Origin of the sequence: Methylobacterium sp. yr668, from assembly GCF_900116245.1 — a bacterium.
Taxonomy (GTDB): domain Bacteria; phylum Pseudomonadota; class Alphaproteobacteria; order Rhizobiales; family Beijerinckiaceae; genus Methylobacterium.
Window position 1 is genome coordinate 1 of sequence record NZ_FOZY01000024.1, and the last position, 55,783, is coordinate 55,783.

General features: G+C 70.4%; 54 protein-coding genes and 1 pseudogene (1 of these 55 cut by a window edge). 21 read left to right on the plus strand and 34 right to left on the minus strand.

All coding sequences use genetic code 11. The features are described 5' to 3' along the window. On the minus strand, window positions 1-1,089 hold a 1,089-nt coding region (locus BM419_RS23370), incomplete at its 3' end, for a CHASE3 domain-containing protein (RefSeq protein ID WP_091927846.1). 370 nt (window positions 1,090-1,459) lie between these two features. On the opposite strand from BM419_RS23370, the gene BM419_RS23375 reads away from it, so the two are divergent. Then, window positions 1,460-3,670, plus strand: coding sequence for a putative bifunctional diguanylate cyclase/phosphodiesterase (locus BM419_RS23375; protein WP_244540837.1), 2,211 nt, complete (start codon window positions 1,460-1,462; stop codon window positions 3,668-3,670). Window positions 3,671-3,677: 7 nt separating this feature from the next. Here the strand turns inward: BM419_RS23375 and BM419_RS23380 are convergent, their stop codons facing one another. Then, window positions 3,678-5,492: an acyl-CoA thioesterase gene (locus BM419_RS23380; RefSeq protein WP_091927800.1), complete on the minus strand. Its 1,815-nt coding sequence runs from the start codon at window positions 5,490-5,492 to the stop codon at window positions 3,678-3,680. A 197-nt stretch (window positions 5,493-5,689) separates the two neighbouring features. Continuing rightward, window positions 5,690-6,574 carry a LysR family transcriptional regulator gene (locus BM419_RS23385; protein WP_091927801.1) on the minus strand — a complete coding sequence of 295 codons (885 nt, stop codon included), beginning with the start codon at window positions 6,572-6,574 and terminating at the stop codon, window positions 5,690-5,692. A gap of 208 nt (window positions 6,575-6,782) precedes the next feature. Between BM419_RS23385 and BM419_RS23390 the strand changes: the two genes are divergently transcribed. The 5 genes from BM419_RS23390 to BM419_RS23410 all read left to right on the plus strand — a co-directional run bounded on the left by BM419_RS23390 (window position 6,783) and on the right by BM419_RS23410 (window position 12,396). Further along, the gene (locus BM419_RS23390) at window positions 6,783-8,093 is read left to right on the plus strand and encodes a dicarboxylate/amino acid:cation symporter (RefSeq protein ID WP_091927802.1); all 1,311 of its coding nucleotides are present in this window, start codon (window positions 6,783-6,785) and stop codon (window positions 8,091-8,093) included. Window positions 8,094-8,145: 52 nt separating this feature from the next. Then, window positions 8,146-8,985 carry a bifunctional allantoicase/(S)-ureidoglycine aminohydrolase gene (locus tag BM419_RS23395; RefSeq protein WP_091927803.1) on the plus strand — a complete coding sequence of 280 codons (840 nt, stop codon included), beginning with the start codon at window positions 8,146-8,148 and terminating at the stop codon, window positions 8,983-8,985. Further along, complete coding sequence (locus BM419_RS23400; RefSeq protein WP_091927804.1) at window positions 8,982-9,494, plus strand: ureidoglycolate lyase; 513 nt, start codon at window positions 8,982-8,984, stop codon at window positions 9,492-9,494. The genes BM419_RS23395 and BM419_RS23400 overlap by 4 nt, the downstream gene beginning before the upstream one ends. Window positions 9,495-9,724: 230 nt before the next feature. Then, complete coding sequence (locus BM419_RS23405) at window positions 9,725-10,759, plus strand: TRAP transporter substrate-binding protein (protein ID WP_091927805.1); 1,035 nt, start codon at window positions 9,725-9,727, stop codon at window positions 10,757-10,759. After that, window positions 10,759-12,396 carry an acyl-CoA synthetase gene (locus tag BM419_RS23410; protein WP_091927806.1) on the plus strand — a complete coding sequence of 546 codons (1,638 nt, stop codon included), beginning with the start codon at window positions 10,759-10,761 and terminating at the stop codon, window positions 12,394-12,396. Before BM419_RS23405 ends, BM419_RS23410 begins: the two co-directional genes overlap by 1 nt. 522 nt (window positions 12,397-12,918) lie before the next feature. Here BM419_RS23410 and BM419_RS23415 read toward each other — a convergent pair. The 7 genes and pseudogenes from BM419_RS23415 to BM419_RS23440 all read right to left on the minus strand — a co-directional run bounded on the left by BM419_RS23415 (window position 12,919) and on the right by BM419_RS23440 (window position 18,472). After that, window positions 12,919-14,811, minus strand: coding sequence for a TRAP transporter large permease (locus BM419_RS23415; RefSeq protein WP_091927807.1), 1,893 nt, complete (start codon window positions 14,809-14,811; stop codon window positions 12,919-12,921). Window positions 14,812-15,058: 247 nt separating this feature from the next. Next, window positions 15,059-15,453 (minus strand): annotated as a pseudogene (locus tag BM419_RS23420) (LysR family transcriptional regulator); the annotation flags it as partial. Window positions 15,454-15,562: 109 nt separating this feature from the next. After that, window positions 15,563-15,850, minus strand: coding sequence for a hypothetical protein (locus tag BM419_RS23425; protein WP_020093581.1), 288 nt, complete (start codon window positions 15,848-15,850; stop codon window positions 15,563-15,565). A gap of 383 nt (window positions 15,851-16,233) precedes the next feature. Further along, window positions 16,234-16,464, minus strand: coding sequence for a hypothetical protein (locus BM419_RS32545; protein ID WP_175556356.1), 231 nt, complete (start codon window positions 16,462-16,464; stop codon window positions 16,234-16,236). Window positions 16,465-16,556: 92 nt separating this feature from the next. Further along, window positions 16,557-16,697, minus strand: coding sequence for a hypothetical protein (locus BM419_RS32550; protein ID WP_012319948.1), 141 nt, complete (start codon window positions 16,695-16,697; stop codon window positions 16,557-16,559). Continuing rightward, window positions 16,697-16,942: a hypothetical protein gene (locus BM419_RS23435; protein WP_091927809.1), complete on the minus strand. Its 246-nt coding sequence runs from the start codon at window positions 16,940-16,942 to the stop codon at window positions 16,697-16,699. The genes BM419_RS32550 and BM419_RS23435 overlap by 1 nt, the downstream gene beginning before the upstream one ends. A gap of 312 nt (window positions 16,943-17,254) precedes the next feature. Beyond that, window positions 17,255-18,472 carry a flagellin N-terminal helical domain-containing protein gene (locus BM419_RS23440; RefSeq protein ID WP_091927810.1) on the minus strand — a complete coding sequence of 406 codons (1,218 nt, stop codon included), beginning with the start codon at window positions 18,470-18,472 and terminating at the stop codon, window positions 17,255-17,257. A gap of 361 nt (window positions 18,473-18,833) precedes the next feature. Between BM419_RS23440 and BM419_RS23445 the strand changes: the two genes are divergently transcribed. Continuing rightward, window positions 18,834-19,403, plus strand: a complete 570-nt coding sequence (locus tag BM419_RS23445; RefSeq protein ID WP_020093585.1) for a glycosyltransferase family 2 protein — start codon at window positions 18,834-18,836, stop codon at window positions 19,401-19,403. Window positions 19,404-19,452: 49 nt separating this feature from the next. Next, window positions 19,453-20,250, plus strand: a complete 798-nt coding sequence (locus tag BM419_RS23450) for a glycosyl transferase family 2 (RefSeq protein ID WP_091927811.1) — start codon at window positions 19,453-19,455, stop codon at window positions 20,248-20,250. A gap of 54 nt (window positions 20,251-20,304) precedes the next feature. Here the strand turns inward: BM419_RS23450 and BM419_RS23455 are convergent, their stop codons facing one another. From BM419_RS23455 to BM419_RS33295, 3 genes are all read right to left on the minus strand, one after another. After that, on the minus strand, window positions 20,305-21,516 hold the full coding sequence (locus BM419_RS23455; RefSeq protein ID WP_091927812.1) for an ATP-grasp domain-containing protein: 1,212 nt from the start codon (window positions 21,514-21,516) through the stop codon (window positions 20,305-20,307). A 189-nt stretch (window positions 21,517-21,705) separates the two neighbouring features. Beyond that, window positions 21,706-24,018: a Tex family protein gene (locus BM419_RS23460; protein ID WP_091927813.1), complete on the minus strand. Its 2,313-nt coding sequence runs from the start codon at window positions 24,016-24,018 to the stop codon at window positions 21,706-21,708. Between the two features lie 76 nt (window positions 24,019-24,094). Then, on the minus strand, window positions 24,095-24,217 hold the full coding sequence (locus BM419_RS33295) for a hypothetical protein (protein WP_280141587.1): 123 nt from the start codon (window positions 24,215-24,217) through the stop codon (window positions 24,095-24,097). 547 nt (window positions 24,218-24,764) lie between these two features. Between BM419_RS33295 and BM419_RS23470 the strand changes: the two genes are divergently transcribed. After that, on the plus strand, window positions 24,765-24,965 hold the full coding sequence (locus BM419_RS23470; RefSeq protein ID WP_020093590.1) for a hypothetical protein: 201 nt from the start codon (window positions 24,765-24,767) through the stop codon (window positions 24,963-24,965). A gap of 23 nt (window positions 24,966-24,988) precedes the next feature. Here BM419_RS23470 and BM419_RS32555 read toward each other — a convergent pair whose 3' ends face one another. From BM419_RS32555 to BM419_RS23480, 3 genes are all read right to left on the minus strand, one after another. Next, window positions 24,989-25,156 (minus strand): hypothetical protein, encoded by a 168-nt coding sequence (locus BM419_RS32555; RefSeq protein WP_020093591.1) that lies wholly within the window; start codon window positions 25,154-25,156, stop codon window positions 24,989-24,991. A gap of 185 nt (window positions 25,157-25,341) precedes the next feature. Beyond that, window positions 25,342-27,501, minus strand: coding sequence for a glucans biosynthesis glucosyltransferase MdoH (mdoH, locus tag BM419_RS23475; RefSeq protein ID WP_175556357.1), 2,160 nt, complete (start codon window positions 27,499-27,501; stop codon window positions 25,342-25,344). A gap of 52 nt (window positions 27,502-27,553) precedes the next feature. Continuing rightward, a complete protein-coding gene (locus BM419_RS23480) occupies window positions 27,554-29,122 on the minus strand; it encodes a glucan biosynthesis protein D (protein ID WP_091683340.1) in 1,569 nt (522 codons plus the stop codon). A 167-nt stretch (window positions 29,123-29,289) separates the two neighbouring features. Here BM419_RS23480 and BM419_RS23485 point away from each other — a divergent pair, with 167 nt between their 5' ends. From BM419_RS23485 to BM419_RS23495, 3 genes are all read left to right on the plus strand, one after another. Beyond that, the gene (locus tag BM419_RS23485) at window positions 29,290-29,883 is read left to right on the plus strand and encodes a ribosome hibernation promotion factor (RefSeq protein WP_026605000.1); all 594 of its coding nucleotides are present in this window, start codon (window positions 29,290-29,292) and stop codon (window positions 29,881-29,883) included. Between the two features lie 144 nt (window positions 29,884-30,027). Beyond that, entirely contained in the window at window positions 30,028-30,495 is a 468-nt protein-coding gene (gene ptsN / locus BM419_RS23490; RefSeq protein WP_020093595.1) for a PTS IIA-like nitrogen regulatory protein PtsN, read from the plus strand. Then, complete coding sequence (locus BM419_RS23495) at window positions 30,495-30,821, plus strand: hypothetical protein (protein WP_020093596.1); 327 nt, start codon at window positions 30,495-30,497, stop codon at window positions 30,819-30,821. The genes ptsN and BM419_RS23495 overlap by 1 nt, the downstream gene beginning before the upstream one ends. 26 nt (window positions 30,822-30,847) lie before the next feature. Here BM419_RS23495 and BM419_RS23500 read toward each other — a convergent pair whose 3' ends face one another. The 3 genes from BM419_RS23500 to ftsE all read right to left on the minus strand — a co-directional run bounded on the left by BM419_RS23500 (window position 30,848) and on the right by ftsE (window position 33,433). Continuing rightward, complete coding sequence (locus BM419_RS23500; protein WP_091927815.1) at window positions 30,848-31,624, minus strand: YdcF family protein; 777 nt, start codon at window positions 31,622-31,624, stop codon at window positions 30,848-30,850. 151 nt (window positions 31,625-31,775) lie between these two features. Further along, the gene (locus BM419_RS23505) at window positions 31,776-32,744 is read right to left on the minus strand and encodes a cell division protein FtsX (protein ID WP_020093598.1); all 969 of its coding nucleotides are present in this window, start codon (window positions 32,742-32,744) and stop codon (window positions 31,776-31,778) included. Beyond that, window positions 32,741-33,433, minus strand: a complete 693-nt coding sequence (gene ftsE / locus BM419_RS23510; protein WP_020093599.1) for a cell division ATP-binding protein FtsE — start codon at window positions 33,431-33,433, stop codon at window positions 32,741-32,743. The genes BM419_RS23505 and ftsE overlap by 4 nt, the downstream gene beginning before the upstream one ends. A 181-nt stretch (window positions 33,434-33,614) precedes the next feature. Here ftsE and BM419_RS23515 point away from each other — a divergent pair, with 181 nt between their 5' ends. After that, window positions 33,615-34,391: a zinc-ribbon domain-containing protein gene (locus BM419_RS23515; protein ID WP_091927848.1), complete on the plus strand. Its 777-nt coding sequence runs from the start codon at window positions 33,615-33,617 to the stop codon at window positions 34,389-34,391. A gap of 122 nt (window positions 34,392-34,513) precedes the next feature. Then, window positions 34,514-35,455 carry a helix-turn-helix domain-containing protein gene (locus BM419_RS23520; protein WP_091927816.1) on the plus strand — a complete coding sequence of 314 codons (942 nt, stop codon included), beginning with the start codon at window positions 34,514-34,516 and terminating at the stop codon, window positions 35,453-35,455. 5 nt (window positions 35,456-35,460) lie between these two features. Here the strand turns inward: BM419_RS23520 and BM419_RS23525 are convergent, their stop codons facing one another. From BM419_RS23525 to BM419_RS23535, 3 genes are all read right to left on the minus strand, one after another. Further along, window positions 35,461-36,588: a glycosyltransferase family 2 protein gene (locus BM419_RS23525; protein ID WP_348273199.1), complete on the minus strand. Its 1,128-nt coding sequence runs from the start codon at window positions 36,586-36,588 to the stop codon at window positions 35,461-35,463. A 149-nt stretch (window positions 36,589-36,737) separates the two neighbouring features. Continuing rightward, on the minus strand, window positions 36,738-37,145 hold the full coding sequence (locus BM419_RS23530; protein WP_091927818.1) for a thioredoxin family protein: 408 nt from the start codon (window positions 37,143-37,145) through the stop codon (window positions 36,738-36,740). A gap of 124 nt (window positions 37,146-37,269) precedes the next feature. Beyond that, on the minus strand, window positions 37,270-37,584 hold the full coding sequence (locus tag BM419_RS23535; RefSeq protein WP_091927819.1) for a hypothetical protein: 315 nt from the start codon (window positions 37,582-37,584) through the stop codon (window positions 37,270-37,272). Between the two features lie 223 nt (window positions 37,585-37,807). Here BM419_RS23535 and BM419_RS23540 point away from each other — a divergent pair, with 223 nt between their 5' ends. Both BM419_RS23540 and BM419_RS23545 read left to right on the plus strand, forming a co-directional pair. After that, the gene (locus BM419_RS23540) at window positions 37,808-38,485 is read left to right on the plus strand and encodes a TetR/AcrR family transcriptional regulator (protein ID WP_091927820.1); all 678 of its coding nucleotides are present in this window, start codon (window positions 37,808-37,810) and stop codon (window positions 38,483-38,485) included. 57 nt (window positions 38,486-38,542) lie between these two features. Further along, window positions 38,543-39,004, plus strand: a complete 462-nt coding sequence (locus BM419_RS23545) for a DUF2852 domain-containing protein (RefSeq protein WP_091927821.1) — start codon at window positions 38,543-38,545, stop codon at window positions 39,002-39,004. Between the two features lie 62 nt (window positions 39,005-39,066). Here the strand turns inward: BM419_RS23545 and BM419_RS23550 are convergent, their stop codons facing one another. Next, a complete protein-coding gene (locus BM419_RS23550) occupies window positions 39,067-40,758 on the minus strand; it encodes a methyl-accepting chemotaxis protein (RefSeq protein ID WP_091927822.1) in 1,692 nt (563 codons plus the stop codon). A 477-nt stretch (window positions 40,759-41,235) separates the two neighbouring features. Here BM419_RS23550 and upp point away from each other — a divergent pair, with 477 nt between their 5' ends. Further along, on the plus strand, window positions 41,236-41,871 hold the full coding sequence (upp, locus tag BM419_RS23555; protein WP_020096508.1) for a uracil phosphoribosyltransferase: 636 nt from the start codon (window positions 41,236-41,238) through the stop codon (window positions 41,869-41,871). A 9-nt stretch (window positions 41,872-41,880) separates the two neighbouring features. Here the strand turns inward: upp and BM419_RS23560 are convergent, their stop codons facing one another. From BM419_RS23560 to kaiC, 4 genes are read right to left on the minus strand one after another with little or no spacing between them, the layout of a single operon-like run. Continuing rightward, window positions 41,881-43,632 (minus strand): ATP-binding protein, encoded by a 1,752-nt coding sequence (locus BM419_RS23560; RefSeq protein WP_091927823.1) that lies wholly within the window; start codon window positions 43,630-43,632, stop codon window positions 41,881-41,883. After that, entirely contained in the window at window positions 43,632-43,904 is a 273-nt protein-coding gene (locus BM419_RS23565; RefSeq protein ID WP_020096506.1) for a circadian clock KaiB family protein, read from the minus strand. Before BM419_RS23565 ends, BM419_RS23560 begins: the two co-directional genes overlap by 1 nt. A 41-nt stretch (window positions 43,905-43,945) precedes the next feature. Continuing rightward, the gene (locus BM419_RS23570) at window positions 43,946-44,287 is read right to left on the minus strand and encodes a circadian clock KaiB family protein (RefSeq protein WP_056528328.1); all 342 of its coding nucleotides are present in this window, start codon (window positions 44,285-44,287) and stop codon (window positions 43,946-43,948) included. Continuing rightward, window positions 44,284-45,972, minus strand: a complete 1,689-nt coding sequence (gene kaiC / locus BM419_RS23575; RefSeq protein WP_091927824.1) for a circadian clock protein KaiC — start codon at window positions 45,970-45,972, stop codon at window positions 44,284-44,286. The genes BM419_RS23570 and kaiC overlap by 4 nt, the downstream gene beginning before the upstream one ends. Window positions 45,973-46,219: 247 nt before the next feature. Here kaiC and BM419_RS23580 point away from each other — a divergent pair, with 247 nt between their 5' ends. The 4 genes from BM419_RS23580 (at window position 46,220) to BM419_RS23595 (ending at window position 49,762) form a co-directional block, all read left to right on the plus strand. After that, entirely contained in the window at window positions 46,220-46,846 is a 627-nt protein-coding gene (locus tag BM419_RS23580; protein WP_091927825.1) for a DUF938 domain-containing protein, read from the plus strand. A 119-nt stretch (window positions 46,847-46,965) separates the two neighbouring features. Then, window positions 46,966-48,207 carry an ABC transporter substrate-binding protein gene (locus BM419_RS23585; protein WP_091927826.1) on the plus strand — a complete coding sequence of 414 codons (1,242 nt, stop codon included), beginning with the start codon at window positions 46,966-46,968 and terminating at the stop codon, window positions 48,205-48,207. Between the two features lie 125 nt (window positions 48,208-48,332). Then, window positions 48,333-49,346, plus strand: a complete 1,014-nt coding sequence (locus BM419_RS23590; protein ID WP_091927827.1) for an NAD(P)H-quinone oxidoreductase — start codon at window positions 48,333-48,335, stop codon at window positions 49,344-49,346. Window positions 49,347-49,459: 113 nt separating this feature from the next. Beyond that, the gene (locus BM419_RS23595; RefSeq protein WP_020091847.1) at window positions 49,460-49,762 is read left to right on the plus strand and encodes a flagellar basal body-associated FliL family protein; all 303 of its coding nucleotides are present in this window, start codon (window positions 49,460-49,462) and stop codon (window positions 49,760-49,762) included. 45 nt (window positions 49,763-49,807) lie between these two features. Here BM419_RS23595 and BM419_RS23600 read toward each other — a convergent pair whose 3' ends face one another. The 7 genes from BM419_RS23600 to BM419_RS23630 form a co-directional block, all read right to left on the minus strand. Further along, entirely contained in the window at window positions 49,808-50,689 is an 882-nt protein-coding gene (locus BM419_RS23600) for a 3-hydroxybutyryl-CoA dehydrogenase (protein WP_026604743.1), read from the minus strand. Between the two features lie 183 nt (window positions 50,690-50,872). Beyond that, window positions 50,873-51,826, minus strand: a complete 954-nt coding sequence (locus BM419_RS23605) for an electron transfer flavoprotein subunit alpha/FixB family protein (protein WP_056528343.1) — start codon at window positions 51,824-51,826, stop codon at window positions 50,873-50,875. Window positions 51,827-51,892: 66 nt separating this feature from the next. Further along, on the minus strand, window positions 51,893-52,642 hold the full coding sequence (locus BM419_RS23610) for an electron transfer flavoprotein subunit beta/FixA family protein (protein ID WP_056528346.1): 750 nt from the start codon (window positions 52,640-52,642) through the stop codon (window positions 51,893-51,895). A 167-nt stretch (window positions 52,643-52,809) separates the two neighbouring features. Beyond that, the gene (locus tag BM419_RS23615; protein WP_091927828.1) at window positions 52,810-53,382 is read right to left on the minus strand and encodes a cob(I)yrinic acid a,c-diamide adenosyltransferase; all 573 of its coding nucleotides are present in this window, start codon (window positions 53,380-53,382) and stop codon (window positions 52,810-52,812) included. A 13-nt stretch (window positions 53,383-53,395) separates the two neighbouring features. Next, a complete protein-coding gene (locus BM419_RS23620; protein WP_091927829.1) occupies window positions 53,396-54,025 on the minus strand; it encodes an acyloxyacyl hydrolase in 630 nt (209 codons plus the stop codon). A 138-nt stretch (window positions 54,026-54,163) separates the two neighbouring features. Next, window positions 54,164-54,349: a twin transmembrane helix small protein gene (locus BM419_RS23625; RefSeq protein WP_020091853.1), complete on the minus strand. Its 186-nt coding sequence runs from the start codon at window positions 54,347-54,349 to the stop codon at window positions 54,164-54,166. A 67-nt stretch (window positions 54,350-54,416) separates the two neighbouring features. Then, window positions 54,417-55,783: the 3' portion of a TIGR02302 family protein gene (locus tag BM419_RS23630; RefSeq protein ID WP_244540838.1), read on the minus strand. The gene runs 1,297 nt beyond the window's last position; 1,367 of the gene's 2,664 nt are visible here — the last part of the coding sequence; its start codon lies beyond the right edge, outside the window; it ends in the stop codon at window positions 54,417-54,419.

Below are 55,783 nucleotides of genomic sequence, written 5' to 3' on the forward strand. Positions count from 1 at the left end.
CGACAGGCTGACGATGTTGCCCGCCACCGCCTCCGCCTGCTCGCGGATCGCGTCCATGGCCTTGGCGGTGTCGGACACCGCGCGCAGCCCCTGGCGCGAGGTCTGGGCGGTGGCCTGGGCGGTGGCGATCACCTCGGTGGCGCGCTTGGAGATCTGCGCCCCCGAATGGGTGATCTCGTCCACCGTGGCGGCCGTCTCCTGCACGGCGGCGAACTGCTGCTCGACCGAGGCCGCCTGCTCCTGCGCCGAGGCGCGGATCTCGGCCGCGGCCGCGTTCAGGTCCGCCGTCGCCGCCCGGTTCGTCCGCGCCAAGTCCGACAGACCCGAGACCATCGTGTTCAGCGTCGTGCTCAGACGGCCGACTTCGCCGCCGGCGCGGACGTCGAGCGTGCTCGACAGGTCGCCCTCGCCGACCCGTCCCACGAAGCCCATCACCGCCACGAGAGGCCTGACGACGAGGCGGTTGATGGCGACCCCGATGCCCAGGCAGATCAGCAGCGTGATCAGCGTTCCGCCCCAGAGGGCGAGGCCCTCGTTGCGCTCGCTCCGCGCGACGCGCTCGGCCAGCGCGGCCCGAACCGCTCCTTCGAGACCCTCGATGGCCGCGAGCTTCTCGCGGAAGGTGTCGAACAGCCGCTTGCCCTGACCGTCCGCCTCGATCTTGATCGCCTCGTCCCGCTTCGCCGGATCGGCCGCGATTCGCACGACGACCTCGCCGACCTCGGTCTGCCAGCTGCGGGCCGCGGCCACCGCGTCGGCCAAGAGGCGCGTCCGCTCGGGATCGTGGCCGATCAGGGTCCTGAGCCTGTCGATCGCCTCGTCCAGTGTCTGGCGCCCCATGCGGTAGGGCTCCAGGCTGCCGTCGCGGCCCGTGATCAGGTAGCCGCGCAGTCCGGTCTCCTGATTGAGCATGGCCGCGCGGAAGCCGTCGAGGGCGCGGATCAGCTGGTTGGACCGGCTCCGGGCATCGGTCGCGTCCCGCAGCTGATCGGCCGTGATCAGGACCGCGCCGCTGGTCAGGACCGACACCAGGGCGATGACACCGATCGCACCGCCCAGGATGCGGTTGAGGCCCAGCGTTTGCGGCATCGTCTGCTTCATCCTACGCGGCCCGGCGGACGGCTCTGGCTGAGCCGCGACCGGGGCGCGCTCGCCTCTTAGCGCCGCCGCCCGGCGGATGCGAGCCGCAGCGCCGGGTGCCGGTGCGATATTTACGAGTTGTAAACCGACGAGCGACTTGTACTTGTGCAAGCGAGCGATTGTGTATGCATCTAAATAGCGAGACCCGCAGTTTTCGATCGTAAAGGTTTCTCAGAGGGCGTTTGCGTCGCGCGAGATGTTGATTTCTTTCCTGATCGATACCGATCGCAAAGCGGATCCACTCGACGCGAACCTTCGCGCGCGAGCCCGCGTCGAGCAGCTCGACGTCGCGCTCCGCCTGGTTCCCTTCACGATTCTTGTGAGCCTCAGCGTCGTACAGGTCATCGTCTACCTGTTCTGGCAACCGGGCAACCGGGTCTACCTCGCCGGGCTCGAGGCGCTCGTCCTGCCCCTGGCGGTGGTCTCGCTTCAGCAGTGCTGGCGCTGGCGCTCCCGTCCGAAACCGCTCGAAGTGCCGTCCTCGTTCGTCCAGGGCGTGGTGCTGGCCGCCCAGGCCTACGGCCTCCTGCTCGCCTCCATCCCGGTCATGCTCTTCGCCGGGGCCGACGCGCACGGGCGGCTCCTGATCGCCTCCAGCATCGCGGGCCTGATCGCGACCGGCATGAGCGCGGCGGTGCTGCCCCGCGTCGCCATCGGCTATTCCGGCCTGATCATACTCGGCTCGTTCATCGCCCTCGCGACGACCGGGGAGCCCTTCTACATCTACGTCGCGGTCCTGCTGTTCTTCTACGCGATCTTCATCTGCTTCACGATCGTGCATCTCAGCCGGCTGTTGACGATGCGGGTCATCGCGCAGATCGAGCTGGAACGGCAGCAGGAATTCACCCACCTCCTGCTCAACGAGTTCGAGGAGAGCGCCAGCGACTGGCTCTGGGAAACGGATGCCGACCTGCGCCTCCAGCACGTCTCGCCGCGCCTGATCGAGGTTGCCGGCTCCTCCGAGCGCCAGCTGATGGGCCTGCCCCTGGAGCGGCTGCTGCTGCCGCCGGTGGCGCCGCCCAGGAGTCACTCGAGCACCACCCTGTGGGGCTGCATCGCCGAGCGGCGCGCCTTCCGGAACCTGCACCTGCAGCTCGACATCGCCGGCGAGCGGCGGACGTGGTGCCTCAGCGGCAAGCCGACCTTCAACCGGGCCGGTGCCTTCTCGGGCTATCGCGGCGTCGGCTCCGACGTGACCGAGAAGCGGCGCTCCGAGGAGCGGCTGTCGTATCTCGCCCTGCACGACTCCCTGACCGATCTGCCCAACCGGGTCCTGTTCCATCAGCTCCAGGAAACGGCGCGGGAACGGCTCGCGCAGGGGGACCGGTTCGCCGTGCTCGCCCTCGACCTCGACGAGTTCAAGAGCGTCAACGACACCTTCGGCCACGCGGCCGGCGACAGGCTCCTGAAATCGGTCGCCGAGCGGCTGCGGAGCTTCGAGGCGTCCGACGTCCAGCTCGCCCGTCTGGCGGGCGACGAGTTCGCGGTTCTCGCGACCGGACGGAGCGCCCGGGACCTGCACGGCATCGAGTCGCTCGCGAACGGCATCGTCGAGGCGCTCGCGTCGCCGTTCACCATCGACGGCATCCGGCTGTCCGTCAGCGTCAGCATCGGGATCGCGATCGCCCCACAGGACGGGTGCCAGGAGATCATGCGGCGGGCCGACCTCGCCCTCTACCGCATGAAGAGCGAGGGCCGGAACGGCTACCGCTTCTACGAAGCGGAGATGGACGAGCGGATCGAGGCGCGGCGCGCCCTGACGGCCGACCTGCGGGGCGCCCTCGATCGGGACGAGTTCGTCCTCTACTTCCAGCCGATCGTGGCGGCCAAGGAGTGCCGCGTGCGCGGCTTCGAGGCGCTGATCCGGTGGAAGCATCCGGTGCGCGGCTTCGTCTCGCCCGGCGAGTTCATCCCGCTCGCCGAGGAGACCGGGGTGATCATACCGCTGGGCGAGTGGATCCTCCGCGAGGCCTGTCGGATCGCGGCGGGCTGGCCGGGGGATGTCCGCATCGCCGTCAACCTGTCCCCGCGGCAGTTCCGGCACTCGGACCTGACGCAACTCGTCCGTTCCGCGCTGCGCACGAGCGGGCTCGCCGCGCCGCGCCTGGAGCTCGAGGTGACCGAATCGGTGTTCTTGGAGGCCACGCCGGCGATCAACGCCACGCTCGCCAAGCTCCGCGAGATGGGCGTGCGGCTGTCCCTCGACGATTTCGGAACCGGCTACTCGAGCTTGAGCTACCTGCGCCGGATCGCCTTCGACAAGATCAAGATCGACCAGAGCTTCGTCCGCGACCTGCCGCAGGAGCGGAGCGCTGCGGCGATCGTGAACGCGATCATCGACATGGCGACGAGCCTCGACATGACGATCACCGCGGAGGGCGTCGAGACGGATGCCCAGCGCGCCTGCCTGCTGGAGCAGGGGTGTCACGAGTTCCAGGGCTACCTGTTCAGCAAGCCGCTGCCGGCCGAGCAGGCCGCCGCGCTGGCGCGCAGCCGTCAACTGCTCCCGGCGGCGGTTCAGGCGGCGTGAGGCGCGGTCAGACGCCGAGCGGCGCGACGCCGGTCGTGCCGCTTGCGCCCGCGACGGCGTGCGGGGACGTCTTCGGCCAGTAGGGCAGGAAGCCCTCGATGATCGCCCGCGGAATATCGAGCGGGCGATAGTGGACGGTGTCCACGAACATCAGCGACTGCTCGCCCCGGCCGAGGAGGCCGTTCACCTCGCTGTGGATCTCGTGCGCCAGGGTCACGAACTTCCTGTTGTGGCTCGCGATCGAGATACGGACGGTGACCGGCTCGAACTCCATCGCCTCCCGGCGGAAGTCGTGCTGGAAGGACTTTGTCAGAATGTAGAAGTCCGTCGATTTCAGGTCGAAATCCGGCATGCAGATGTTGAAGAAAAGCTCGCGGGCCTTGCCCACCCAGCGCACGTAATTGGCGAAGTAGACGTTCCCGACCGAGTTGGTGTCGTCATAGGTTGGGATGAGGCGCAGGACGAACCAGTGCCCGTCGAACCCGTGCGATGCGACGGCGTCGGTCTGGTCCACCGCCACGGGCACCGGCGCCGCCCGCGGCGCCCGCTCCGCCGCCGGAATCAGCTCCGCGACCGGCGGCGGCGCGCGCCAGCCGAGGACCTCGGCGATCATCGGGAGTGCGCCGATCAGGCCGATCAGCGGCGCGATGGCCAGCAGCGCCCAGCTCGGGGCCAGATAGCCTGTCACGAAGATCAGGCACGCCGTCGCCCCGATCATGGAGGTGAGAACCGGGTCGTAGCGGCGGGTCGCGCCGAGCGTCTCGCACACGAGACACGCCGCCGCCCCGACGAGGAGCGTGGCGAAGGGCATCATCAGGTAGAGGAGCGAGAGGTTCGCCCAGATCGCCGCCGCCGCTGTGGCGAGCGCGGCACCGAGGATCCAGACCGGCGACGCCACGAGGCCGGCCGGCACGAAGGCGAGGAGTGGGGAATTGCTGCGAGCCGTGACCGAGATCCCGAGCCAGCGCGTGGCGCTGTAGAAGCTGTCGATCGTGGTCGCGGCGGCGATCGCCGTCCAGATCACGAAGGCCACCGCGACGCCGGTCGCGGGTTCGCGCCCGATCGCCTGCGCCACGGCCGCGTAGGCTCCCGACAGGCCGTCGGACGAGACGACCGGCATGCCGAGCCCCGCCCGCGCGGCGATGAGCGCGTTGATCGTCAGGAGACCGAGGAAGAGGAGCGCGCCGGTCACGTAGGCCGCGCGCACCGACCCGCCCGAGCGCCGGATCTCGACCGCCCGCTGCCACTGCTGGATGTCCATCCAGGGGCCGAGCAGGAAGCCGACCAGCGAGGGGACGACGAGCCCGTAGAAGCGCTCGTCGAAGGCCTGCAGCGGGACGTCCCAGCCGTCCCGCTGCGCGGACAGACCGCCGAGCAGGATCACGCTCGCGGCGAGCCCGACCGCCAGCGCCCCGCAATGAACGATGCGGATCCCGCGCAGCGGGACGGCATGGCCGAGCGAGCAGGCGACGAGGACCAATGCGATCACGCCCACGGCGGCGTCGTGGCCGAACAGGGGAAGCCACGCGTAGGCCGCGAAGCCGAAGATCGTGATCGCGACGGCGAAGAACTGGGCCCCCATGAACAGGAGCGCGTAGGGGCCCTGCACGGCGGCCACGATCGCGTCGAGATTCCGACGGGGCGCGCCGAGCATCCAGCCGAACAGGCCGAGACCGGTCGCGTTCGGCAAGGCGAAGGCAAGGAACCCGAGCCAGCCGTATGTCAGCGTGACATGGATCGCGTAGAAAAACCCGAGCCCCCAGAACCACGACAAAGCAATCGTGGGTGCCCAGGCCGCGGAGCGGATGAACTGGGAAGGCATTGTGGCTTCAAGCGCTCCGGACCTTAAGCTGCAATAGCGTATCAGATTCGTTTCGGGAATATGGCGAACCCAAAAGAAGGCGGATACAAGAAATTCAGTGAGGGAAAAGCATCGGGCTGCTCCGCCACGGCCGGCGATCCGAGGGGGGCGCGTGTCCTATAGGCACCCGCCACGGCGCCGAGGCCCGGGTGATCCGCCTAGTCGGCGAGCGTCTTCCGACCGTCGCGGACCAGATCGACGAAGTTGCAGACCAGGGCGGCTTTCGCGGGCGACCACAGCGCGAAGACGTCGGCGCGGATGCGGTGTCCCTCGAGCGGCCTGTAGACCACGTCGGCATGCGCCAGCCGGGCGACGTATTCCGGGATGATGGCGATGCCCAGGCCGGATGCGACGAGGCTCGTCAATGAGGCCGCCTCGACGGCCTGATGGGTGATGGTGGGGACGAACCCGGACTCGACGCAGCAATCCCAGAGATACTTGGCGAACAGCGAATCGGACATCCGGAGGAACACGAACCGCTCGTCGCGCAGGTCGGCGAGCCGGAGGCTGCCCCGCGCGAGACGGTGCCCCCTGGGAAGGACGACCTGCACGGTCTCGCTCCACGCGCGGACCCGGACCAGATCGGCATCCTGCGGCGGGGCTCGCAGGAAGCTGACGTCGGTCTGCCCCGCCTTCAGCATCGCGATCTGGCGATCCGGCGACATCTCGTGGATTCGGAGATCCACCGCGGGATAGACCTGCGCGAAATCCCGGATCGCGTGCCCGAGCGGCCCCGCGAGCATCGAGCCCGTCAGGCCGACATTGATGATGCCGGCGGTGCCCCCGCCGATCGCCCGGGCGCGCTCGACGGCCTCGGCGGCCCGCTCCAGGAGCCCGATCGCCTGAACGTGAAAGTCATGACCTGCCCGCGTCAGCGCCACGCGCCGGGTCGTCCGCTCGAAGAGAGCCGTCCCGATCTCCGCCTCCAGATCGCGGATCTGCTGGCTGAGCGGCGGCTGCGCGACACCGAGGCTCTCCGCGGCGGCGGTGAAGCTCAGGTGCTTCGCCACAGCGACGAAGTAGCGGAGATGGCGCAGTTCCATGGGCGGATTAAAACTCTGAGCGTTTCAAACTAAATGAAATAGATATTTGACGTCTAGATCGTTCGGCACGATTTTGCCGCCGGGAAGGCCGAGCAGGCATCGCTTTGCACAATGCCGCCGCGCCGCGCGGTCGGGCTCGACCGGACCCGCCCATGAGAGGCGGGACGATCGCGGTCGGATCGGGGCGAGCCTTCCGAGGGAGATCGCGATGAAGCGCTTGTACGGGTCGCTGTTCGGGCAGGTTGTGGCCGCCCTGATGATCGGCATCCTCGTCGGCCGGCTCTGGCCCGACTTCGCCGTCACCCTCAAGCCGCTGGGCGACGTCTTCATCAAGCTCATCAAGATGGTGGTCGCGCCGCTGGTCTTCGGCGTCGTCGTGCACGGCATCGTCGGCGCGGGCGACCTCCGGAAGGTCGGTCGCGTCGGGCTCAAGTCCCTGATCTACTTCGAGGTGGTGACGACCATCGCGCTCGCGCTGGGGCTCGTCCTCGCCTACGTCTTCGCGCCCGGTCACGGCATGAACGTCGATGTGGCGACCCTCGATGCCAAGTCGCTCACCAGCTACACCGACCGGGTCGGGCAGGTGACGGGCACCGTCGACTTCCTGATGAAGATCGTGCCGACGACCTTCATCGACGCCTTCGCCAAGGGCGACATCCTCCAGGTCCTGCTCCTCGCGATCCTGTTCGGGGCCGGCCTCTCGCTCCTCGGCGAGCGCGGCAAGCCCCTGGCCGACAGCCTGGAGCGCATCACCGAGGTCCTGTTCCGGATCATCGGCTTCATCGTGCGGCTGGCGCCGCTCGGCGTGCTGGGCGCGGTCGCCTTCACGGTCGGGAAGTACGGCGTCGGATCCCTGAAGCAGCTCAGCATGCTGGTGATGCTCTTCTACGCCGGCGTCGCGCTGTTCGTGGTCGTGGTGCTCGGCAGCATCATGCGGCTCGCGGGGTTCAGCCTCTTCAAGCTGCTCGCCTACCTGCGCGAAGAGTTGACCGTCGTCGCCGGCACCGCCTCGTCGGACTGCGTGCTGCCGCAGGTCATGCGCAAGCTGGAGCGGCTCGGCATCAAGGAATCCACCGTCGGCCTCGTGATCCCGACCGGCTACTCCTTCAACCTCGACGCCTTCTCGCTCTACCTGACGCTCGCCACCGTGTTCATCGCCCAGGCGACCAACACGGACCTGTCCTTCGGCCACCTGATGCTGATCCTCGGCATCGCGCTCCTGACCTCCAAGGGCGCCCACGGCGTGCCCGGCTCGGCGATCGTCGTCCTCGCCGCCACGCTGTCGGCGGTGCCGGAGATCCCGGTGATCGGGCTGGTCCTCGTCCTGTCGGTCGACTGGTTCGTCGGCATCGCCCGCGCCCTCGGGAACCTGATCGGCAATTGCGTGGCGACCGTCGTCATCGCCGCCTGGGAGGGCGACATCGACCGGGCGCGGGCCAACCGCGTCCTGAACGGCGAGGACACCACCGACACGGCGGAGATCCTCGAGGCACCCGTCGCCGAGCCGCGCACCGCGTGACCAGATCCCCGACAGACGTTTACAGCTTGAAATCGAATTCCGGAGACCGACCATGAGCGCTGGAGCCTACAACCCTCCGTGCGGTGGCCTACCCGGCCAGACGCGGCTGATGACCGGCCGCGCGGTGTTCACCGAGGCCTACGCGGTCATCCCCCACGGCGTGATGAGCGACATCGTCACCAGCCTCCTTCCGGGCTGGGACAGGACCCAGGCCTGGATCGTGGCCCGGCCGCTCTCGGGCTTCGCCGAGACCTTCGCCCAGTACCTCATGGAGGTCGCCCCCGGCGGCGGCAGCCAGGCCCCCGAGCCGGAGCCGCAGGCCCAGGGCGTCCTGTTCGTGGTCGCCGGCACGGCCAGCCTCACCCTGGAGGGCGCGCGCCACGCCCTGCGGCCGGGCAGCTACGCCTACCTCGCCCCCGGGGCGGCCTGGGCCCTGCGCAACGACGGCGACGCGCCCGTGCGGTTCCACTGGATCCGCAAGGCCTACCAGCCCGCCGCCGGCCTCGACGCGCCGACGTCCTTCGTCACCCACGAATCGGCGGTCGAGCCGGCCGGCATGGTCGGCACCGACGGCGCCTGGGCGACGACCCGCTTCGTCGCCTCCGACGACCTGCGCCACGACATGCACGTCAACATCGTCAGCATGCGCCCGGGCGCCTCGATCCCGTTCGAGGAGACCCACGTCATGGAGCACGGACTGTTCGTGCTGGAGGGCAAGGCGGTCTACCGGCTCAACCGCGACTGGGTCGAGGTCGAGGCGGGCGACTTCATGTGGCTGCGCGCCTTCTGCCCCCAGGCCTGCTACGCGGGCGGGCCGGGCCCGTTCCGGTACCTGCTGTACAAGGACGTCAACCGCCACCCGGCGCTGGCGCCGCGCGGGCTCGGCCGGTGAGCGCGGGCGCCCGCACTGTCGTCGCCCGGCCGCTGACGGCCGAGGCGTTCGCGCCGTTCGGCACGGTGATCGACGCCGCCGCGGTGGCGCCGCGGCCGATGAACGGCGGGATGGCGCGGCGCTTCCACGATCTGGCGGCGGTCGAGGTCGTGGGCGAGGGGTCGCGGGTGGTGATCGGTCTGGTCGAGGCGCAGCCCTACCCGGTGCCGCTGCGGCTCGGCCTGGTCGAGCGGCACCCGCTGGGCGCGCAGGCGTTCCTGCCGCTGAGCGCGGCGCCGTTCCTGGTGGTGGTCTGCCCGGACGCGGAGGGCCGTCCCGGCCCGCCCCAGGCCTTCGTGACGGCGCCGGGGCAGGGGGTCTGCTACGCGCGCAACACGTGGCACGGGGTGCTGACGCCCTACGGCCAGCCGCAGGACTTCGTCGTGGTCGACCGCGGCGGCCCGGGCGTGAACCTCGAGGAACACACCTTCGAGGAACCCTGGACGGTGCATCTGCCCGGCCGGGACTGAGGCCGAGCGCGCCATCCGCGCCGTCGCCGCGTCGCCACGGTCTCGCGCGGCCGGGGCCGCCTCCGGCCGCCCCGTATCAGCGGCGGCCGGATGCAATCATTCCCGGGGACGCGGCCGCGAAAGTCCGTTGACTGGCACCGGTCAGCGGCTATCGAGGCCGCAATCAGGAGTCCGCACCAACGCGGACCCGAGGAAACGCCGGGCCCCGCGCCCGCACCGGAAAGGCCGCCATGTCCCCGTACCGCACGCCCCTGTCCCGCCGCCGATTCCTGGCGACCGGCTCGACGGCCCTCATCGCCGGTACCGTGGCGGTACCGCACGTGGCGCGGGCGCAGAAGGCAGAATTCACGTACAAGTACGCCAACAACCTGCCCGACACGCATCCGATGAACATCCGCGCCCGCGAGATGGCGGAGGCGCTGCGTACGGAGACCGGCGGCCGGTTCGACCTCAAGATCTTCCCGACGAGCCAGCTCGGCTCCGACACCGACACGCTCAGCCAGCTGCGATCGGGCAGCGTCGAGTTCTTCACGATGTCGCCGCTGATCCTCTCGACGCTGGTGCCGAACGCGTCGATCAACGGTATCGGCTACGCCTTCCCGAGCTACGACGCCGTCTGGCCGGCCATGGACGGCGAGCTCGGCGCCTGGGTCCGCCAGCAGATCGCCAAGGCCGGCCTCGTCGCCATGGAGAAGATCTGGGACAACGGCTACCGCCAGACCACCTCGTCGACCAAGCCGATCGCCACGCCCGACGACTTCAAGGGCTTCCGGATCCGCGTCCCGGTCTCGCCGCTCTGGACCTCGATGTTCAAGGCCTTCGACGCGGCTCCCGCGTCGATCAACCTGAACGAGACCTACTCGGCCCTGCAGACCAAGATCGTCGAGGGCCAGGAGAACCCGCTGGCGGTGATCTCCACGACGAAGTTCTACGAGGTGCAGAAATACTGCTCGCTCACCAACCACATGTGGGACGGGTACTGGTTCCTGGCGAACCGCCGCGCCTGGGAGCGCCTGCCGGCGGACCTGCGCGAGACGGTGGCCCGCCACATCAACGCCGCCGGGATGAAGGAGCGGGCGGACGTCGCCCAGCTCAACGCAAACCTGCAGGCAGACCTGTCGAAGAACGGGATGGTCTTCAACAAGCCCGACCCGGAGCCCTTCCGCGACAAGCTGCGCAAGGCCGGTTTCTACGCCGAGTGGAAGAGCCGGTACGGCGACGAGGGCTGGTCGCTGCTCGAGAAGGCCTGCGGGAAGCTCACCTGATGAGCGCCGCGGGGGCGCCGCGCGGCGGGGTCGCGCCGTGCTCCCGGCGGGTGATGAATCTCGCCCATTTCCTGCGCCGCGCCGCGCGCCGGTTTCCGGACGCGGTGGGGCTCGCCTGGGGCGAGCGGCGCTGGACCTGGGCCGAGCTCGACGCCCGGGTCGACGCGATGGCGGCGGCGCTCGCCGCCCGTGGCGTGACCAAGGGTGATCGCGTCCTGGTCCAGGCGCGCAACAGCAACCAGCTGTTCGAGTCGATGTTCGTCTGCTTCCGGCTCGGGGCCGTCTGGGTGCCGGCCAATTTCCGGCAGACGCCTGCGGAGATCGCCTATCTTGCCCGTGCCAGCGGCGCCTCGACGCTGATCTGCGGCGCGGGTTTCCCGGAGCACGCCGCCGCGGTGCGCGAGGCCTGCCCGGATCTGGACCGCGTCGTGGCGATCGGCGACGCGGCCTTCGGGGCCGGCTACGACGCGCTCGTCGCCGACCATCTGAGCGCGGCCGCGCCCGTCGCCGATGTCGAGCACGACGATCCGTGCTGGTTCTTTTTCACCTCCGGCACCACGGGCCGCCCCAAGGCGGCGGTCCTGACCCACGGCCAGATGGCCTTCGTCATCACCAATCATCTCTGCGACCTGATGCCGGGCACGACGGAGGCCGACGCGTCCCTGGTCGTGGCGCCCCTCTCGCACGGCGCCGGCATCCACCAGCTCGCGCAGGTCGCGGCCGGCACCAAGACGGTGCTGACCGCCGGCGAGCGGCTCGATCCCGAGGAGGTCTGGGCTCTCATCGAGGCGTGGCGCGTCACGAACCTCTTCACCGTGCCGACCATCGTCAAGCTGCTGACTGAGCACCCCGCGGTGTCGACGCACGATCATTCCAGCCTGCGCCACGTCATCTACGCCGGGGCGCCGATGTACCGGGCGGACCAGCAGCACGCGCTGCGGGTGCTCGGGCCGGTGCTGGTGCAATACTTCGGCCTCGGCGAGGTGACGGGCAACATCACGGTGCTGCCGCCCCGCCTGCACGCGGCCGAGGACGGGCCGGACGTCAAGGTCGGCACCTGCGGATTCGAGCGCACCGGCATGCAGGTCCAGATCCAGGACATGCAGGGTCGCGAGTGCCCACCGGGCGTCACCGGCGAGATCTGCGTCTGCGGCCCGGCCGTGTTCGCGGGCTACTACGACAATCCGGAGGCCAACGCGGCGGCGTTCCGCGACGGCTGGTTCCGGACCGGCGATCTCGGCCATCTCGATTCCGAGGGCTTCCTGTTCATCACCGGCCGCGCCTCGGACATGTACATCTCCGGCGGCTCCAACGTGTATCCGCGCGAGATCGAGGAGAAGCTCCTCACGCATCCGGCGATCACCGAGGCCGCGATCCTCGGCGTCCCGGATCCCGGCTGGGGCGAGGTCGGCGTCGCGGTCTGCGTCGCGCGTCCCGGGGCCGCGGTGCAGGAGGGAGAGCTGATCGAGTGGCTGTCCGCGACCGTCGCCCGCTACAAGCTGCCTCGACGCGTGTTCTTCTGGGAGGCCCTGCCGAAATCCGGCTACGGCAAGGTGACGAAGCGCGCGATCCGCGAGGGACTTGAGGCGCGGGGCGACCTGCCCCTCGACGGGCAGGCGAGGCCGCAGGCCCGATAGGGCTGTCGCGATCCCATCCGGTTGATGCGGCATCCCGTCTTTGCGAGCAGAGCGAAGCAATCCAGTCAGCGCCACGATCTCAGTGGACGCGCCGCCCTGGATCGCTTCAATTCGCTCTCGAGGACGGCAGCGGCGGAATCGGCCTCCATAAGCGGGATGCAGTACAGGGAGCCGCGTCGACCTAAGGGGGTCCGACCGGTGGCAGACATTCCGATCGGAAAGTCGGGCCGGTCCACGCCCCTGCGCGTACATCATGATCTCGCTGCATGACAGCTCCGAGATGCAGACCCTGACATGTTCCCGGAGCTGCGCGCAGATTGCAGTGCAGCACGCCGGGCCCCCGCCCGGCCACGACCGGGATCTCGGCACGATGACCACCCTCGCGAATCTCGTCAGCCGGCTCGAGGGTGCAGTGCGGCGCGCCGCGGCCGAACGCTACGCCGAGCAGCGCGAGCGGATCGCGCGGACCGGCGGCGCGGGCATGATCTGATCGCGCGCGGCGCGTCCCCGCGGTGGAGATCGTCAGAGGAAGCCGATCGAGAACCAGGGGACGAGGATGATGGCGAGCAGCCCGATCAGCAGGGCCACGATGTAGCCGACGATCGGGCGCATCCCGGCATCGGGATGGATCCGGCTGATGGCGCAGGCGGCGTAATAGCCGACGCCGAAGGGCGGGGCGAACAGGCCGATGCCCATCGCGAGGATGACCACCATCGAATAGTGCACCTCGTGCACGCCCACCGCCCGGGCGATCGGGAACAGCAACGGCCCGAACAGCACGATCGCCGGTATGCCTTCCAGCACCGAGCCCAGGATGATGAAGGCGAAGGCCGAGACGAACAGGAACCCGAGCGCGCCGCCCGGAAGGCCCTTCATCACCACGGCCAGCGTCTCCGAGAAGCCCGACTGGGTGAGCGCCCAGGCCATCCCGGTGGCCGCGCCGATGATCAGCAGGATCGCGCCGGACAGGGCGGCGGTGGTCACCAGCATCGGGTAGAGCCGCCGCCACTCGAACTGGCGGTAGATCAGCAGGCCGGCCAGCGCCGCGTAGACGATGCCGATGGTCGAGACCTCGGTGGCGGTGGCGATTCCCTCGACCACGGCGAAGCGGATCACGAACGGCAGCGCCAGCGCCGGGATCGCCACCAGGAAGGCGCGGCCGATGGCGCGGCCGGACGGCCGGGCGACGTGGCTCAGGTCCTCGCGGCGGTAGCGCCACCAGACCAGCGCGCACAGCGTCGCGGCGAGCACGAGGCCCGGCATCAGGCCGCCGGTGAACAGCGCGGTGATCGACACGCCGGTGACCGAGCCGATGGTGATCAGCACGATCGAGGGCGGGATCGTCTCGGTCTGCGCGCCGGTGGTGGCGAGCAGGGCGACCAGATCGCCCTCCCTGGCGCCGCGGGCCTTCATCTCGGGAAACAGCACGGGCGCCACGGCGGCCATGTCGGCGGCCTTGGAGCCGGAGATGCCCGAGACGAGGTACATGGCCCCGACCAGCACGTAATGCAGGCCGCCGCGGACGTGACCGAGCAGCGAGGCCAGGAAGCCGACCATGGCTTTCGCCATGCCGGTCATCTCGATCAGCAGGCCGAGGAACACGAACAGCGGCACGGCGAGGAGGATGAGGTGGCTCATGCCCTCGTCCATGCGGCCGACCACCACCATGGACGGCGCGTCGGTGGTCAGCGTGATGTAGGCGAAGGTCGACAGGCCGAACGCGAAGGCGATCGGCACGCCGGAGAAGACCAGCGCGCCGACGCCGACGACGAAGAACAGCAGCAGGTTGAGGTTCCCGAGGTTGGCGAGCCACGGCTGCAGCGCCAGGAGCGCGGCGGCAACACCGCCCCCCAGGATCAGCGCCCCCACGGTCAGTTTCCAGTCGGCGGTCTCCAGGAGTCGGATCAGCGCCACGATCAGCATGAGGCCGAGGCCGATCGGCAGGGCGGCGGCGCGCCACGCGTTGTTCAGCTCCAGCGCCGGCGTCTGCACGAAGGTCTCCTCGCTGGCGAACTCGAAGGCCGGCTCCAGCAGCAGGGCGACGAAGATCAGGCCGGCGACCAGGGCGACCGTCTCCAGGAAGGCGCGCAGGCGCGGGCCGCTCATGGCCACGAAAGCGGTCATGCGCATGTGCTCGGCGCGCCGGAAGGCGACCACGGCGCCGAGCATGGCGAGCCACAGGAACAGGATCGAGGCGAGCTCGTCCGACCAGATGATGGGATCGCGGAACACGTAGCGGCTGACGACACCGCTGAGCAGCACCGCGATCTCGGCGAGGACGAGCAGTGCCGCCGGGATCTCCACGAGATGGCCGAGCCAGGCATCCACCCGGCGCAGCCAGCCCCGGGCGCGCAGCGGCGGTCCCGAAAATTCAATCCCCGCCGTCGACTCGACGGCCGCAACATCGATCTGCATGGCGCCCCTCCGTCGGGGCCGCTCCCGATGCCGCTGGCGGCGGGATCGGCCCCACATGCGTCTTCGCGTGTGTCTTGCGGTGCGTCTCGGCGCGCCTTCGTTCTCCGATACCGTTATCCGATCCTGCGGAAAACGGTCCCGGTCAGTTTGCCCGACGCATCCTCACGATGCGACCGCGCCCCGTCGCCGTACTTCGTTTTCCAGTCCTTGTGGAAACTCTGCCGTTCAGCGGCGCGCGAATCCGCGCCAGCAGGTCGGCCAACTCGCGGATGCGGGCCGCCCGAGCGGGTCGCGGAGCGGCGTGACAGTTTCCTAACCCAGCGGCATCCGCACCAAATTTTCGCTGCGGGGCGGTCCTGAGACGATGTCGGCGACGAACGCCTCCGTGATGAGGCGGGCAGGGTTCATGCCGGCGGCGAGCCGCAACCCGAAATCCGGATGGGCGCTCAGGAATCGCGCCAGCCGCAGCGCCACGAGGTCGAAGACGCGGTTCGACTTGGCGGAGGCGCGCCCGACATGGTCGCACAACGCCTCTCCGGCAGGGGTCCGCGGAATGCCCTGACCCACCTGCTCGAAGATAAGGACGCCCAGCGTCTCTTCCGTCCTGCGCGATGCCCGACTGACCGCGCTCGGGGAGAGGTTGGACGGCGGAGAGGGGTACGGACGGCCTCATTCCGGGCAGGATGGGCCGCGACCGGTGCCGCTGAAATCGGGCCCGGGCCGGCGATACGCCGGTCGCGGCGCGCCGGGATCAGGCCGACCGGTGGCCGCGGACCCGGACCGGCGCGGCGACCGGGACGATCTTGCCCTGCTGGGCAACCTCGCAGAGGACCGCCACCATCGCGTCGGCCTGCGTCTCGAGGTCGGGCGGCCCGACATCGTCGCGCGTGTTGCGCCACGCGATGAAGATGCAGGCGAGGATGGCCGACGCGCTGGCTGCCAGGGGTGCGATGATCAGCGCGGCGAGGGCGCTCACCGGCGCCAGGATCGTGGCTGTCGCGAGACCGCTGACGATGGCTGCGGCTATCAAGACGATCATCGGAGCCTCGCCCGATCTGCGTGGCCGGATCCCGTGCCCGTCCACCGTCCTAGAATCACGTCACAAAGGTTTACGCTTCGTTAACGGGAAGCTTCCATCCGCTAATTCCGTGGCAGCTGTCCCGCCGATTGCTTGACGATCGCCCGTTCAGCGCCCGCGAGGACAGGTCGGGGCGCGGATTCGTGCCCCCGGCTCCGGTCAGCCGGGTCGCGCAACACGACGAGCTGCGCCGTGGCCGGCCCGATCGCGGACGCCGGCAGGCCTGTGGCCCCGGACTGTGCGGAGACTGTTCACGCCTTCGTGAGGTTACGCGCTGCAATCCGCTCGCGCAGTGTGTCGACCACATGCCCAGAAGTGTTCAAACTGATACGATCGGATCAGGCCTAGTACAGGGCGATCCCTTGCTGCTCAGGGTTGGGCAATGATAGCCCTTGCGCGCCCGGCGTGTAGGAATTCTGTCTCCAATGGCCATCGATGTTCGAGCTGTCGCGCGCCTGCGCGAGATCGCAGCCGTCATTGGCTGTCCGGTCGAGGCCTTCTACGGACCGGATGGCGAGGCCGTCGACCTCGGCATGACGCACGAACTCTTTCACCTCTGGCACGCGATACAGCATCCGAGAGCGCGTCAGCGGGTCCTGAACAGCGCGCGGCGTGAGGCTCTCGGCGACGCGGTCCCCGGGACGGCCGCCGAATAGCCGCCGCGCCGTCAGCGCCCCTGTGCGATCCAGCCCAGGACCGTCGCGCAGCGCTCGGCCTGCTCGCGGGTCAATCCCGACGCGACGGCGGCGCCGTTGCGGTAGACCACGAAGGTCCCGTCGTCGGTCGCGCGGATCTTGACGGACGCCATCACTCGGCTCCCGACGTGAGAGCCCGGAGCTGGGAGAGGCCGGCCGCGGTGATCTGCCAGACCGCCACCGGACAACCCGGATCCTCGAGCGGGTCGATCCGCCGGAGATGGCCGGTGCTCTCGAGCGCCGTCAGCCGGCTGTGGTCGCCGGGCCAGGACGCGTCCGCCCTCTGACGGATCGTAATCTGGTAATCCCGTGCCTCCGCTGCCTTGTTGAGGAGACGGCGCTGGTGGTTCACTCGCATCGGCACTCCGGCTCAGCTCGGGTCGGTACGCAGTAACTACGGACAGGCTGGCCGATACGGTTAAGCTTGGCAACCCCGCGGTCGCAACGGGCTCTGGATCGTCCTGTCCAGAGGGCGGGCGGCGGGAGCTTCGGATCTCCGGCGCGAGGGCCGCCTTGCCGCGTGGATTCTCTGCGGCGCTCCCTCGAGCAGGGGCGGTTGCCGGCTCGACGTCGGCTTCGGATGCCGGGCTCCACGATCGCGGGCGCGGACATAGAGAAAGGCCGACCGGGTTGCCCCGGCCGGCCTCTGTCGCTTCGCGGTGCGTGTCGCTTACCGCAGGAGCTGGAGGACGCCCTGCTGGGCGGAGTTGGCCAGCGACAGGGCCGAGATGCCCATCGACTGGCGGGTCGACAGCGCCTGCGAGTTGGCCGCCTCCTGGTTCAGGTCGGCGTTGGTCAGGTTGGCCGAGCCCGTCTGCAGCACGTTGATCAGCTGCTTGGAGAAGTCCTGGCGGTTCTGAACCACCGACAGGTTCGAGCCCAGGGAGCTCGCCGCGGAGGTCAGCGAGTTGCCGGCGCTGGTCAGGGTCGCCAGGGTCTTGTTGACGTCCGAGTTCAGCAGGAAGTTGCCGAGGCCGTTCTGGCTCGACGAGTTGTTCGAGCTGGTGATCGACGACAGGCCGAGACCGCTCGCCGTGGCGTCGACCGAGGCGACGTTGAGGGTCGAGCTACCGGTGTCGTTGAACTTGATGTTCAGGTCATTGCCCTTGCCGGCAATGAGGTTGACGCCGTTGTAGCTGGCGTCGCCGGCGAGCTGCGTGATCTGGTTGAGCAGGTTGTTGTACTGATTGGCCAGCGAGGCGCGCTGCGTCACGCCCGAGATCGACAGGTCGCTGGACACCACGGTGCTGGCGGCGGTGCCGTAGGTCGAGGCGGTGGTGGCCGAGGCGGTGAAGCCGAGCGCCGTCTGGCTGCCCGAGTTCTGGAATTCCACATCCGCCTGGGCGTTCAGGACGATCTTGGTGCCGGTGCTGTCGACCGAGAAGATCGCGCCGGCGCCGAACGAACCGCTCGAAGAGGTCGAGGCCGAGCTGACCGCAGAGTTCAGGGCCGCGACCGTGGCGCTGACGCTCGAGGAGGCGGCGACCGTGGCCGAGACCGAGCTACCGTTGATCGTCAGGAGCACCGTCGAGGAGGCGGTGCTGGCGCTGTAGGCGTTGGCGGCGGTGCCGGTGGTGGAGAGCTGGGTCGAGAGCGCCTGGTTGGCGATCGACTTGGCTTGGTCCACGAGCTTCTGGATCGAGGTGATGCCCTGGTTGGCGGCCTGGATCGACTGGATGCCGTTGGAGACGCCGTCGAGGAGCGAGTTCAGGCTCGAGGAGCGTCCGTCGAGGGCCTGGGAGGTGAAGAAGTTGGTCGGGTTGTCGAGGGCGGAGTTGACGGTCTTGCCGGTCGCGAGCCGGTTCTGGGTGGTCGCCATCAGCTGGGCGGTGTCCTGCAGCGAGAGCAGGTTCTGACGCGTGGCGGCCGACAGGGTGATCGAGGACATAGGTCTTATCTTTCTGATTTGATGCACCCGTTTCTCGGGTACGTCAGTAATCGCCCTCCAAACGTTTCGCGGGGGTTAAATCAATTGCCGACTCCGAGTGTGTCCGAAGTGATCGTTAATGAATCGATCCTTGAAGCGCTAAGTATTTACGGATCGCAGGGCGTGTTCAAGATCCATTAACCATCCGCAGCCATAAGCTGTGACGCAAACCAAGTCTGTCGCGCCTGCCCGACCGGTGCCGATCCGGTTCGGTCGGCGCGGCGGGTACGGGGCGCACCTTGCAGGGAGCTCAGATGTGATCGCTCAAGCGTCCGGTGATGTTGGCGCCGCGACCCCTTCCGCGTCGCCGAAGTTGCCCCATGTGGCGATCGCGATCCCCTGCGGGACCATGGTCCACGCGGACTTCGCCGTGAGCCTCGGATCGATGATGCACTCGCTCGGCGAGATGCCGATGTCGATCGTCGTCGGGAAGTCGTCGATCGTCGCCGATGCCCGCAACCTCGGCCTCGAATACGCGCAGAAGTACGGGGCGGAGTACGTCCTGTTCATCGACAGCGACATGACCTTCCCGAAGGACGCACTCCTCAAGCTCCTCGTGCGGCAGGTCGACATCATCGGCGCGACCTATTCCCGCCGCACCGCCCCGTTCCACTTCCTGGGCGACATCCTCCCGGAGCAGCCGGCCGACGCGCCGAAGGGTCTGCTGGAGATGTCCCGGATCCCGACCGGCTTCCTGCTGATCAAGTCCACGGTCTTCGAGAAGCTGAAGAAGCCCTATTTCCGCTTCCGCGTCGACGAGGAAGCCGGCGTGAACATCGGCGAGGACTTCGACTTCAGCGACCGGGCACGCGCCGCCGGCTTCCGGATCTGGTGCGATCCGTATCTCAGCAAGGAGCTCGGCCATATCGGCGAGCAATCCTTCAAGCTCTGACAGCGTTCCGCGCCGCGGCGCGCGACGCCCGACACGGTGAGGCGTGGGAATGAGGATCGCGATCATCACGCCGTCGAGGCTCAAACCCTCGACCCTGGCCGGAAAGGCCGGCCAGTACTTTTTGGAGCACGCGATCGCGAGCGCCAACGCCCAGGAGCTCGACCGGCCGGCGACGATCCACTTCTTCGTCGGGATCGACCCCGGGATCGAGATCCCGGCGCGGCTCGCCGCGCACCCGCAGGTCACCTTCGCGCGCGGCCCACAGAGGGGCCAGATCCCCGCACTGAACGCCGCCATCGGCGCCGTCGACGACAGCTGGGACCTCGTCGGCTTCCTCGAGGACGACGATCACTGGCTGCCGGCCTATCTGGGCTTCGCGCTGAGGGCCCTCGAGAGCTTCGATTTTGTCTCCTCGACGCAGCTCGAGACCGACGAGGCCGGCGAGGTGGTGCGGATCAACGACTTCGCGACGCCGTCGGGCTGGCTGATGCGGCGGACCACCTTCGCGCAGGTCGGCGCGATCAGCCCGGCCGCGAAGTGGCACTACGACAACGAGTGGCTCGGCCGCCTCGCCGAGACCGGCCTGCGCCGCGCCCACCTCGTCGAGGCGACGGCGCCCGTCACGCTGCAGGACGCGATCCAGGTCCGTCCGTGGCTCGCCAACGTCCTGCGCAACGGCGGCCCCAACGTGCAGCTCGTGCGGCACGGTTTCGTCCTGCCGCTGGTGTGCCGCCTCGTGCATCCGGGCTCCGGGACCTCGGATGTCGGCTCGGGCGGCACCTCCAAGGCCGAGAGCAACGCCGAGTACCGGCGGCTGGTCGACCGCTTCGGCCGCATCCCCTGGTGAAGGCGCCGGGTGGAGCACCCGACGCCCGCAGCCTCCCTTGCCGAGGCGGCCGACCTAGGCGGTCCGCCCCCGAGCCCGCCCCCGCAGCGCGTCCTGGAACGCGGCGAAGACTCGGCGCATCTGCGGAGCCTTGTAGGGAAACAGCTCCGCCGAATCCATGTCGTGGACGACCATCCCGGTATCGGCCTCGAAGACCAGCAGCCGGCCGTCCGCGCTCTCGGCGCAGTCGATGATCAGGTAATCGAGGCCGATCCTGCGGTGGATCTCGGCGAACGCGGCGCGGTGGCGCTCGGCGAAGTCGGTGTCGAACGTGGCCATGGCGGCAGCCTCGACCTGCCGCTTCACCGGATCCTCCAGCATGCCGGCGTTGAGGTAGTGGATCATCCAGTGATCGCGGATGGCCATGTGGCAGAGGTAGGGCACACCGTCGATCAGTACGATGCGCAATTTCCGATAGAGGCCGTCGGGACCGCGGTAATCGCAGAACTGCGTGACGTAGAACGCCTCGGCCTCCGTCTGCGCGAGGTAGAGATGCAGGTCCTCCGACCGGTCGATCTTCTGGAGGTCGTTGCCGGCGTGCGTGTCCAGAGGGCGCACGAGGAGCGGGTAGGTCGGGCCCTCGGCTCTGCGGGACGCCGCGGCGCTCAGGATGGAGCGGCTCACGCGGACGACCTCCGGCGCCAGGATCCCATCCGCCCCGCGGAGCGCGTCCGCGATCCCGTGGCGGGACGTCTTGAGGACGTGGCGCGGGTGATTGACGATCGGCCGCGCCCACCGGTCCGCCGCCGCCGCGAGGGCTTCCAGGAGCGGCTCGGCGGTCCGCGCGTAGGCGATGCCCGTGACGATGACGTCGTGCGCCGGCAGGTCGTGCGGGATCGGCTCGCCGGGGCGGAGATAGAGGTAGGTGAGGCCGAAATCGCCGTCGTTCAGCAGGAAGTCGATCGGCGTGTTGGCCATCAGGTCGCCGGCCGTGACCAGGACGAGGACGCGGATCCGCGCCTGATCCGGGTTCGAGCGCAGCGAGAAGACCCGCTGTCCGTCCAGCACCTCTCTCTGGAGCGCGAGCCCCTCGGTGAAGCGGTGCTTCAGCAGCAGGATCGTCGCCATGTCCAGCGCCGTCCCGGCGTCGAGGGCGGAGTCGCCGCCCTCGGCGAGGATCTCGGCGGCCAGGGCGGCCATGTCGGCGCCTTCGAAGGCCGCCCGGATCAGGCGGGCCGGGCCGATCATCGGGTTCGGGTTGTCGATCCCCGCAACGTGCGCTTGCATCAGAGCCTCCGAGCCGTGGGGTCGCCGCAGCGATCCCGGAACCGCGATCAGGTGTTTCGAATCGCGCTCCGCGGCACGACGAACGCACTCTGACCGCACGGAGGTTTACGAAGCGCTAACCATGTTCTCGGCTCACCGTCGGAAGTCCCGGCCGCGACGCGGTGGCCGTGCGCGCACGTCAGGCGTGCCTCACTCGCGCCGCGGCGCGGCGCCCGCGCGCCGGAGGGCGTCGGCCAGCGCCCCGCCGGGCGCCGGACCCGGGCTCGGTCGGCTTCGCGGCGCGTCCTGCCGCGGCTCGGCCGTCCTCCGGGTCTGCTGGCCCGGCTCGACGGGATCGTCGAGCCGCAGCGACAGCGCGATGCGCTTGCGCGGGACGTCGACGCTGAGGACCAGCACCCGGACGACCTCGCCGATCCGGACGACCTCGGTGGGCGACGCGATCCGCCGCCGGGCCATCGCCGAGATGTGGACGAGCCCGTCCTGGTGGACGCCGATATCCACGAAGGCCCCGAAGGCCGCGACGTTGGTGACGACACCCTCGAGCTGCATCCCGGGCTTCAGGTCCCCGATCCTCTCGACGCCCTCCTGGAAGCGCGCCGTCTTGAATTCCGGCCGCGGGTCCCGCCCCGGCTTCTCGAGCTCGGCGATGATGTCGCGCACGGTCGGCAGGCCGAAGCGCGCGTCGACGAAGGGCTCCGGCGCGAGGCGGCCGAGGAGGGCGGCGTTGCCGAGCAGGACGTGGATGTCGCTCTTCGTCGCCTGAAGGATGCGGCGGACCACCGGATAGGCTTCCGGGTGGACTCCAGACCCGTCGAGCGGGTCGTCACCGCCCTGGATGCGGAGGAAGCCGGCGGCCAGCTCGTAGGTCTTCGGGCCGAGCCCTGGGACCTTCTTGAGCGCCGCCCGCGTGCGGAACGGGCCCTGGGCGTCGCGGTGGGCGACGATCCGCGCCGCCATCGCGCCGCCGAGGCCTGAGACCTGCGCCAACAGGGCCGGGGAGGCGGTGTTGACGTCCACCCCGACCGCGTTGACCGCGTCCTCTACCACCGCCGAGAGCGACCGCGACAGCTTCGCCTCGCTCACGTCGTGCTGGTACTGCCCGACGCCGATCGACTTGGGGTCGATCTTGACCAGTTCCGCCAGGGGATCCTGGAGGCGCCGGGCGATCGACGCGGCGCCGCGATGGGACACGTCGAGGTCGGGCAACTCCTTGGCGGCGATCTCGGAGGCCGAGTAGATCGAGGCGCCGGCCTCGGAGACCACGACCTTCGCCAGCGGCAGGTCCGGGTTCGCCGCGATGATCTCCGCGGCGAGGCGCTCGGTCTCGCGCGACGCGGTGCCGTTGCCGACGGCGAGAAGCTCCACGCCGTGCAGCCGGCAGAGCCGGCCGAGCGTCGCGACGGCCTCCCGCCAGCGCCGCTGCGGCTCGTGCGGGTAGGTCGTCTCCACCGCGACGACCCGCCCGGTCCGATCAGCTACCGCGACCTTCACGCCGTTCCGGTAGCCCGGATCGAGCCCCATCGTCGCCCGGCCGCCCGCCGGAGCGGCGAGGAGCAGGTCCTTGAGGTTCCCGGCGAAGACCGACACGGCCTCGTCCTCGGCCCGCTCGAACAGCCGGCCGCGCAGGTCCTGCTTGATCCCGGCCCGGATCTTCGTTCGCCAGGCCGTGCGCACCGTGTCGAGGAGCCAGGCATCGCCGGGACGCCCCCGCGCCGCGATCTCGAAGCGGCGGCAGATCGCCATCTCGAAGGGCCCGGGAAGGCCCGGCGCCGACTCCTCCCCCTCCGCGGCGAAGCCGACGTCGAGGACCTCTTCCCGCTCACCGCGGAAGATCGCCAGGATCCGGTGCGAGGGCATGCGCTCCAGCCGCTCGCTCCAGTCGAAGTAGTCCGAGAACTTTGCCCCCTCGTTCGCCTTGCCCTTGCGCACCTGCGAGACGAGCTGGCCGGTCCGCCAGTAATCCGCCCGCAGGCGCCCCACGAGGTCGGCATCCTCGCCGAAGCGCTCGATCAGGATGGCGCGGGCGCCCTCCAGCGCGGCCTCGGTGTCCGGCACGCCGCGCGCGTCTGACACGTAAGCGGTCGCGACCGCTTCGGGCGCGCGGTCGGGACGGCTCAGCAGGGCCTGGGCCAGCGGTTCGAGGCCGGCTTCGCGGGCGGATTGCGCCTTCGAGCGCCGCTTGGGGCGGAAGGGCAGGTACAGGTCCTCCAGCCGCGCCTTCGTGTCGGCGGCGTCGAGGGCCGCCGCCAGGGGCGGGGACATCTTTCCCTGGGCCGTGATGCTCGCGACGATCGCGGCGCGCCGCTCGTTGAGATCGCGCAGGTAGGACAGGCGCTCCTCCAGCCTGCGCAGCTGCGTGTCGTCGAGGCCGCCCGTATTCTCCTTCCGGTAGCGCGCGATGAACGGCACGGTCGCGCCGCCGTCGAGGAGCGCCACGGTGGCCGCGACCTGCACCTCCCCGACACCGAGTTCCTCGGCGATCAGAGCGTTCACGGATTTCATGGGTTCTCCGACTGGAGTCGCGGCGACGGACGGGCTGCCTGGGTGGAGCGCCAAGCCGTCGGAAACAAGGCGCCGGTCAGGGGCGCGGCTGCGCGTCCGCCCCGGCCTCGGCCTTCACGGCCCGGGCACAATCCAGGATGCGGTGCCGGGCATCGGGATCCTTGATCGAGAACCACAGGGTCAGCAATTCTTCGGTCATCGCACGGTCGTCGTGCGGGTCCGGATCGAAGAAGACGTCGACCGAACATCCGAGAGTCTCGGCCAGATCGCCGAGAAGGCGACGCGACCGTTCGTTCGGGACTCTGCTGTGATCTGCCATCACGTCGATCCGCCTCGCAGCGCCACCGGGTGCTGCCGCCAGAATGCCCTCGACCCCGCCCGCAACGGGTCAGAGCATCGAGATCCAGACAATCCAGTCAAGTCCGCACGTCGCAGGCCCGTCGCGGCGTCGGCAGCGCGGATGTCGAGGCGGCCGTCACGGGGCCAGCGCAGTTCCTGGGGATAGCTGGCCGGCTGTCCGCTCAACCTGGCACGGATTTCGCACCCGATTGTTCGGGTCAGATCTCGATGGATAGCTGGCACGATGCTGAACCATCGATCTCCCCGCGCTCCGTCCACGAAGACGATAGTCTTCAGCGGAAGTTCGTGGCGGCCGGCGCGCCTTGACGGTCGCGAAACAACGTCATCCGGATGTCACCCGCGGATGCAAGTCTTTCGCTTCGCATGTCCCGGACAGGGAGGCGCCCGTGCAATTCGAGATACGAGAGCGTAGCCGATCGCTGTGGTCCTGGGTTCTCGTCAACGAGACTGACGAGCCCGTTCTCGAATCGCGACGCAGCTTCCCGTCCCGCGCCCAGGCCACGGCGGCGGCCCTGGCCTTCTCCCAGCTCGTCTCCCGTGCGGGGCGCAGCCTGGGCGGCGGCCCGCGTCAGGTCGGGTTCCTCTGACGGTAGCTTGCTCCGGTCCGGTGTCAGGTCGTCCGGATCCGGTGGCGCACGAGGCTCACGAGACTCGTGGCGGCGATGACGCAGCCAACGCCCATCGCGCCGAGGCAGCTGATGGTGCGGATCGGCTCGCCGCGGGCCAGGACGATGGCCACCGCGAGCGGTAGGAGCAGGAACACGAACAGGAGGGTCATGACCGGATCCGAATGACGATGCGCGAATCTAGGACCCGAATGGTTAATCACTTCTCACGGCTCGGTCCGGCTGGCGGCCTCGGTGGACCTCACGATCGGGGCGCACCGACACGTCTTCGCGAGCCGCGCTGAGCGATCTCGGGCGCGCGCCGCGACCCGTCACTCGGCGGGCGGACGGACCGCGATCACCGTTCGCGCGCGTCGAGGCGGACGAGACGGTCGACCAGGGCCCGGTCGTGCAGGAGCGCCATCCGCTCCTTCGGCGAGAGCCACGCCTGCGCCTCCGCCACCGTCTCGGCCTCGCAGACCTTGGCGGTGGCCAGGGTCTGGTCCGGATCGATCGCGCCCCGGGGCCGCCGCTGTCCGAGGGGCAGCATCCGCGTGTGGTCACGCGCGAGGTCGGGATCGGCGTGGAGGGCCGCGAGGGCATCCGTCTCGTCGAACCCACGCTCCGCGTTGCGGGCCGCGAGGGACGCGGCGCGAACCGCGATCTCCGGCGGGGTGGCCTCTTCCGGCGTGGCGAGGAGCAGGCGTCGCTTGAGCGCCAGGCCGAGCCCGAGCTGGCCGCTCGCCCAGGAGATCGGGATCGCCAGAACGAGACCCAGGATCGTCGGACTCATCCAGAGGAACAGCGAGGTGGCGATCGCGAAGGCGGCGACGCCCGCCACCAGCCCCAGCAGCGTGTGCCAGCGGTGACGGACGACGATGTCGCGCAGCGGGATCGAGCCGTCGTCCCGCCGCTGCGGGTTCCATCCCGTGTCCCGTCCGAGCAGGATGCCCATCACGGAGCCCGACTGGATCACCATCGCCACCGGCGCCACCAGGGCGGACAGCAGGATCTCGACGAGGCTCGACAGGACGAGCCGTCCGGCGCCGCCGCAGGCGCGCCGCACCGGACCGTCCAGCAGCGCCAGGATCAGGCCGAGGAACTTGGGTGCCAGCAGCACCGCCATGGTGAGGCCGAACAGCTGGAGCGCGCGGACCGGATCGAAGCGCGGGAAGACCGGCGAGAAGCCGGCGCCGCCGAAATAGTCCGGCCGCTCCGTAGCCGTCTGGAGTACCAGCAGGATGCCGACCACCAGCTGCAGCAGCCACAGCGGTGAGGCGAGGTAGCCGGCGATGCCGGTGGCGAAGTGCTGCCGCGTGGCGGGATGCAGCCCGGCGGCGCCGATCACCCGCGCGTGCTGGAGATTGCCCTGCGCCCAGCGCCGGTCGCGCACCGCCACGTCGATCAGCGAGGGCGGGCTCTCCTCGTACGAGCCTGGCAGGCGATGGAGCATGTACACCGCCCAGCCCGCCCGGCGGATCAGGGCCGCCTCGACGAAGTCGTGGGACAGGATGTGTCCGCCGAAGGGCGGCTTCCCGGGCAGGTCCGGCAGGCCGCAGGAATCCGCGAAGGCGCGGGTCCGGATGATCGCGTTGTGACCCCAGTAGTTGCCGTCCCGGCCCGACCACGCGGCGAGGCCGGCGGCGATCACCGGGCCGTAGATCCGGGCCGCGAATTGCTGGAGCCGGGCGAACAGGGTGTTGCGGTTGATGATCAGCGGCAGCGTCTGGATGATCCCGGCGTCCGGGTCCGCCTCCATGGCGGCCGCGAGCGCCACGACGGCAGATCCGCTCATCAGGCTGTCGGCGTCCAGCACGAGCATATGGTCGTAGCGCCCGCCCCAGCGGGTGACGAAATCGCCGATGTTCCCGGCCTTGCGGTGATGGTTCTTCGGCCGGTGCCGGTAGTAGAGCCGGGCCTCGGGGCCGAGCCGGCCGCGCAGGTCGAGATAGGCCCGCTCCTCGGCGATCCAGGCATCGGGCTGGGTGGAGTCCGACAGGACGAACCAGTCGAAATGATCGCCCAGCCCGGTCGCCTCGACCGCCTCGCGCATGGCCTCGATGCCCGCGAAGGTGCGGGCCGTCGCCTCGTTGTAGACGGGCATCAGGACCGCGGTCCGCGTGCGCAGCGCGGCCGGGTTCGGCGTCGGCCGGGGCCGGCGCAGCAGCGTCGCGAAGCCGAGCACCGCGCTGGTGAAGGCCAGGGCGATCCACGAGAAGGTCAGGCAGAACAGGACGACCAGCACGAGCTGGAGGGCGGTCGGGCTGCCGGAGACCGACACGGTCTCGACCATCTGCCAGCCGCCGAAGGCCGTGAGCGCCAGGGCGCCGCCGAACACCAGGATCCGCTCAGGCCAGGGCGTCCGGACCCGGCGCTCCGGCCGGTGACCGAGCCCCGGATCCCAGCGCGCCAGATCCTGGACGGGCATCGACAGGGGAGCCTCGGGCGGCAGATAACGGCCGCCGTCGGTCACGGTCTCGCGCCCGGAACCGGCGTCCGTCGCTGGCGGCAACATCATGGTCTCGTCCAGTCGCACGGGGGAGGCCGTTCCTCAGCAATCGGGTCGGGGTTCAGGGTGTCCAGCGAAACAGCCAGGTCTCGCTGGCCCGGGCCTGGCCGCGCCGGAGCGCGAGACGCAGCTCGCTCGCGCGCTCGCTCCCCGGATCGAGCTCGAACAGGATCCGCAGCGTCTTACGATCGGGGTACCGAAACCGTTCCTGGCGCGTGATCGTCCCGGCCGAGGCGCCGAGGTCGACGTCGATGTCGCCGGGCTGGAACAGCGCGTCGCCCTCGAAATCGACGGCGAAGAGCCGGCGGTTCCCCGTGCTGCCGTGGCCGCAGCGGCTGTCGCGCACCCGGGCGATCTCCGGCGGCAGCGGGTCCGGCCAGCCCTTGGACCAGTGCTGCCGGCACTGGAAGCGCATCTCCGCGCCCTTCGCGAGCTTCGCCTTGGGCCGCCAGTAGGCGAAGACGTTCTCGTTGAGCTCGGAATCGCTCGGGATCTCCAGCAGCGTGACCGCGCCCTCGTTCCAGTCGTCGAGGGGCTCCAGCCAGAGGGACGGTCGCTGCTCCCAGTGGCGCCGGTCGTCCTCGAAATCGTCGTAGGCGCGGGCGCGCTGCATGAGGCCGAAGCCCTTGGGCCCGCGATCCACGAAGGCCGAGACCTGCAGCGCCTCGGGATTGTGAACCGGGCGCCAGATCGGCTCGCCGTAGCCGTTGTGGATCGCCAGGCCCTCCACCGAGAAGGCCGCGGCGCGCAGGTCGTCCACGCGGTTCCGGTCGAGGGGCCCGAACAGGTAGCTGCCCTGCATGCCGCCGAGACCGATATGGTCGAGTTCGGCGCGGGCGAAGACCGTCCCGTCGATCTGCGCCGTGGAGACGTCGCGGCCCGGCGTCAACGTGATCTTGAAGGCCGCGGTCGCCGATTCCGATTCCGCGAGGGCGTGGACGATGACCGGCTGGCCCGCCCGCGGCGCCTCGACGAACAGGGCCCGGAACAGCGGGAATTCCTCGCCGCGGGAATCCGCCGGCCGCAGGGCGAGCGCCCGGGCGTTGATGCCGAAATCCTGGCCCTCGGCGACGAGGCGGAAGAACGAGGCGCCCTGGAACAGGGCGAAGTTCGACAGCCCGTCGGCACCGTCGAAGCGGGCGCGCAGGCGGAAGCCCGAGAAGGCGGTGTCGGCGGTCAGGTCGGGCAGGTCGAGGCCCGGCGCCGCGATGGCGGACTTGTCGTACCCGACCGGCTGCACCACGCCGTTCTCCACGACGAACAGCGACACCGGCGTCTCGAAGATCGAGCCGCGCAGCAGCGGCTCCAGAACGTAGCCGGCATTCCGGTCGGCCCAGACCGCGCGGCCCTCCGCGGGACGGATCGCCTCGTAGGCCTCGCGGGAGAGGTTCTTGAGAACCGTCGGCACGTCGCCGGTCTTCGGGGCGGCGTAGGGGGCGGCGGCCCGGGCGCGGGCGAGGTCGGTCAGCGTGCCCGCCGCGAATGCCTCGCCAGCGCCGGGCAGGGCCGGGGCCTTCTCCGGGTCGGCCGCCCGCGCGGCTGCCGGGAGCAGGCCAGCGGCAGCGCCGAGCGCGCCCCCCAGGACGGCGCGGCGTGTCGCGGTGGCGGAGAATCCGGGGTCGATCATCATGCAGGCGGTCGTCTCACGTCGCAAGGCAAGGTGCGGGAGGCCCCGTGTATACGGACAGGCCGGCTGAACCCAGCGTTAAGCAAGCGCTTGAACCGCAAGGGGCTCCGTTGACTTAACCCGAGCCGGCTCTCTAATTCGGCCGACTGCATCGGAACGGGGGAGGCAGCATGGGATCGTTGCGAGTGACTGGCCACGGCGTGGATCTCGGCGAGAGTCTGCGCGGCCGCGTCGAGGAACGGATGTCGGCGATCCAGGCGAAGTATCTCGACTCGCACATGCACGATTCCTGCAACGGCCACGTCACGCTCCGGCGCGACGGCACAGCCTTCCGGACGGATTGCGTCCTGCACCTCGTCTCCGGCCTGACGATCGAGGCCAACGGCTTCGCGCACGACGCGCGGTCGAGCTTCGAGCAGACCGCGGAGCGCCTGGAGACCCGTCTGCGGCGCTACAAGCACAAGCTGAAGCAGCACGCGACGGGCCCGGGGGACGACGCGGCGGTCGAGGCCGCCTACGCGGTGTTCGCCGCCCCGGAGGTGGAGGAGGACGACGCCGCCGAAGGCGACGCCCACCCGCCGATCGTCGCCGAGAGCACCAAGACTCTCCAGCGCCGCACCATCGGCGAGGCGGTGACGGCCCTCGACATGACGGGATCCCCAGTGGTTGTGTTCGTCCACGCTGGCACCGGCCGCGTCAACGTCGTATATCGGCGGAGCGACGGAGCGATCGGCTGGGTGGACCCGCCGAACGCCACCGAGTGACGCCGCGGGTCGGGAGGAACGGAGCCGGAACCGGCTGGTTTCCCCGCTTATTGAATCTGGTGGGGGCGCGGCCGGAACGGTCGTCGATGCCCCTGCGACGAGGCCCGCTTCCTCGCGAACGGGCGACGGGGCAACGGTCGTTCGATGCCAGTTCTGGAATTCCTCGACCCCGACTCGGTCGTGCCGGCCCTGCGCGCCCGCGCCAAGAAGCAGGTGCTGCAGGACCTCGCCGCGCAGGCGGCGCGGCGCCTGCCCGCCCTCGGTGAGCGCCCCGTCTTCGACACGCTGCTCCAGCGCGAGCGGCTCGGGTCGACCGGCATCGGCGACGGCGTGGCGATCCCGCACGGCAAGCTGCCCGGTCTCGACCGTCTCTTCGGGCTGTTCGCGCGCTTCGACCGGCCGGTGGACTTCGAGGCGCTCGACGGCCAGCCCGTGGACATCGCCTTCCTGCTGCTCGCGCCCGAGGGCGCCGGCGCCGATCACCTGAAGGCCCTGGCGCAGGTCGCCCGCATCCTGCGCGAGCCGGGCATGCTCGCGCATATCCGCGCCGCCCGGGACGCCGGCGCGCTCTACGCGCTCCTGACGCGCTCGACGGCACCGCAGGCCGCGTGATGATCCAGAGCTTCCGAACGGCCGCCGCCCTGACCCTCGCGGCCGGCATCTCCGGCGCCGCCGCCCAGGGCGAGACCACCTGCGCGCGCGACGTCCTGGTGGCGCAGTCGATGCAGCGCCAGGCCCTCGAGCAGCTCGAGCAGGCGGACGGGGACGACGCCAAGAACTGCCGCGTCTGGCGGCGCCACGTGGAGACGATGCGCCGCGTGGCGAGCGTCTACGGTCGCTGCCTGTCCGGTTCGGAGCGCGGCGAGCGCCTCGCCCAGGTCCAGGGGTCGGACCGCGAGTTCTCGGCCGCGATCAAGGCCCGCTGCAAGGGGCTGTAGGGGCGGGCGTGGCCCGCGCCGCGCCCTCAATCCACGCCGCGGAGCATGAGCGGCTCGGCCACCATCTTCACCGGCTTGCCGCGCCCGATCAGGATCGCCGCGCGGGAGCGTTCGGGATCGGCCTCGAAGCGCGTGCGGACCCAGCTGACCAAGAACTTCATGTATTCGGAGGCCAGGAGGCGCGCGGCCGGCGGGTTCTTCCACCAGCGATCGGCATCGAAGGCCTCGCTCACGACCGGATGCGGCAGGACGCGGTCGCTGTCCTGGAGGGCGTGGTCGAGTTCGACCAGCGTCCGCGGCATGTGGTAGTTCGAGGTCACGACTGCGACGGTGCTGAATCGGTGCGCGCGCATCCAGCGGCGCGTCTCGATGGCGTTCCCGATCGTGTTGCGCGCCCGGTAGTCGAGATCCACGCAGCAGGCGATCAGGGCGCGCTGGGTCGGGTTCAGCCGGGCGATCTCGTCGCGGCTGGTCCGCTCGTTGACCCCGGTGATGAGCAGGCGCCGCCCGTAGCCGCCCGCGAGCAGGTCGATCGCGTCGCCGATCCGCTGGGCACCGCCGGTCAGCGCGACGATCCCGTCGGCCCGGTCGGTCGGCGTCCGCTCCTGGCGGGCGAGCGCGCCGACGAACACGAGAAAGCCCGCGAACAGGGCCAGCATCCCGAGCCCGGCGCCGAGGCCGCAGGTCCAGAGCGCGATCCGCCGCCGGTCGCGCGGGCGTGCGGTGGCGCGGCGCGGGAGACCCCACTCGTGCCAGGCCCAGCCGACGGCGTCGGTCGAGGGCGGATCCGATGCGCGCAGCATACGCGTGGTCATCCTCCGGAGAATCGGCGCCGATTGCGGCGGCTCGGAGGCCGGCGCGGTCGGCTGTTTCCACACCGCAACGATAAAGTTTCCAGATGGTAAACGCGCTCGGAAGACCCCCTATTTCCACGTCTTCGTGACGCAGCAGGGATCAGGCCAGGAAGCGCCGCACGGTCACGCGCGAGACGACGCCCGTGACGAGGGACGCGATCACGCCGATCAGGATCACGCTGGCGTAGCCGCGCAGGCCGATATGGAACGCGCCGAACAGCGCCTCGACCTCCTGACCGGCCGGTCCGGAGCGCGCGGCCCGGGCGAGGAGCCCGGCGATCACGAAGGCCACGAGGGCCAGACCGGCGCCGATCGCGCCGCCGCGCAGGCCCAGGCCGAAGAACCGCCGCTGGAACGCGCGGGCGATGTAGTCGTCGTCGGCGCCGACGAAATGCAGCACTTCCACCACCTCGCGGTTGCTCGCCATGGCGCCGCGTGTCGCGAAGGTCACCGCGAGGCCGGTGGCGATCAGGACGAGCAGCACGAGCCCGATCCCGATCCCGACGAAGGCGTTGGCGGCGGTCGAGAGCCGCTGCAGCCATAGGGCGTGGTCGTCGAGGCTGGCGACGCCCGGCAGCGCCTCGACGAGGCGTGATCGCAGCCGCTTCAGGTCGGCCGCCTGGCTGCTGGAGAGCTTGAGGGCGATGAGCCGCGGCACCGGCAGGTCAGACAGGTCGAGCCCGGTCCCGAGCCACGGCTCGAGCAGGCGCTCAGCCTCGGCCTTGCTGAACACCCGCGTCTCCGCGATCCCGGGTTCGGCCTTGGCGATGCCGTCGGCGCGCGCGACGTCGGCGTCGACGTCGCGGCCGGGACCGGGCCGGACCTGGATCGTGACCTCCCGCGCCACGTCGCCCTGCCACTGGGCGGCGTTGGTCGCGACCATCTCGGCCGCGCCCGCGCAGAGGCCGGCGAGGAATGTGAGGATCGCGATGACCGCCGCGAGGGAGCGCCCCGCCGCCGTGTCGGTGGGCACCAGCGGCGCGTTGCGGCGCAGGTTGGCCGGCATCGACGGGTCGGGCGGCACGGCCGATCCACCGGCCTTCGTCCGCGGCATCGCCTGAGTGCTCATTCCTCGATCCGCAGCCGGCCTTCGCCCAGGACCATCCGGCGGGCATCGACGGCGTCCATGATGCCGAAATCGTGGGTGGCGATGATGACCGAGGTCCCGAGCTTGTTCAGCTCCAGGAACAGGCGCAGCAGCCGCCGCCCGAGGCCCGGATCGACGTTGCCGGTCGGCTCGTCCGCGAGCAGCAGGTCGGGCCGCGCGATCAGCGCGCGGGCGATGGCCGCGCGCTGCTTCTCGCCGCCCGAGAGCAGCGGGGGCAGGGCGTGCATGCGTTCGCCGAGGCCGACCCAGCGCAGCAGTTCCACCACCTCGGCCCGGTAGCTGGCCTCGGCCCGGCCCTGGACGCGCAGGGGCAGGGCGACGTTCTCGTAGGTGGTCAGGTGGTCGAGGAGCCGGAAATCCTGGAACACCACGCCCATCCGGCGCCGGAGCCCGGTCAGCGCCTTCGCGGAGATGTCGCTCACCTCCTCGCCGAAGATCGAGACGAGCCCGCGGGTCGGCCGCACCGACAGAAGGATCAGGCGCAGCAGCGTCGTCTTCCCGGCGCCGGACGGGCCGGTCAGGAACTGGAAGGAGCGCGGCGCGATGCGGAAGCTCACGTCGGACAGCACCTCCGGCCCGAGGCCGTAGCGCATGCCGACATTCTCGAACTGCACCACCGGCCGCTCCGCGCCGGGCAGCAGGCTCTTCATGCTCGCCTGTAGGTTCAAAGCCGTGCCGTATCTCGTCTGTCCGTCCCTCGGGAATCGCCGGAGCGGCGGGCGTTTTCAAGGCCTCGGGGATTTCACGGCCCCTTAACCCTGTTCGGGCACACTTCTTCAAGCAATTCACAGTCTGGCCCGGTCGCGGCCGATCGATGCGAGTATGGCGCGGATGCTGATCGCCTGCCCGAGCTGCGCGAGCGAATATCGCATCGACGCCAGCAAGGTCGGCATGGAGGGCCGTTCGGTCCGCTGTGCCGCCTGCCGCGAGACGTGGTTCATCTCGCCCGCCGACGTCCTCGCCGGCCACGAGGCGGAGCTCGCCGCGCAGGCCGAGAACGATCCCCTCGCGGACGCGGCCTGGGAGGAGGCGACCGCCTCGGTGCGGAATGCCACCGACGTTCCGGCGCCCGAATCCCGACGGTCCGCCAAGCGCAAGTCCGCCGGAAAGGCCGCCGGGAAGGCGCGCCGCGCGATCCCGGGTCTGACACCGTCTCTGGCTCTCGGCCTGACGCTCCTGGCGGCGATCCCGCTCGTCTGCCTCGCCCGAACCAGCGTGGTCCGGGCCGTCCCGCAGACCGCCTCCCTGTTCGCGCGCATCGGCCTGCCGGTGAACGTGCGCGGGATTGAGATCCGCGACGTCGTCGCCTTCAACAACCCGGCCGAGGACGACAGTCCCGCGGAACTCGTCGTCGAGGGCGACCTCGTCGGCGTCGCGCGCTCGGACGCGCCCGTCGCGCCGCTGAGCGTCGAGATCCGCGACGCCGGCGGTCGGACGATCAAGACCTTCACGGTCGCGCCGCCGCGGACGATCCTCGCCGCGACCGAGACCGCACGATTCCGCGCGAGCCTGCCGTCGCCGCCGGCCGCTGGGCGCACGGTGGTGCTGCGTTTCGCCGACGCGTCCGCGACCCGCTCCGACCCTCGGGTGGCGGCGGCGGATCGGTGAGGCGGGTCCGCGCCGGCAATTAGCTCAGGTTGCGCCTCTCCCGCGGATCGGCAACCTTCTCGACGGCGTTCCCGTTGCGGGCGTGAGCGTCGGCCGACGTCGGCGCATGGGATCGCCGTGCCTTGAGTGTTCGCGAAACCGTTCCCATCGTCGTCGAGACGACCGACTCGGTCGATCAGAAGCGCGCCTTCGACTACTGGCGCAGCACGGCACTGGCGCGCGTCGACGCGACGCCGCTGGCCCCCGACATCCCGTTCGCGGCGGGCCGCCGGCTCGCGATCACCCGTCACGGCGCGATCCTGCACACCCTGAGCGAACCGATCGGGGTCGAGCGCACGACGCAGCACGTGCGCCAGGACGGGCGCGACGACATCGCGATCGTGCTCCTCGTCCAGGGCAGCGGCTACATCGAGCAGGGCAACAGCGGCGCCGTGCTGGGCGCCGGCGACATCGCAGTCCATGCCATGGACCAGCCCTTCGCGATCGGCAGCCGCGATTCCTACGAGGAGATCCGCCTCCAGGTGCCGCGCGCCGCCTTCGTGAGCCAGGTCGGCAGCGTGCACGCCTTCGCCGGGCGCGGTCTCCGCGCAACGCCGCTCAGTGGCCTGTTCGCGACCTATCTGCGGTCGTTCTCCGAGACGGTCGGCGGTATGTCGGAGGCGGAAGCCGGCATCGCCCTCGAGGGCGTCCTGCACCTGCTGCGCGCCCTGGCCGACCGCCAAGGCGAGACGGCCGGCGACGAGCTGTCCGGGGACGCCGTGCGGGCCCTGGCCCTCGCCCATATCGAGCGCCGACTGCACGATCCCGCCTTCGGGCCGGAATCGCTGCCGACGGCTCTGCGGGTCTCGCGAAGCCGCCTCTACGCGGCTTTCACCGGCGACGAGGGCGTGGCGGCGAAGATCCGCGACGCCCGGCTCGACCGGGCCTACAAGCGGCTCCGCGGCGGCACGCGGATCGGGTCGGTGATGACGAGCTGCGGCTTCACCGACGCGGCCACCTTCAGCCGCGCCTTCCGCCGCCGGTTCGGCGTGGCGCCTCGGGACGTGCTGGAACGCCGCCCCTGACGGAGTCAGATGCGGCTGCCGCGCGGGTCGGAGACCGTCCGCCCGGGCGCGACCGCGCCCGCGAGCCGCTGCGCCACGCCGATGAGCCCCAGGCCGAGGCGGATCGCGACGACGCCGACCCGCGCGATCCGGATCTGCCCGGGCAGCTGGCGCGGGCCGATCGGGCGGTAGGCGAGGCGCGGGCTGGCGCGCTCCGCCTCCGCGATGGCCTGACCCAGCGGGAGGGACGCGATGCGCCGCGCCTCCGGCGGAACGATGCCGATCGCCCGCGCCCAGCCGTCGCTGCGCGCGAGCGCTCCGCGCCCGTGCATCTGGCGGAATCGCCGCCGCCAGAGGTAGCGCCGCACGGCGCGCGGGAAGGTCTCCATCCGGGCATCGCAGAGCGCGTCGGGCTCCTCGCAGCGGGAGCGGATCGTGTCCGCCACGCCGCCCGGCGCGCGCCCGGCGAGGCGGGCCGAGATGGTCACGCAGACGTCGGTGGCGTGCCGGACCCGCAGCCCGTGTTCCAGCAGCCGGGCGATGAAGGCGCCGTCCTCGCCGAGCGGGATCTCGGGCATGCCGCCGACGGCGAGGTACGCGCTGCGGGTCACCGCGAGGGTCGCGCCGATCGCGGTCCGGTGGCAGGGCCAGGGGTCGTTCGGATCGGGATCGATCCGCGCCTCGGCCTCGGTGATCAGGGCGTCGTAGGTGTCCTCCAGCCGGCCGCGGGCGGGGAGCGAGGGCGGCAGCAGCGCCGCCTCCGCCGCGTCGAGCTCGACCCGGCCGGCCACAGCGTCGGCCCCGGCCTCGATCGCCGCGCGATTGCGCGCCACCCAGTTGGGCGGGACCCGGCTGTCGGCGTCGGTCGACAGGATGATCCCCGCATTCCCCGCATCACCCAGCCAGGCGGCGGCGGCGTCCATGGCCCGGCGCCGGGCCCATCCGGCATGGGCGCCGGAAAAATTCTCGACGGACACCCGGACCGGGATCGACAGCGTCGGCACCAGCGCGGTGACGAGGGCCTCGGTGCCGTCCGTGCAGTTGTTCAGGAACAGCACGAGCCCGACGCGCCCCGATTCAGCACCCTCCTGGGCGTCGATCGCCCGCAGGCACGCGGCGATCCGCTCCTCCTCGTTGCGCACGGGCACCGCCACGATCGCATCGGGACCCGGGACGTCTGACAAAGGGGGGCTCGACACCGGTGATCATCTCCGCCGGACCCGTCGTGCGGGTCTGGATCGGGCTTATGCCGGAGCTTCCCTGAACGGGACCGGACCGGGGAGATCCGGCGACGCGCCGTCGGTCAGAGGGTCTTCTCGACGAGGCCCTCGATCCATTCCGGCTGGGTCTCGCCGACCGAGCGGCCGACCTCGGTCGCGCCCTTGTAGGCGATCAGCGTGCTCTGCATCCGCACGTTCAGGCGGCGCAGCAGCTCCTTCTGGCTGTCGAAGTCGATGTCGAAGATCTGGAGATCCTTGAAACGCGGCTCGGCCGCGAGTTTCGCGAGGATCGGCTTCTGCGTCCGGCAGATCGGGCACCACGGGGCGCTGACCGCGATCAGCACCGGCTTCCCGCCCTTCTGCGCGGCGTCGAAGGCCGCGTCCGAGAACGGGCGGGTCTCGCCCGCCAGGGCAGCGGTCGGGACCCCGAGCAGGGCCGGGCCGGCGAGGGCGAGGCCGACGAGCGCGAGGACGTGACGGCGGCTCTTCATGGCGTGCGATTCTCCCGCGACCCCGTCGGCGCGGGGGCGCTGCTGTTGGCGGGATGCTACGTCGCGCGCCCGGCCCCGTCCCTGTGACCGGTGCGCCCCAAAGACGGAAAGCCCCCGCGCCGGATCACATTGTCGAGACGCCGGACGGCGACGCGTCGGACGACCGGTCCTCCGCCACGAGCGCCGCGATGTCGTCGGGATCCACCGCGTCGATCGGGCGCCGGATCTTCAGGGCCCGCGTGGGCGCGCCGGCGCGCATCACCAGCACGATCGTCTCCATGTCGGGGCAGCCCGGATCGGCGCAGGCGATCTCGTTGACCGCCAGCGTGTCGGCTTCTCCGAGGCCGAGGGCCGTCCGCAGATCCTGCTTCAGGCGCGCCGCGATCGCGGCGCGCTCCGCCGAGCGGGTTCGCCACGCCTTAAGGCTCACGAAAGCCATGCGCGATGCTCGTTGTCCTGCCGTGGAAGCCCGGTTGCGGATGTGTAACACTGTTACAGTTTTCCGGGGGCGGTCAAGCGTCGCCCCATGCGCCTGAAACAACCGTCGTGTTCACCGGTCATGTAGAGGCCGACCTCGGAAAAACCGACTGCGTTGGTCTTCGGACTCGACAGGGGCGTAGAGGTCCGGTGTGGTGTAATAGGCGCGCGAAGGATGTGAGATCTTGCGACCCTGGCGGGACGGGCCGGACGACCGGCGGAGCTACCATCACGGCAACCTGAAGGAGGCCCTGCTGGAGGCCGCGCGCCGGTTCATCGCCGAGCGCGGGATCGGCGGCTTCACCCTGGTCGACGCGGCGCGGCTCGTCGGCGTGACGCCGGCCGCCTTGTACCGCCATTTCCGGGGCCGCGAGGCGCTTCTGGAGGAGCTGGCCGGGCGCGGCTTCGCGGAGCTCGCCGCGCGTCTGGCGCGGGCCCTGACGTCGCGCGGGACGCCGCTGGAGCGGTTCACCCGGATGGGTGAGACCTATCTCGCCTTCGCCGAGGAGGAGCCGGCCTACTACGCGGCGATCTTCGAGACCCGCGGGGCACCCGCCGGCGAGGCCGATCCCGACTCGCCGCCCGGCACCCCCGGTGCGGAGGCGCGGCCGAGTCCCTTCGACCTGCTGGTGGAAGCGCTGCAGGCGACCTTCGCGGACGGGTTCGGGGGCGTGGCGCCCCGCTTCATCGCCCTGGAGGTCTGGGCCCTCGCGCACGGCCTCGCCACCCTCTCGGCCGCCGGCCATCTGCCGCGCGGCCCCGGCTTCCCCGACAAGTACGAGTTGCTGCGGGCCGGAGTCCTCGCCCTGGTCCACGGGGCGGGGCGCCCCGGCGAGCGCGACGGCGGCGGTGGGCGGCCTTGAAAGGCCCCCGCCGGACCCGCATGTTAACCGCGTTCACATGAACAGCGGAGCACAGCCGTGACCTCTCAATCCTCCTCTTCCTGGGCGACCGGCAGGCTCTGCCGGTCCGGCCCGTTCCCGCGTCGGTCGCTGGAGATCGGCGCGATCGTGGTGGGCTTCATCTACTGGTGGCCGATCGGCCTCGCGCTCGTGGCCTGGAAATTCGCGGGCTACCCGGCCTTCGCCGAGATGCGGGACGCCGCGCGCCGGACGGTGTCGGGGTTCGAGGGCGGGCGCCCCGCGTCGCGCTTCGCCCGCGCTTTCGAGGCCGCGAACCGCCGCGGCGGCAGCGGGAACGCCGCCTTCGACGAGTACCGCCGGGCCGAGCTCGACCGCCTCGAGGCGCAGCGCCGCGCCCTCGAGGAAGAGAGCCGCGCCTTCTCGGACTTCGTGGAGGAGCTGAAGCGCGCCCGCGACCGCGAGCAGTTCGACGCGTTCATGGCCAAGCGCCGGACCGAGGGTGGCGGCCGCGCGGTCTGATTCTGCGACGCGGCGTCCGGGCCCATCGGCCCGGACGCACCCCCTGAACACCGCGTGCCGTCTCAGGCCGCGCGGACGCGATCGAGGAACCGCGCCACCTCGCCGTTCAGGTGCTCGGACTGCTCCGAGAGCCGCGACGCCTCGGCCAGAACCTGCCCGGCGGCCTGACCGGTCTTCTCGACGGCCCCAGCGACGCTGACGATGCTGCGGGTCACCTCGCCGGTGCCGGCCGCGGCCTGACCGACGTTGCGGACGATCTCGTGGGTCGCCGCGCCCTGCTGCTCCACCGCCGCCGCGATCGTCGTCGCCACGCCGTCGATGTCCCGGATCCGGGCCGTGATCGTCCCGATCGCCGCGACGGCCTGCCCGGTCGAGGCCTGCACCCGCCCGATCTGGCCCGCGATCTCTTCCGTGGCCCGGGCGGTCTGCTCGGCCAGCGCCTTCACCTCCGTGGCCACCACCGCGAAGCCGCGGCCGGCCGCGCCCGCGCGCGCCGCCTCGATCGTGGCGTTGAGCGCCAGGAGGTTGGTCTGACCCGCGATGGTCGAGATCAGCCCGACCACGTCGCCGATCCGCGCCACGGCCTCGCTCAGGTCCCGGACCAGCGCGCCGGTCCGGTCGGCCTCCGCGACCGCCGCCCGCGCGAGGCCGGCCGAGCCGTCGACCTGCCGGCCGATCTCCTGCACGGAGGCGCCGAGTTCCTCGGCCGCCGCCGCCACGGTGCCGACGTTGCTGGCCGCCTCCTCGGCCGCGGCCGCGACGGTGGTCGACTGCCCCGCGGTCTCGGCCGCGGTCTCCGTCATGCCGCGGGCCGTGGCCTGCAGGCCGGCGGCCGCCGTCGAGACCTGCGCGACGATCCCGCCGACGGCGTCGGCGAACCGGTCGGCGACCTGCCGCATCGCGAGGCCGCGCTGACGCTCCGCGTCCTGCCGCGCCGCCTCGGCCTCGGCCTCGAGCTGCCGGGTCCGGATCAGGTTGTCCTTGAACACCTGCACGGCCGCCGCCATGGCGCCGATCTCGTCGCGACGGTGCCGGAACGGGACCTCGGTGCCGGCGTCGCCCCGCGCCAGCCGGGTCATCGCGGCGGTCATCGCGGCGATCGGCCGCGAGATGTAGAGCAGGCCGAAGATCGCCGCCGCCAGGGCGGACACCAGCGCGAGGCCGATGCTGGCGACGGCCGCGGCGGACGCGGCCTCGACCCGGATCATCGCTGCGTCCGCGTCCTGCTGCGCCGCTTTCTCGTCGTGGTCCGCCAGACGGGCCAGGGCCGCCCGGGCACCGTCGTACAGTGCCACGACGTCGGGCCGGATCAGCAGCGCGGTCGCCTCCGTCTGCCGCCCCGCCTCCACGAGGCGCCGCACGTCCCGATCCACCTCCGCGAATCGGGTCCAGGACGCGCCGAACGCGTCGTAGTGCCGCCGCTCCTCGGCGGTGGTGATCAGCGGTTCGTAAGCCCGGCGCGCGTCGCGCAGCCGCGCGTGCGTGTTCGCCAGGGCGGCCTCATTGGCGTCCCGGTGCTCCGGCGTATCCGACAGCAGGATGAGCCGGTACTGCTTGATGCGCACCTCGGAGGCCGCCACTTCGATCGCGCCGACCTTCTCGAGGGAGGGCACCCAGTCCCTGGCCAGCGCCGTCGCAGCCTGCCCGATCCCGGCCAGCTGACGGAGGGATAGACCGCCCTGCGCCGCGGAGATCAGGGCAAGTCCCGCGAAGAGAAGGGCCAGGATTGCTTTGAGTGGAATGGATACGCGCATGACGATCCTCGGCCAGATCCGAGTGCGGGACGGTCGCATCGGGCGGTCCGACGCAGGCGACTGCATCTAGCCACTTCAGGATCTCGCGCAACTCGCGCCTTAGAAACATCATAGAACGATTTTTACTTATAATAATACTCCAGAACCGATAATTTACCGAGCAAAGCTACATTATTATATCAGATAAAGGTCAACCGTCGCGCAAGTTCGGGTATCTGCTTCGGCCGAAAAACTCTCTTATCCAGACGAAAGCGTTGACGGCGACGATACAAGTGACGCTTGTGCCGGACCCGCACGCGACGGTCCGCGCCGACCGAGCCCCCATCCTTCCGAGAGGATTCCGCGCCCGGCCGCGATGCCTACCCGAGTCCTCACGCAGCTCCGTCGATCCGGCCTTCCGCCGGGATCACCGGGACGAGTTGCACCCCGGCCTTCGCTCCTGCATTGCTCCTCAACCGCAAGGGGAGGGTTCGGGGCATGTCGACGGCTCGGGTCACCGTGGTCGATCACCCGCTGGTGCAGCACAAGCTGACCCATCTGCGGGACAAGAACCGCTCGACCAAGGGCTTCCGGCAGATCCTCAACGAGATCGGGATGCTGCTGGCCTACGAGGTGACCCGTGACCTCCCGCTGGAGCCCGTCACCATCGAGACGCCCCTCCAGCCGATGCAGGGGCAGCAGATCCAGGGCAAGAAGCTGGTGCTCGCGCCGATCCTCCGCGCCGGAGTGGGCTTTCTCGACGGCATGCTGTCGCTGGTCCCGTCGGCCCGCGTCGCGCATATCGGGCTCTACCGGGATCCCGAGACGCTGGAAGCCGTGGAGTACTACTTCAAGGCGCCGTCCGATCTGGCCGACCGGACGGTGCTGGTGCTGGATCCGATGCTGGCGACCGCCAACTCGGCGATCGCGGCCCTCGACCGCCTCAAGGCCCGGGGCGCCTCCGACCTCCGCTTCGTCTGCCTGCTGGCGGCGCCGGAGGGCCTCGCCAAGTTCCAGGCCGCCCATCCGGACGTGCCGGTCTGGACCGCGGCGATCGACAGCCACCTGAACGACCACGGCTACATCGTCCCGGGCCTCGGCGACGCCGGCGACCGGATGTACGGCACCCGCTAGGAGCCGGCCTCAGCGCCGCCGCCGGGCTCCGGCGCGGCCCTTGCCGACGACCTTGCGGAGGGTCTGCGAGAGCTGATCCACCGAATAGGGCTTCTGGATCAGGTCGAAGCCGTGGACGCCCTCCTGCGCCAGCACGTGGCTGTAGCCGGAGGTGAGGACCACCGGCAGGTCGGGCAGGCGCCGCTGCAGCTCGCGGGCCAGCGCGATACCGCCCATGCCGGGCATCACGACGTCGGAGAAGACGGCGTCGAAGCGGAAGGGGATCCTCTCGATCTCGACGAGCGCCTCCTCGGCATTGGTCGCCCAGACGGTCTTGTGCCCGAGATCTTCCAGGATCTGCGTGGCGAAGCGGCCGACCTCGATGTTGTCCTCGACCACCAGCACGCAGAGGCTGGCGCCGTCGAGCCCGCTCTCCTCGCTCCGCGGCGTGACGGACATGTCCGGCGCGTGCTCCGCCTGCGGCAGGTAGAGCGTGAAGGTCGTGCCGTGGCCCGGGCTGCTGGACACGTCGACGTCGCCCCCGGACTGCTTGGCGAAGCCGAAGACCTGGGACAGCCCGAGCCCGGTGCCCTTGCCGATGTCCTTGGTGGTGAAGAACGGCTCGAAGATGCGCGGCAGCACGTCGGCCGGAATGCCGATGCCGGTGTCGGACAGCGACACCGCCGCGAAGGTGCTGCGCGACCCCGCGTGACCGCGGATCGCCGGCATCGGCCGGTCGCCGGATAGCTTCAGGGTGAGGGTGCCCTCACCGCCCATCGCGTCGCGGGCGTTCACCGCCATGTTGATCAGCGCGGTCTCGAACTGGCTGAGGTCGGCGCGGATGTAGCAGGGGGTGGCGGGGATCTCGGCCAGAACGCTGATGCGCGCTCCGGTGACCGAATCCAGCATCTCCGCCACGGCCCGCAGCGAGGCGCCCACCTCGAAAACCTCGGGCCGGAGGGCCTGACGGCGCGCGAAGGCCAGGAGCTGGCCGGTCAGCTTGGCGGCGCGGTCGACCGTGTCGGAGATGGCCTCGACGTAACGGCGACGGCGCTCCTCCGGCAGGTCCGGGCGCTTGAGCAGGTCGGTGGAGGATTTGATCACCGTCAGCAGGTTGTTGAAGTCGTGGGCGACGCCGCCGGTCAGCTGCCCCACCGCCTCGAGCTTCTGCGACTGCCGCAGCGCCTCCTCCACGCGCTCGCGCTCGGCGCTCTCGGACTGGAGTTTGGCATGGGCCTCCGCCAACGCCTGCATATTGCGTCGCTGCTCGGTCAGATCCGTGAGGATCCCGCAGAGGAGCGGCTGATCGCCCTGGCAGGCGAAGCGGCTGAGCGACAGGAAGGTCGCGCTCTCCGATCCCGCCGCGTGCAGCGCGATCTCCTCGCGGACGGGCCCGTCCATCGCGTGCCGGATCAGGCGCCCGAGGTCGACATCCGCGTGGACGAAACCCTGGAGCGTGCGGCCGGTCAGGCGCTCCTGCGGCTCGCCGAGCATCTCGGCCAGCCGCCGATTGCAGTAGAGCAGCGTCCCGTCCAGCGCCAACGTGAACGCGCCTTCCTGCATCTGCTCGATCAGCGCCCGGTAGGGCAGGTCCGCGTTCTCGAGCGTGTAGACGAGGCGCTCATGGTTCGGGCCCTCCACCACGACGGCGTCGAAATCGCCCCGGCGGATGGCCGCGAGGGTCTCCTCGCTCTCCTCCAGCCGCGCCTCGAGCTCGCGGATATGGGCGCGATAGGCGTCGAGCCCGGGCTCGTCGCCGGGCAGCAGAGCGTCCACACCCATCAGAGCGGCTCCGCGGCGGACGCGATCTCGAGACTGCGCAGCACGCGGCCCTCGTCCAAGAGGTCGCCCGAGAGGCGCCGTTCCGGCCCCGGCGCCAGTCTCAGGAGCGTGGGTGCGGCGAGGATCCCGTCGCGCTCGGCAAGGTCGGGCTGCTGATAGATGTCGACGATCTCCAGCTCGTAGCGGCCCGGGAAGTGGGCCTCGCAGATGCGGCGCAGCACTTCGACCGCGCGCAGCGAGCGCGACGCGGTTCCGGCCACGAACAGCCGCAACCGGACGTGCTCCGCGTCCGTCGGAGAGGAGGCGGCCGCGTTCAAGGCCGGTCGGCCTTGGGACGGATGTCGAGGCCGACCAGAACCTTCTCGGTGTTCGACAGGTCGCCGATGATCCGCTTGAGCGGCGACGGCAGCCGGCGCACGAGGGTCGGGATCGCGAGGATCTGATCGCCGGCGGCGAGCTGAGGGTTCTTCATGAGGTCGATGACCTCGATGTCGTAGTGGCCGGCCAGGTGCTCCTCGCAGAACCGCTTCAGGTTGCTCAGGGCAGCGAGAGACTTGGCCGTCTGCCCGGCGACGTAGAGGCGCAGGTGATAGTGGCCGGAATCGCGGTCGGGATCCGTCTCGGGTGCTTGGTCGTCCGATGTCGTATCGCTCATTCCGCGGCACTCCGTCGTGCGCTCAACGCCTGCTGCTCCGCCGCGAGCGTGACGCCCCGCGCCGCGTCCTCGGTACGCAGGCTCTCCTCCTCGTCCACGGCCGCCTCGAGACCGGCCCTGAGCTCCTCGATCTGACGCTCCAGGGCGGAGCGTCGGCGCGCCATATCCCGGAGCCGGCGCTCGGTCGCGTCCCGGTGCTGCTGCGCGGCCGCGCGTTCCTGAGCCTCCTGAACCAGGCGCGCGGTGCCGGTGAGAACACCTGAAGGACCAATATAGGCATCCACCAACTGGATCCCGTCCGACGACATCAGAAATTCGCGGATCTGGTTGGAGTGGCTCATACCCCGCGCCTTGATGACGTAGAGGGTCCGCGTCCGCTCGCCGTTCGCCTCCATGTTCTGGAGCTTGATCCAGGCATCCATCAGGGAGGACACGCCGAGATCGTTATCCTCGATCAGGGAGCCGTCGCCGCGGAGGGTCGTGAAGATCGCCGTGATGCCGCGAGTCTTGATCAGGTCGATCATGCGCAGGAGCGTCGCCTGCAGCTCGCCCGACGACCCGCGCAGGGCCGAGATCGGGTCGAGCACCACCACGTCCGGCCGGAACTGGTCGAGGTCGCGGTGCATCCGCGCGAGATGCGTCTCCAGACCGAACAGGCTCGGCCGCGCGGCCTCGAAGCGGAGGCGGCCGCTCGCCACGTGCGCGGCGAGGTCGAGCCCGATCGAGCGCGCGTTGCGGATGATCTGGGCACCGCTCTCCTCGAACACGAAGGCCATGCAGCGCTCGCCGCGCCGGCAGGCCGCGTCGAGGATCGAAGCGGCGAGCATGCTCTTGCCGGTCCCGGCCTCGCCGGAGATCAGGATCCCGGAGCCGCGATGGAAGCCCCGTGGTCCCAGCATGGCGTCGAGCCCGGCGATCCCCGTCGAGAGGATGCCGTCGGGCACCCCGTAGACGAGATCCGCCGAGGTCACCGGCAGGACGCTGATCCCCGCGTGATCGATCAGGAACGGGTACTCGTTGGTGCCGTGGGCGGAGCCTCGATACTTGACGACGCGCAACCGTCGCGTGGTGATCTGGTCCTCGACGCGGTTGTCGAGCAGCACGACGCAGTCGGAGACGTACTCCTCCAGGCCCTGGCGGGTGAGCGGCCCGTCGCCGCGCTCGCCCGTGATGATCGCGGTCAGGCCGCGATCCTTGATCCAGCCGAACAGGCGGCGCAGCTCGGCGCGGAGCAGGGTCGGATCGGTGAAGCCCGCGAACAGTGTCTCGATCGTGTCGAGGACGACGCGCTTGGCCCCGATCGAGTCCACCGCGAAGCCGAGGCGGATGAACAGGCCCTCGAGGTCGTACTCTCCGGTCTCCTCGATCTCGCTCCGCTCCACGCGCACGTGGTCGATGGCGAGATGGCCCGCGGCGACGAGACCGTCGAGGTCGTAGCCGAGCGACGCGACGTTCGCCGCCAGATCCTCGGCCCGCTCCTCGAAGCTCATGAACACGCCGGGCTCGCCGTAGAGCGTCGCGCCGTTGACCAGGAAGGTCGTGGCGAACAGCGTCTTGCCGCAGCCCGCGGCGCCGCAGATGAGCGTCGGCCGCCCGGCCGGCAGACCGCCATGGGTCAGGTCGTCGAAACCGGTGATGCCAGTCGCGACCTTGGGCAGTGTCCGGGCGGCTTGCGGGTCGGGCACGATGGGCGAATCCCTGGACGTCTCGGAGGACGGCAAGTCCGGAAGTGCGGCGGCGCTCTCAACCCTGCCGGGCCGGTCGGGACGGTTCGCACCGCGAGAGACGCGGAGGCTGGCGCGAACAGCGCGTCGAACGGGCAGAACACCGGTGGAATGCGGTATGGCAACGGGTCCGCCCGCGCAATATGGGTGCGTGACGCGTCCGGCCGCCATCCCGTCGACGGACTGCGCAGACCGATGGAGGGCCTCCATGCTCGGCTGGGACGTCGACGTCAACGAGGCCCTGACGGCGCCGGCCGTGGCGCGCAACCGCGACGCGATCCTGGCCGTGCTCCGCGAGATCCTGCCCGACAGCGGCACCGTTCTGGAGATCGCCAGCGGCTCCGGTGAGCACGCGGTCCACGTCGCCGCGGCGCTGCCGGGCCTGGACTGGCTGCCGAGCGATCCCGAACCCGCCGCCCGGCGCAGCATCGCCGCGCACGCGCTCCGGGCCGGGCTCGCCAATATCCGGCCGCCGCTCGCGCTCGACGCCGCCGCCGCGGCGTGGCCCGTCGCGCGGGTCGACGGGATCGTGTGCATCAACATGATCCACATCGCGCCCTGGGCCGCCACCGAGGGCTTGATGGTCGGCGCCGGACGCGCCCTGAGCGCGGGCGGCGTCCTGTTCCTGTACGGGCCGTTCCGCGAGGCGGACCGGCCGTTCGCGGAGAGCAACGCCGCCTTCGACGCCTCCTTACGCGCGCGGGATCCCGCCTGGGGCGTGCGGGACCTCGACGCCGTCGCGGCGGAAGCGGCCCGGCACGGGCTGACACTGGTCCGGCGCGTGGCCATGCCCGCCAACAATCTGAGCCTGATCTTCGGCCGCGCGGACAGGTGAGCGCCCGTCTGTCACGGCTTTCCGTATCTGCACACTGTATTCAAGCATCCGCGTGCTGCACTATCCTGTCCTGGACCCGATGCGGCGGCAAAAGCCGCACGGGCCGCAGGAGGAAGCCCATGCCTATGGAACGCAGCGTTTCGAGCCGGGCCCTGGCCCTGTTCGCAGTGGCCGGATTACTGGGATCGACGCAGGCGCGGGCCGCGGATCCCATCAGGATCGGCGTGATCGCCGAGGCGCAGTCCGTGGTCGGGGCCTCGATCCCGCAGGCCGTCCAGCTCGCCGCCGACGAGATCAACGCCAAGGGCGGCATCGACGGGCGCCAGATCCAGGTCGTCACCTACGACGACAAGTCCTCCGCCTCCGACGCGGTCCGCGCCTTCCAGCGGGCGGTCTCCGAGGACAAGGTCAACCTCGTCATCGCCAGCTACATCTCCGAGGTCGTGCTGGCGCTGATGCCCTGGGCGGCCCGGCTCAAGACGCCGATGATCACGCCGGGCGCGGCCTCGAACGAGATCAGCGCCGCGGTCCACAAGGACTACGCGCGCAACAAGTACACCTTCCATGGCTACCTGACTTCGGCGGCGCTCGCCCAGTCCATCTGCGATTCCACCAAGGACATGCTGATCGACCTGATGAAGGTGAAGACCGCCGCGATCATGAGCGAGGACGCGGCCTGGACCCGGCCGCTCGACGTCGGCTACGAGAAGTGCCTGCCCGAGATCGGCGTGAAGGTCGTCGACCACATCCGCTTCTCGCCGGACACGGGCGACTTCACGCCGATCTACAACAAGATCGAGGCGGCCAAGCCCGACCTGATCGTCACCGGCATCTCGCATGTCGGCGTGCAGCCGACGGTGCAGTGGCAGAACCAGAAGGTGCCGCTCGCCATGACCGGCATGAACTCGCAGGCGACATCCTCGACCTTCTGGTCGAACACCAACGGCGCGACCCAGGGCGTGATCTTCCAGAGCATCGCGGTGCCGGGCGCGGCGATCACCGACAAGTCGCTCGCCTTCAGCGCCGCGTTCAAGAAGCGCTTCGGCAGCGACCCGTCCTACGCCGGGTACATGGCCTACGATCAGGTCTACTACGCCGCCGACGCGGTGAAGCGGGCCGGCACCACGGAGGCCGACAAGCTCGTCGACGCCCTGGAGAAGACCGACTGGGTCGGCACCGTCGGGCGCACGCAGTTCTACGGCAAGGACGACCAATTCACCCACTCGATCAAGTACGGGCCGGGCTTCGTCACCGGCCTGATGGCGCAGTGGCAGGACGGCAAGCAGGTCGCGGTCTGGCCGAAGAGCCTCGCGCAGGGCGCGATCGTCCTCCCGGCCGCCGTGAAGGCGGCGGCCCGCTAGGCGGCTCTCCCGATCGGCAACGGGCGCGCCCGCGGCTTGCCAAGCGCGCCCGTTGCCGCAAGTAGAGCCGGACCGCGACACCGTGAGCGCGGCCGAGACGACGTGCGCGCTGAGGACAATCGCTGATGGCCACCACCGACCTGCCCGGGACCATGCGCCAGATCCGCTACGCGGGTTCCGGCGGACCGGAGGTGATCAGCCTGGAGAACGCGCCCGTGCCGAGCCCGGGGCCCGGCCAGGTCCTGATCGAGGTGGTGGCGGCCGGCGTGAACCGGCCCGACGTCGCGCAGCGGTCCGGGGTGTACCCGCCGCCGCCCGGCGCCACCGAGATTCCCGGCCTCGAAGTCGCCGGCCGCGTGGTCGCGCTCGGCAGCGGAGTCGAGGGCCTGTCGGCCGGCGACGAGGTCTGCGCTCTGGTGATCAGCGGCGGCTACGCCGAGTACGCCGTGGCCGAGGCGGCCCACTGCCTGCCGCGACCGAAGGCCGTCTCGCTGGTCGATGCCGGCGGTCTGCCGGAGACCTTCTTCACGGTCTACTCCAACGTGGTCCAGCGCGGCCGCCTGACGCGCGGCGAGAGCTTCCTCGTCCACGGCGGGTCGAGCGGCATCGGCGCCACGGCGATCCAGATCGCCAAGCATGTCGGCGCCCGGGTCTTCGCGACGGCGGGCTCCGCCGAGAAGTGCCGGTTCTGCGAGGATCTCGGGGCGGATGCCGCGATCGACTACAAGCAGGCCGACTTCGCCGAGGAACTGAAGCGCCTCACAGGAGGGCGCGGCGTCGACGTCATCCTCGACATGATCGGCGCCAGCTACCTCGCCCGGAACCTGAAGTCGCTGGCACCGGACGGGCGGCTGGTGATGATCGCGCTGATGGGCGGCTACAAGGTCGACGGGTTGAACATCACGCCGATCATGCGCAACCGCCTGACCTTCACCGGCTCAACGCTCCGGCCGCGCGGGAAGGCCGACAAGGCCGCGATCGCCGACGGTCTCCGCCGGGACATCTGGCCCGAACTCGAGGCCGGACGCATCCGGTCCGTCACCCACGCGACGTTCCCGCTCGAAGAGGCGCGGGCGGCGCACGAGCTGATGGAATCGAGCGCCCATCTCGGCAAGATCCTGCTGACGACCGGGCGCTGAGCCGGCCCCGTCAGGAACCTGCCTCGGCGGCCCCGCGTTGGCGGCCGGTAACGAGATCGTGTCGCGCAGCGCCCGTTCCGGCGTGTGGCGTCCCGCCGAGGAAGGTTTTGCACATGGCCGAGAGACTGAACCCCAACGAGAGCCGCCAGGGCGAGCGCGGCAAGCCGGTGCTCTGGGTCCTGGTGGCGAGTCTCGTCCTGCTGGCGATCGCGACCGTGGGCCTGCTCACGTGGAACGGCGCCAACTCGCCGAAGGACTACGCCAGCCAGAGCCAGGACGCGTCGCGCAAGGAGGTGACGGGCTCGGTCAACGGCCAGTCCGGCGGGTCGTCGCCGTCGAACAGCACCGCCGTTCCGGGCGGCAACCCGTCCTATCCGCAGCCGGCCCAGCCGGGCGCGAACGGCGCGCCGAAGTAAGGCGTCGCGCGCGGGACGGGATGCGCCGTCCCGCGGCCGACTCTCTCAGCGAGTCGGGATCGGCGTCGGGCCGCGGTAATCGTAGAAGCCGCGCTTGGCCTTCCGGCCGAGCCAGCCGGCCTCGACGTACTTCACGAGGAGCGGGCAGGGCCGGTACTTCGAATCGGCGAGGCCCTCGTAGAGAACCTGCATGACCGAGAGGCAGGTATCGAGGCCGATGAAGTCGGCCAGCTGCAGCGGGCCCATCGGGTGGTTCGCGCCGAGCTTCATGGCGGTGTCGATCGACTCGACCGATCCGACGCCCTCGTAGAGCGTGTAGATCGCCTCGTTGATCATCGGCAGCAGGATCCGGTTGACGATGAAGGCCGGGAAATCCTCCGACATCGTCGACGTCTTGCCGAGCTTCGCGATGAACGCCTTGGCCGACTCGTAGGTCGTGTCCTCGGTGGCGATGCCGCGGATCAGCTCGACGAGCTGCATCACCGGCACCGGGTTCATGAAGTGGATGCCGATGAACTTCTCCGGCCGGTCGGTCGCCGCCGCCAGCCGGGTGATGGAGATCGACGACGTGTTGGTCGCCACCAGGGTCTCCGGCCGCAGCGACCCGCACAGCGTGGTGAAGATCTCGCGCTTGGTCGCCTCGTTCTCGGTCGCCGCCTCGATGACGAGATCGCACGGGCCGAGGGCAGCGAAATCGCGGGCGGGGACGATGCGCGAGCGGGCCTCGCCGCTGTCGCCCTCGGTGAGCGTGCCCTTCGAGACGAGGCGCGCGAGGCTGCCCTCGATCACCGACAGCCCGTTCTCGAGCCGGGCGGGATCGCGGTCGTTCAGCAGAACCTCGAAGCCGGCGGTGGCGCAGACCTGCGCGATGCCGCTGCCCATCTGGCCCGCGCCGACGATGCCGACCCGCTTGATCTCCATATGCATGTGCCGACCTGTGCCCCCAAGGCGGATGCCGCAGCGCTGCCGCCCAGCTCTCTGGACGGCACGGACGCGACGGCACCGCGCGAAGTCTCGCCGCTGCTGCCTTCTAGACCAATCCTCGATCCGGAAGGAACCCGTGAAGCCGCGTTCTGCGACAATGCTCGCGGGTTGCCAGATCCGGTGCCGTTACTGGCCCTTGGCTTTGCCGATCTCGGATTGCAGCTCGGGAACGACCTGGAACAGGTCGCCGACGAGGCCGTAATCGGCCACCTGGAAGATCGGCGCGTCCTCATCCTTGTTGATGGCGACGATGACCTTCGAGTCCTTCATGCCGGCGAGGTGCTGGATCGCGCCCGAGATCCCCACCGCGACGTAGAGGTCCGGCGCCACGACCTTGCCGGTCTGACCCACCTGCCAGTCGTTCGGCGCGTAGCCCGCGTCCACGGCGGCTCGCGAGGCGCCGACGGCGGCACCGAGCGAGTCGGCCAGCGGCTCGATCAGCTCGTGAAACTTGTCCGAGGAGCCGAGCGAGCGGCCGCCGGAGACGATGATCCGCGCCGAGGCCAATTCCGGCCGGTCGGACTTGGCGATCTCCTCGCCCTTGAAGCTCGAGCCGCCCGCCTCGGGCGCGGCCGCCGATACGGCCTCCACCGGCGCCGGGGCGCCGCCCTCTTCGGCCGCCTTGAAGGCCGCCGTGCGCACGGTGATCACCTTCTTGCCGGCGGGCGCCTGCACGGTCTGGATGGCGTTGCCGGCGTAGATCGGCCGCTCGAACGTGTCGGGCGAGACCACCTTGATGATGTCGGAGACCTGCGCGACGTCGAGCAGGGCAGCCACGCGCGGCAGCACGTTCTTGCCCGTGGTCGAGGCCGAGGCGATGATCGTGTCGTACGGCTCGGCGATGGCGGCGATGAGCGCCGAGACCGGCTCGGCGAGGTCGTGGTCGTAGACGCCGTCCTCGGCGTTCAGGACCTTCTCGACGCCGTCGAGCTTGCCCGCGGCCTCGGCCACGGCCTTGGAGCCGGTGCCCAGCACGAGGGCGTGGACCGGCGCGCCGATCTCCTTGGCGGCGGCGAGCGCCTTCAGCGTGCTGTCCTTGATCTGGCCGTTGCCGTGCTCGACGAAGAGGAGTGTCGTCATGGTCTGCTGGTGCCCTCGAAGGTGGTGGCGCGGGGCTCGACCGTCGACCGGGAGCCCCGCCTCGGATCAGATGACGCCGGCTTCGACCTTGAGCTTCTGGACGAGCTCGGCCGCGGAGGCGACCTTCACGCCGGCCGAGCGGCCCGGCGGTTCGGCGGTCTTCAGCACCGTGAGCCGCGGCGTGACGTCGACGCCGAGCGCGTCGGGTGCCAGCTCCTCCAGGGGCTTCTTCTTGGCCTTCATGATGTTGGGCAGCGACGCGTAGCGCGGCTCGTTGAGGCGGAGGTCCGTCGTCACGATGGCCGGCAGCTTGAGGCTGACGGTCTGCAGGCCGCCGTCGACCTCGCGGGTGACGTCGAGGCTGCCCTCGCCGGGCTCGATCTTGTACGCGAAGGTGCCCTGAGGCCAGCCGAGCAGGGCGGCGAGCATCTGGCCGGTCTGGTTCGAGTCGTCGTCGATCGCCTGCTTGCCGAGGATGACGAGCTCCGGGCTCTCCTTCTCGACGACGGCCTTCAGGAGCTTCGCGACGGCGAGCGGCTCGCAGTTCACGTCGGTCTTCACCAGGATCGCCCGGTCGGCGCCCATGGCGAGTGCCGTGCGCAGCGTCTCCTGCGCCTGCTGCGGGCCGATCGACACGGCCACGATCTCGGTGACCTTGCCCTTCTCCTTCAGGCGGATCGCCTCCTCGACGGCGATCTCGTCGAAGGGGTTCATGGACATCTTGACGTTGGCGAGCTCGACGCCGGAGCCGTCGGCCTTGACGCGAATCTTGACGTTGTAGTCCACCACCCGCTTGACGGGCACCAGCACCTTCATGGCGGTCACGATCCTTCCCCGGAGGATTCTTGTCGTCGTGCAGGCCACTCCCACGGGCGCGCGAGGCGCAGCGTGGCCGGGGCACGCAAGGCGCCGGACCGTAACGGCCACATTTCCGCCTTGTCAACGCGGCGCCGTGGCGGCCCCGCGAAAACCGCGATGCCGGCTCAGCGATTGGCGCCGGGCACCCAGAGTACGTCGTCGGCCCCGTCGCCGTTCGCCGCCCGGCTCGCCACGAACAGGAAGTCCGACAGGCGGTTGAGGTAGCGCAGCGACTCCGGCGAGACCGTCTCGTCCTCCCGCGCCGCGAGGCTCACCGCGAGCCGCTCGGCGCGCCGGCAGACGGTCCGGGCGAGGTGCAGGGCTGCGGCAGCCGGCGAGCCGCCGGGCAGCACGAAGGATTTCAGCGGCGGGATCGCGGCGTTGAGCGCGTCGATGTCGCGCTCCAGCCGGTCGACCTGGCTCGCCACGATCCGCAGCGGCTCGTAGGGGAGGGGCTCGGGGGTCGGCGGCGTCGCGAGGTCGGCGCCGAGGTCGAACAGGTCGTTCTGGATCGCCCCCAGCATCCCGTCGAGGGGGCCCTGCGTGTGCAGGCGCGCCATGCCGATGCAGGCATTGGTCTCGTCGACGGTGCCGTAGGTCTCGACCCGCAGGTCCGCCTTCGAGCGCCGCTGCCCGTCCGCCAGCGCGGTCGTCCCCTTGTCGCCGGTCCTCGTGTAGATGCGGTTGAGCTTGACCACGGGGTGGCGTGCCTCAGAACGTGTAGCCGATCTTGCCGCCGAAATTGGTCAGGCCGCGGTTGTTGGCGCAGAGCCCGGCATTCGACATGTGCTCGACCGTCGCCATGATGCTCCAGTGCTCCGTCAGGCGGAAGCCCAGGGCGGCCGCCTCGCGGAACATCGGCGAGCAGCCGAGGGTGTTGAAGCCGTAGGGCGTCTCGGCCTTCGGGCCGGTCCAGCCGTTATGGGCCACGCCGCCGAAGAACCCGTCGAGGAACACGCGGCGGTTGAAGGTCTCGGGGAAGATCTCGAGCGTCCAGGTCGCGCCGAGATAGGCGTAGCTGGTCCGGCCGCCGGTGTTGTAGCTGCCGCCGACGGTCGGCCGCGGCATGAAGGCCTGCCAGAACGGATCGTCGCTGATGCGCGGCTTGGCGAACAGGATCTCGCCGTTGACGTTCGCCTTGCTGAATCCGGGGAGCTTGCCCTCGGCGCTCCCGGGATCCTGCACCGCGCCGCCGATCCGGATCTCCGACACGATGCTGAGCGGCTGGACGGGGGCCGCGTAGGCGGCGGGCGGCGGCGGCGCGAGGTCGGCGGCCGAAGCCGGCAGAATCGCCGCCCCGGTCAGAAGGCCGAACAGACGGAGGCGGGAAGGGGCAGTCATGCGGGCTCGGCCGGTTAGGCGCAGCGATTTGCTTCTACCGAGCGTAGCAGAGGCCCGCGCGGCGGGGCGGCCTATTCATCCTTCACCGGATCGAAAGGTGTTCGGTGCGGCGGCGCGGTCACACCCGGCCCGAAGCCCTCACGCCGAGCGCCACCAGACCACGCCCATGATGATCACGATCGCCACGAACTGCAGGAGGACGCGCAGGCGCATCAGCTTCTGCGAGAGGTTGACGCTGCCGCCGCGCATCATGTTGGCGAGACCCGCGACCAGGACCGCGGCGACGGCGAGGCAGGCAATCAGGACGAGGGTGTTGGACGACATGCGGTCGGGGATCCGGGTGGGGCGCGAGCCGCGATGCGGCTCGGCGCGTCGTTGAGGTCTCGGGCGCTCAGTTGCGGCGGAGCAGGCGCTCGAAATAGTCGAGTTCCTCGCGGGGGCGACTCGGGTCGCCGAGCTTGCGCCGCAGCTCCTCCATGATGCGCCGGGCGCGCTGGACCGCGGACTCGTCGGCCGTGGGGACGCGGACCCGCCCGTCGCTCATGTCGCGGCCGCGGGTCGGGCGCCCGAGGGGATCGTCGTCGCGCGCGCCGGCCTGACCCTGCTGGCCCGGCTGCTGGCCGCCCTCCTGCTGGCCCTCGCCCTGGCCCTCGGCCATCTCCTGCATCTGCTGGGCCATGCCGTCGGCGCCGCGCTTGAGGCCGTCGAGGGCGCGGCCCTGCGCGTCGACCGCGCCGTCCGAATCGCCGTCCTTCAGCGCGTTCTCGGCCTCGCGCATGGCGTCCTCGGCGTCGGAGAGGCCCTGCTCGCCGCGCATGCCGTTCTCCTTCATGCGCTTCTGAAGGTCCTCCAGCCGCTGCCGGAGCGCCTGCTGGCGCTCGCCGACGCCGCCCTGCTGGCCCTCGCCCTGCTGCCCCTGACCCTTCTGGCCCTGTTGGCCCTGACCCTGCTGGCCTTGCCCCTGCTGACCTTGCCCCTGCTGACCCTTCTGACCCTGCTGGCGCTGGCCCTGCTGCCCCTGGCCCTGCTGGCCGCGCTGTCCCTGCTGCGGCTGGCCGCGGTTCTGCGGGCGCTGGCCGTCGCGCTGCTCCTCGCCGTCCTTGAAGGTCTCGTCGCGCAGGCCCTGCTGCTCGCGCGACATCGCGTCGAGATCGCGCATCTGCTTCTGCATCTCGCGGGACGCCTGATCGGAGCGTCCGCCGCGCTCGGCGGTCTGGAGATTCTCCAGGATGTTGCGCAGCTGCTCCATCAGGCGTTGCGCCTCGGCGGTGTCGCCGCGCTTCATCGCCTCCGCCATGTCCTGGATCATCTTGTCGAGATCCTCCGGCGTGACGGTCTTGGTCTGCCCGTTGCTCTGGCCGCGCTCGCTCTGCTCGCGGGGCTCGCGGCCCTGCTTCTGCGCCATCTCGGACAGGAACTTGTCGAGCGCCTGCTTCAGGTCCTGCGTCAGGCGCTTGATCTCGTCGTCGGGCGCGTTGCGCTCGATCGCCTCCTTCAGCCGGTCCTGGGCCTGGCGGAGCTGCTTCTCGGCGTCCGACAGGTCGCCGTCCTCGATCTTGAGGGCCATCTCCCAGAGGAGGTCGGCCACCGCGACGAGGTCGGCATCCGTGCGGGCGCGGCGCAGGCGCTCGGTCGCGGTCCGCAGGCCGAGGAAGATCGCGGGCTGCGGCGTGTACGTGTCGGGCGCGACCAGCAGGGCGTCCAGCGCCCCCTGGACCCAGCGGCGATCGGTGTCTGGCGCGATGACGAGCCGGCGTC

Bases quoted from the DNA above. Each gene is read 5' to 3' on its own strand.
- BM419_RS23425 (WP_020093581.1), bottom strand. From the start codon at position 15,850: ATGATCGTCTTGATAGCCGCAGCCATCGTCAGCGGTCTCGCGACAGCC.
- BM419_RS23380 (WP_091927800.1), bottom strand. From the start codon at position 5,492: ATGCCTTCCCAGTTCATCCGCTCCGCGGCCTGGGCACCCACGATTGCT.
- BM419_RS23435 (WP_091927809.1), bottom strand. From the start codon at position 16,942: ATGCGAGTGAACCACCAGCGCCGTCTCCTCAACAAGGCAGCGGAGGCA.
- BM419_RS23480 (WP_091683340.1), bottom strand. From the start codon at position 29,122: ATGATGATCGACCCCGGATTCTCCGCCACCGCGACACGCCGCGCCGTC.
- upp (WP_020096508.1), top strand. From the start codon at position 41,236: ATGTCGACGGCTCGGGTCACCGTGGTCGATCACCCGCTGGTGCAGCAC.
- BM419_RS23395 (WP_091927803.1), top strand. From the start codon at position 8,146: ATGAGCGCTGGAGCCTACAACCCTCCGTGCGGTGGCCTACCCGGCCAG.
- BM419_RS23485 (WP_026605000.1), top strand. From the start codon at position 29,290: ATGGGATCGTTGCGAGTGACTGGCCACGGCGTGGATCTCGGCGAGAGT.
- BM419_RS33295 (WP_280141587.1), bottom strand. From the start codon at position 24,217: ATGACCGAAGAATTGCTGACCCTGTGGTTCTCGATCAAGGATCCCGAT.
- BM419_RS23610 (WP_056528346.1), bottom strand. From the start codon at position 52,642: ATGAAGGTGCTGGTGCCCGTCAAGCGGGTGGTGGACTACAACGTCAAG.
- BM419_RS23580 (WP_091927825.1), top strand. From the start codon at position 46,220: ATGCTCGGCTGGGACGTCGACGTCAACGAGGCCCTGACGGCGCCGGCC.
- BM419_RS23405 (WP_091927805.1), top strand. From the start codon at position 9,725: ATGTCCCCGTACCGCACGCCCCTGTCCCGCCGCCGATTCCTGGCGACC.
- BM419_RS23585 (WP_091927826.1), top strand. From the start codon at position 46,966: ATGCCTATGGAACGCAGCGTTTCGAGCCGGGCCCTGGCCCTGTTCGCA.
- BM419_RS23500 (WP_091927815.1), bottom strand. From the start codon at position 31,624: ATGCTGCGCGCATCGGATCCGCCCTCGACCGACGCCGTCGGCTGGGCC.
- BM419_RS23530 (WP_091927818.1), bottom strand. From the start codon at position 37,145: ATGAAGAGCCGCCGTCACGTCCTCGCGCTCGTCGGCCTCGCCCTCGCC.
- BM419_RS23385 (WP_091927801.1), bottom strand. From the start codon at position 6,574: ATGGAACTGCGCCATCTCCGCTACTTCGTCGCTGTGGCGAAGCACCTG.
- BM419_RS23390 (WP_091927802.1), top strand. From the start codon at position 6,783: ATGAAGCGCTTGTACGGGTCGCTGTTCGGGCAGGTTGTGGCCGCCCTG.
- BM419_RS23495 (WP_020093596.1), top strand. From the start codon at position 30,495: ATGATCCAGAGCTTCCGAACGGCCGCCGCCCTGACCCTCGCGGCCGGC.
- BM419_RS32555 (WP_020093591.1), bottom strand. From the start codon at position 25,156: ATGACCCTCCTGTTCGTGTTCCTGCTCCTACCGCTCGCGGTGGCCATC.
- BM419_RS23550 (WP_091927822.1), bottom strand. From the start codon at position 40,758: ATGCGCGTATCCATTCCACTCAAAGCAATCCTGGCCCTTCTCTTCGCG.
- BM419_RS32550 (WP_012319948.1), bottom strand. From the start codon at position 16,697: ATGGCGTCCGTCAAGATCCGCGCGACCGACGACGGGACCTTCGTGGTC.
- BM419_RS23505 (WP_020093598.1), bottom strand. From the start codon at position 32,744: ATGAGCACTCAGGCGATGCCGCGGACGAAGGCCGGTGGATCGGCCGTG.
- BM419_RS23625 (WP_020091853.1), bottom strand. From the start codon at position 54,349: ATGTCGTCCAACACCCTCGTCCTGATTGCCTGCCTCGCCGTCGCCGCG.
- BM419_RS23600 (WP_026604743.1), bottom strand. From the start codon at position 50,689: ATGCATATGGAGATCAAGCGGGTCGGCATCGTCGGCGCGGGCCAGATG.
- ptsN (WP_020093595.1), top strand. From the start codon at position 30,028: ATGCCAGTTCTGGAATTCCTCGACCCCGACTCGGTCGTGCCGGCCCTG.
- BM419_RS23620 (WP_091927829.1), bottom strand. From the start codon at position 54,025: ATGACTGCCCCTTCCCGCCTCCGTCTGTTCGGCCTTCTGACCGGGGCG.
- ftsE (WP_020093599.1), bottom strand. From the start codon at position 33,433: ATGAAGAGCCTGCTGCCCGGCGCGGAGCGGCCGGTGGTGCAGTTCGAG.
- BM419_RS23515 (WP_091927848.1), top strand. From the start codon at position 33,615: ATGCTGATCGCCTGCCCGAGCTGCGCGAGCGAATATCGCATCGACGCC.
- BM419_RS32545 (WP_175556356.1), bottom strand. From the start codon at position 16,464: ATGCTGTATCGCGTGCCAGAGGTGAAAGAGTTCGTGCGTCATGCCGAG.
- BM419_RS23590 (WP_091927827.1), top strand. From the start codon at position 48,333: ATGGCCACCACCGACCTGCCCGGGACCATGCGCCAGATCCGCTACGCG.
- BM419_RS23415 (WP_091927807.1), bottom strand. From the start codon at position 14,811: ATGCAGATCGATGTTGCGGCCGTCGAGTCGACGGCGGGGATTGAATTT.
- BM419_RS23535 (WP_091927819.1), bottom strand. From the start codon at position 37,584: ATGGCTTTCGTGAGCCTTAAGGCGTGGCGAACCCGCTCGGCGGAGCGC.
- BM419_RS23410 (WP_091927806.1), top strand. From the start codon at position 10,759: ATGAGCGCCGCGGGGGCGCCGCGCGGCGGGGTCGCGCCGTGCTCCCGG.
- BM419_RS23455 (WP_091927812.1), bottom strand. From the start codon at position 21,516: ATGCAAGCGCACGTTGCGGGGATCGACAACCCGAACCCGATGATCGGC.
- BM419_RS23450 (WP_091927811.1), top strand. From the start codon at position 19,453: ATGAGGATCGCGATCATCACGCCGTCGAGGCTCAAACCCTCGACCCTG.
- BM419_RS23605 (WP_056528343.1), bottom strand. From the start codon at position 51,826: ATGACGACACTCCTCTTCGTCGAGCACGGCAACGGCCAGATCAAGGAC.
- BM419_RS23570 (WP_056528328.1), bottom strand. From the start codon at position 44,287: ATGAGCGATACGACATCGGACGACCAAGCACCCGAGACGGATCCCGAC.
- BM419_RS23460 (WP_091927813.1), bottom strand. From the start codon at position 24,018: ATGAAATCCGTGAACGCTCTGATCGCCGAGGAACTCGGTGTCGGGGAG.
- BM419_RS23440 (WP_091927810.1), bottom strand. From the start codon at position 18,472: ATGTCCTCGATCACCCTGTCGGCCGCCACGCGTCAGAACCTGCTCTCG.
- BM419_RS23560 (WP_091927823.1), bottom strand. From the start codon at position 43,632: ATGGGTGTGGACGCTCTGCTGCCCGGCGACGAGCCCGGGCTCGACGCC.
- mdoH (WP_175556357.1), bottom strand. From the start codon at position 27,501: ATGATGTTGCCGCCAGCGACGGACGCCGGTTCCGGGCGCGAGACCGTG.
- BM419_RS23595 (WP_020091847.1), top strand. From the start codon at position 49,460: ATGGCCGAGAGACTGAACCCCAACGAGAGCCGCCAGGGCGAGCGCGGC.